General features: G+C 72.7%; 49 protein-coding genes and 1 riboswitch (2 of these 50 only partly in view). Of the genes, 22 read left to right on the top strand and 27 right to left on the bottom strand.

Features of this window, described 5'->3' with window-relative positions; translation table 11 throughout:
- Positions 1 to 888 carry the 5' portion of a zinc-binding dehydrogenase gene (locus tag ACFYYW_RS14135; protein ID WP_352326634.1) on the bottom strand. Its footprint begins 216 nt before the window's first position, so only the first 888 of its 1,104 coding nucleotides appear in the window; it begins with the start codon at positions 886 to 888; its stop codon lies off the left edge, out of view.
- A gap of 83 nt (positions 889 to 971) precedes the next feature.
- Here ACFYYW_RS14135 and ACFYYW_RS14140 point away from each other — a divergent pair, with 83 nt between their 5' ends.
- Positions 972 to 2,345, top strand: coding sequence for an amidohydrolase (locus ACFYYW_RS14140; RefSeq protein ID WP_387648487.1), 1,374 nt, complete (start codon positions 972 to 974; stop codon positions 2,343 to 2,345).
- Between the two features lie 38 nt (positions 2,346 to 2,383).
- Here the strand turns inward: ACFYYW_RS14140 and ACFYYW_RS14145 are convergent, their stop codons facing one another.
- Positions 2,384 to 3,130, bottom strand: a complete 747-nt coding sequence (locus ACFYYW_RS14145) for an SDR family NAD(P)-dependent oxidoreductase (protein WP_387648489.1) — start codon at positions 3,128 to 3,130, stop codon at positions 2,384 to 2,386.
- A gap of 114 nt (positions 3,131 to 3,244) precedes the next feature.
- On the opposite strand from ACFYYW_RS14145, the gene ACFYYW_RS14150 reads away from it, so the two are divergent.
- On the top strand, positions 3,245 to 4,216 hold the full coding sequence (locus ACFYYW_RS14150; protein WP_352331489.1) for an aldo/keto reductase: 972 nt from the start codon (positions 3,245 to 3,247) through the stop codon (positions 4,214 to 4,216).
- A 56-nt stretch (positions 4,217 to 4,272) separates the two neighbouring features.
- On the opposite strand, the gene ACFYYW_RS14155 is transcribed toward ACFYYW_RS14150, so the two are convergent.
- The 4 genes from ACFYYW_RS14155 to ACFYYW_RS14170 are packed head-to-tail and all read right to left on the bottom strand — an operon-like array spanning position 4,273 to position 9,539.
- On the bottom strand, positions 4,273 to 5,184 hold the full coding sequence (locus tag ACFYYW_RS14155) for an ABC transporter permease (RefSeq protein ID WP_352329441.1): 912 nt from the start codon (positions 5,182 to 5,184) through the stop codon (positions 4,273 to 4,275).
- Positions 5,181 to 6,125, bottom strand: coding sequence for an ABC transporter permease (locus ACFYYW_RS14160; RefSeq protein ID WP_352329439.1), 945 nt, complete (start codon positions 6,123 to 6,125; stop codon positions 5,181 to 5,183). Before ACFYYW_RS14160 ends, ACFYYW_RS14155 begins: the two co-directional genes overlap by 4 nt.
- A gap of 9 nt (positions 6,126 to 6,134) precedes the next feature.
- Positions 6,135 to 7,739 (bottom strand): ABC transporter substrate-binding protein, encoded by a 1,605-nt coding sequence (locus ACFYYW_RS14165; protein ID WP_387648493.1) that lies wholly within the window; start codon positions 7,737 to 7,739, stop codon positions 6,135 to 6,137.
- 57 nt (positions 7,740 to 7,796) lie between these two features.
- Complete coding sequence (locus ACFYYW_RS14170) at positions 7,797 to 9,539, bottom strand: dipeptide ABC transporter ATP-binding protein (RefSeq protein WP_387648495.1); 1,743 nt, start codon at positions 9,537 to 9,539, stop codon at positions 7,797 to 7,799.
- 214 nt (positions 9,540 to 9,753) lie between these two features.
- Here ACFYYW_RS14170 and ACFYYW_RS14175 point away from each other — a divergent pair, with 214 nt between their 5' ends.
- Positions 9,754 to 10,743 carry a methyltransferase gene (locus ACFYYW_RS14175; RefSeq protein ID WP_387648498.1) on the top strand — a complete coding sequence of 330 codons (990 nt, stop codon included), beginning with the start codon at positions 9,754 to 9,756 and terminating at the stop codon, positions 10,741 to 10,743.
- Positions 10,744 to 10,843: 100 nt separating this feature from the next.
- Here the strand turns inward: ACFYYW_RS14175 and ACFYYW_RS14180 are convergent, their stop codons facing one another.
- The 4 genes from ACFYYW_RS14180 to hpaD form a co-directional block, all read right to left on the bottom strand.
- Positions 10,844 to 11,431: a TetR/AcrR family transcriptional regulator gene (locus ACFYYW_RS14180; protein ID WP_352329644.1), complete on the bottom strand. Its 588-nt coding sequence runs from the start codon at positions 11,429 to 11,431 to the stop codon at positions 10,844 to 10,846.
- Between the two features lie 70 nt (positions 11,432 to 11,501).
- A complete protein-coding gene (locus tag ACFYYW_RS14185; RefSeq protein WP_387648500.1) occupies positions 11,502 to 12,167 on the bottom strand; it encodes a GntR family transcriptional regulator in 666 nt (221 codons plus the stop codon).
- A complete protein-coding gene (locus ACFYYW_RS14190) occupies positions 12,164 to 12,955 on the bottom strand; it encodes an alpha/beta fold hydrolase (RefSeq protein ID WP_387648503.1) in 792 nt (263 codons plus the stop codon). Before ACFYYW_RS14190 ends, ACFYYW_RS14185 begins: the two co-directional genes overlap by 4 nt.
- Before the next feature lie 14 nt (positions 12,956 to 12,969).
- Positions 12,970 to 13,830: a 3,4-dihydroxyphenylacetate 2,3-dioxygenase gene (hpaD, locus tag ACFYYW_RS14195; RefSeq protein WP_387648506.1), complete on the bottom strand. Its 861-nt coding sequence runs from the start codon at positions 13,828 to 13,830 to the stop codon at positions 12,970 to 12,972.
- A 162-nt stretch (positions 13,831 to 13,992) separates the two neighbouring features.
- On the opposite strand from hpaD, the gene ACFYYW_RS14200 reads away from it, so the two are divergent.
- From ACFYYW_RS14200 to ACFYYW_RS14215, 4 genes are all read left to right on the top strand, one after another.
- On the top strand, positions 13,993 to 15,393 hold the full coding sequence (locus tag ACFYYW_RS14200; protein ID WP_387648508.1) for a fumarylacetoacetate hydrolase family protein: 1,401 nt from the start codon (positions 13,993 to 13,995) through the stop codon (positions 15,391 to 15,393).
- A 21-nt stretch (positions 15,394 to 15,414) separates the two neighbouring features.
- A complete protein-coding gene (gene dapA / locus ACFYYW_RS14205) occupies positions 15,415 to 16,326 on the top strand; it encodes a 4-hydroxy-tetrahydrodipicolinate synthase (protein WP_352329653.1) in 912 nt (303 codons plus the stop codon).
- A complete protein-coding gene (gene hpaE, locus ACFYYW_RS14210; protein ID WP_364415533.1) occupies positions 16,326 to 17,792 on the top strand; it encodes a 5-carboxymethyl-2-hydroxymuconate semialdehyde dehydrogenase in 1,467 nt (488 codons plus the stop codon). The genes dapA and hpaE overlap by 1 nt, the downstream gene beginning before the upstream one ends.
- 123 nt (positions 17,793 to 17,915) lie before the next feature.
- Entirely contained in the window at positions 17,916 to 19,175 is a 1,260-nt protein-coding gene (locus ACFYYW_RS14215) for a lamin tail domain-containing protein (RefSeq protein WP_387648511.1), read from the top strand.
- Positions 19,176 to 19,323: 148 nt separating this feature from the next.
- Here ACFYYW_RS14215 and ACFYYW_RS14220 read toward each other — a convergent pair whose 3' ends face one another.
- The 9 genes from ACFYYW_RS14220 to ACFYYW_RS14260 form a co-directional block, all read right to left on the bottom strand.
- Positions 19,324 to 22,077, bottom strand: coding sequence for a DUF5682 family protein (locus ACFYYW_RS14220; protein ID WP_387648514.1), 2,754 nt, complete (start codon positions 22,075 to 22,077; stop codon positions 19,324 to 19,326).
- A complete protein-coding gene (locus ACFYYW_RS14225) occupies positions 22,074 to 23,186 on the bottom strand; it encodes an AAA family ATPase (protein WP_352329618.1) in 1,113 nt (370 codons plus the stop codon). Before ACFYYW_RS14225 ends, ACFYYW_RS14220 begins: the two co-directional genes overlap by 4 nt.
- Before the next feature lie 14 nt (positions 23,187 to 23,200).
- A complete protein-coding gene (locus ACFYYW_RS14230; protein WP_387648518.1) occupies positions 23,201 to 24,502 on the bottom strand; it encodes a VWA domain-containing protein in 1,302 nt (433 codons plus the stop codon).
- Positions 24,499 to 25,950 (bottom strand): hypothetical protein, encoded by a 1,452-nt coding sequence (locus ACFYYW_RS14235; protein WP_387648521.1) that lies wholly within the window; start codon positions 25,948 to 25,950, stop codon positions 24,499 to 24,501. Before ACFYYW_RS14235 ends, ACFYYW_RS14230 begins: the two co-directional genes overlap by 4 nt.
- Positions 25,950 to 26,453 (bottom strand): hypothetical protein, encoded by a 504-nt coding sequence (locus ACFYYW_RS14240; protein WP_387648523.1) that lies wholly within the window; start codon positions 26,451 to 26,453, stop codon positions 25,950 to 25,952. Before ACFYYW_RS14240 ends, ACFYYW_RS14235 begins: the two co-directional genes overlap by 1 nt.
- 183 nt (positions 26,454 to 26,636) lie before the next feature.
- The gene (locus ACFYYW_RS14245) at positions 26,637 to 27,050 is read right to left on the bottom strand and encodes a cupin domain-containing protein (protein ID WP_352330834.1); all 414 of its coding nucleotides are present in this window, start codon (positions 27,048 to 27,050) and stop codon (positions 26,637 to 26,639) included.
- A 16-nt stretch (positions 27,051 to 27,066) separates the two neighbouring features.
- Positions 27,067 to 27,882: a phosphoenolpyruvate hydrolase family protein gene (locus ACFYYW_RS14250; RefSeq protein WP_364339389.1), complete on the bottom strand. Its 816-nt coding sequence runs from the start codon at positions 27,880 to 27,882 to the stop codon at positions 27,067 to 27,069.
- Positions 27,882 to 29,105: a Tm-1-like ATP-binding domain-containing protein gene (locus ACFYYW_RS14255; RefSeq protein ID WP_364391205.1), complete on the bottom strand. Its 1,224-nt coding sequence runs from the start codon at positions 29,103 to 29,105 to the stop codon at positions 27,882 to 27,884. Before ACFYYW_RS14255 ends, ACFYYW_RS14250 begins: the two co-directional genes overlap by 1 nt.
- Before the next feature lie 10 nt (positions 29,106 to 29,115).
- Positions 29,116 to 29,613: a DUF1348 family protein gene (locus ACFYYW_RS14260; RefSeq protein ID WP_387648527.1), complete on the bottom strand. Its 498-nt coding sequence runs from the start codon at positions 29,611 to 29,613 to the stop codon at positions 29,116 to 29,118.
- A gap of 97 nt (positions 29,614 to 29,710) precedes the next feature.
- Here ACFYYW_RS14260 and ACFYYW_RS14265 point away from each other — a divergent pair, with 97 nt between their 5' ends.
- Positions 29,711 to 30,259, top strand: a complete 549-nt coding sequence (locus ACFYYW_RS14265) for a TetR/AcrR family transcriptional regulator (protein WP_387648530.1) — start codon at positions 29,711 to 29,713, stop codon at positions 30,257 to 30,259.
- A gap of 52 nt (positions 30,260 to 30,311) precedes the next feature.
- On the opposite strand, the gene ACFYYW_RS14270 is transcribed toward ACFYYW_RS14265, so the two are convergent.
- Together ACFYYW_RS14270 and ACFYYW_RS14275 are read right to left on the bottom strand one after the other, a co-directional pair.
- Positions 30,312 to 31,031, bottom strand: a complete 720-nt coding sequence (locus ACFYYW_RS14270) for a CHAP domain-containing protein (RefSeq protein WP_387648533.1) — start codon at positions 31,029 to 31,031, stop codon at positions 30,312 to 30,314.
- Between the two features lie 14 nt (positions 31,032 to 31,045).
- A riboswitch (cyclic di-AMP (ydaO/yuaA leader) is annotated at positions 31,046 to 31,183 on the bottom strand.
- Between the two features lie 260 nt (positions 31,184 to 31,443).
- Positions 31,444 to 31,791, bottom strand: a complete 348-nt coding sequence (locus tag ACFYYW_RS14275) for a luciferase family protein (RefSeq protein ID WP_352327888.1) — start codon at positions 31,789 to 31,791, stop codon at positions 31,444 to 31,446.
- 242 nt (positions 31,792 to 32,033) lie between these two features.
- Here ACFYYW_RS14275 and ACFYYW_RS14280 point away from each other — a divergent pair, with 242 nt between their 5' ends.
- From ACFYYW_RS14280 to ACFYYW_RS14300, 5 genes are all read left to right on the top strand, one after another.
- Positions 32,034 to 33,992 (top strand): glycosyl hydrolase family 18 protein, encoded by a 1,959-nt coding sequence (locus ACFYYW_RS14280; protein WP_387648536.1) that lies wholly within the window; start codon positions 32,034 to 32,036, stop codon positions 33,990 to 33,992.
- 175 nt (positions 33,993 to 34,167) lie between these two features.
- On the top strand, positions 34,168 to 35,211 hold the full coding sequence (locus tag ACFYYW_RS14285; RefSeq protein ID WP_387648539.1) for a PP2C family protein-serine/threonine phosphatase: 1,044 nt from the start codon (positions 34,168 to 34,170) through the stop codon (positions 35,209 to 35,211).
- 119 nt (positions 35,212 to 35,330) lie between these two features.
- Complete coding sequence (locus ACFYYW_RS14290; RefSeq protein ID WP_387648542.1) at positions 35,331 to 37,625, top strand: chitinase C-terminal domain-containing protein; 2,295 nt, start codon at positions 35,331 to 35,333, stop codon at positions 37,623 to 37,625.
- A 221-nt stretch (positions 37,626 to 37,846) separates the two neighbouring features.
- On the top strand, positions 37,847 to 39,244 hold the full coding sequence (locus ACFYYW_RS14295) for an APC family permease (RefSeq protein WP_387648544.1): 1,398 nt from the start codon (positions 37,847 to 37,849) through the stop codon (positions 39,242 to 39,244).
- Positions 39,241 to 39,879: a GPP34 family phosphoprotein gene (locus tag ACFYYW_RS14300; RefSeq protein ID WP_352327152.1), complete on the top strand. Its 639-nt coding sequence runs from the start codon at positions 39,241 to 39,243 to the stop codon at positions 39,877 to 39,879. Before ACFYYW_RS14295 ends, ACFYYW_RS14300 begins: the two co-directional genes overlap by 4 nt.
- Before the next feature lie 99 nt (positions 39,880 to 39,978).
- Here ACFYYW_RS14300 and ACFYYW_RS14305 read toward each other — a convergent pair whose 3' ends face one another.
- Together ACFYYW_RS14305 and ACFYYW_RS14310 are read right to left on the bottom strand one after the other, a co-directional pair.
- A complete protein-coding gene (locus ACFYYW_RS14305) occupies positions 39,979 to 40,341 on the bottom strand; it encodes a hypothetical protein (protein ID WP_387648547.1) in 363 nt (120 codons plus the stop codon).
- Complete coding sequence (locus tag ACFYYW_RS14310) at positions 40,338 to 42,116, bottom strand: hypothetical protein (RefSeq protein WP_387648550.1); 1,779 nt, start codon at positions 42,114 to 42,116, stop codon at positions 40,338 to 40,340. Before ACFYYW_RS14310 ends, ACFYYW_RS14305 begins: the two co-directional genes overlap by 4 nt.
- Before the next feature lie 377 nt (positions 42,117 to 42,493).
- Here ACFYYW_RS14310 and ACFYYW_RS14315 point away from each other — a divergent pair, with 377 nt between their 5' ends.
- The 3 genes from ACFYYW_RS14315 to ACFYYW_RS14325 all read left to right on the top strand — a co-directional run bounded on the left by ACFYYW_RS14315 (position 42,494) and on the right by ACFYYW_RS14325 (position 44,928).
- On the top strand, positions 42,494 to 43,165 hold the full coding sequence (locus ACFYYW_RS14315; protein ID WP_387648552.1) for a hypothetical protein: 672 nt from the start codon (positions 42,494 to 42,496) through the stop codon (positions 43,163 to 43,165).
- 66 nt (positions 43,166 to 43,231) lie between these two features.
- Positions 43,232 to 43,822 carry a hypothetical protein gene (locus ACFYYW_RS14320; RefSeq protein ID WP_387648554.1) on the top strand — a complete coding sequence of 197 codons (591 nt, stop codon included), beginning with the start codon at positions 43,232 to 43,234 and terminating at the stop codon, positions 43,820 to 43,822.
- 98 nt (positions 43,823 to 43,920) lie between these two features.
- Positions 43,921 to 44,928 carry an endonuclease/exonuclease/phosphatase family protein gene (locus ACFYYW_RS14325; protein ID WP_387648557.1) on the top strand — a complete coding sequence of 336 codons (1,008 nt, stop codon included), beginning with the start codon at positions 43,921 to 43,923 and terminating at the stop codon, positions 44,926 to 44,928.
- A 19-nt stretch (positions 44,929 to 44,947) separates the two neighbouring features.
- Here the strand turns inward: ACFYYW_RS14325 and ACFYYW_RS14330 are convergent, their stop codons facing one another.
- Complete coding sequence (locus ACFYYW_RS14330; RefSeq protein WP_387648560.1) at positions 44,948 to 46,393, bottom strand: long-chain fatty acid--CoA ligase; 1,446 nt, start codon at positions 46,391 to 46,393, stop codon at positions 44,948 to 44,950.
- Positions 46,394 to 46,599: 206 nt separating this feature from the next.
- Here ACFYYW_RS14330 and ACFYYW_RS14335 point away from each other — a divergent pair, with 206 nt between their 5' ends.
- A complete protein-coding gene (locus ACFYYW_RS14335) occupies positions 46,600 to 49,449 on the top strand; it encodes an ATP-binding protein (RefSeq protein WP_387648563.1) in 2,850 nt (949 codons plus the stop codon).
- Positions 49,450 to 49,564: 115 nt separating this feature from the next.
- Positions 49,565 to 50,476 (top strand): alpha/beta hydrolase, encoded by a 912-nt coding sequence (locus ACFYYW_RS14340; RefSeq protein WP_352327144.1) that lies wholly within the window; start codon positions 49,565 to 49,567, stop codon positions 50,474 to 50,476.
- A gap of 96 nt (positions 50,477 to 50,572) precedes the next feature.
- Here the strand turns inward: ACFYYW_RS14340 and ACFYYW_RS14345 are convergent, their stop codons facing one another.
- Positions 50,573 to 51,394, bottom strand: a complete 822-nt coding sequence (locus ACFYYW_RS14345) for an SDR family oxidoreductase (protein ID WP_387648566.1) — start codon at positions 51,392 to 51,394, stop codon at positions 50,573 to 50,575.
- 126 nt (positions 51,395 to 51,520) lie between these two features.
- Between ACFYYW_RS14345 and ACFYYW_RS14350 the strand changes: the two genes are divergently transcribed.
- Together ACFYYW_RS14350 and ACFYYW_RS14355 are read left to right on the top strand one after the other, a co-directional pair.
- Positions 51,521 to 52,246 carry an MgtC/SapB family protein gene (locus tag ACFYYW_RS14350; protein ID WP_387648569.1) on the top strand — a complete coding sequence of 242 codons (726 nt, stop codon included), beginning with the start codon at positions 51,521 to 51,523 and terminating at the stop codon, positions 52,244 to 52,246.
- 90 nt (positions 52,247 to 52,336) lie between these two features.
- Positions 52,337 to 53,251, top strand: coding sequence for an NAD(P)-dependent oxidoreductase (locus tag ACFYYW_RS14355; protein ID WP_387648572.1), 915 nt, complete (start codon positions 52,337 to 52,339; stop codon positions 53,249 to 53,251).
- Here the strand turns inward: ACFYYW_RS14355 and ACFYYW_RS14360 are convergent.
- On the bottom strand, positions 53,244 to 54,074 hold the full coding sequence (locus tag ACFYYW_RS14360) for an AraC family transcriptional regulator (protein WP_387648574.1): 831 nt from the start codon (positions 54,072 to 54,074) through the stop codon (positions 53,244 to 53,246). The genes ACFYYW_RS14355 and ACFYYW_RS14360 overlap by 8 nt on opposite strands.
- 70 nt (positions 54,075 to 54,144) lie before the next feature.
- A complete protein-coding gene (locus ACFYYW_RS14365) occupies positions 54,145 to 55,029 on the bottom strand; it encodes a fumarylacetoacetate hydrolase family protein (RefSeq protein WP_387648577.1) in 885 nt (294 codons plus the stop codon).
- Between the two features lie 66 nt (positions 55,030 to 55,095).
- Between ACFYYW_RS14365 and ACFYYW_RS14370 the strand changes: the two genes are divergently transcribed.
- Both ACFYYW_RS14370 and ACFYYW_RS14375 read left to right on the top strand, forming a co-directional pair.
- Entirely contained in the window at positions 55,096 to 55,803 is a 708-nt protein-coding gene (locus ACFYYW_RS14370; protein WP_387648580.1) for a FadR/GntR family transcriptional regulator, read from the top strand.
- A 20-nt stretch (positions 55,804 to 55,823) separates the two neighbouring features.
- A protein-coding gene (locus ACFYYW_RS14375; RefSeq protein WP_387648582.1) for a DUF3500 domain-containing protein crosses the window boundary here: on the top strand, positions 55,824 to 56,928 show its 5' portion. The gene runs 152 nt beyond the window's last position; 1,105 of the gene's 1,257 nt are visible here — the first part of the coding sequence; it begins with the start codon at positions 55,824 to 55,826; the stop codon falls past the right edge of the window.

The following is a 56,928-nucleotide window of genomic DNA, read 5'->3' on the forward strand; positions in this document are numbered from 1 at the left end:
GCCGAGCGGCACGGGCGCGAGCTCGAACCCGGTGGAGCCGACGATCACCACGGTGCCGCGCTGGGCGGCCACCGCGACCGCCTCCTCGGCCACGGTCGGCGCTCCGGCCAGGTCGAACACGTAGTCCGCGCCGCGCTCCCCGGCCAGCTCCCTGATCCGGGCGACGCGCTCGTCCTTGCCCAGGTCGGTCGAGACGGTCGCGTCGGCGCCGAAGCGCCGGGCGGCGGCCAACCGGTCGTCCGGGCCGCCCACGGTGATGACGGTGCCCGCGCCGGCGATCCTGGCGACGGCCGTGGCGAAGATGCCGAGCGCGCCCGCGCCCTGCACCACCACGGTGGAGCCGGTCCTGATGCCGCCGGCCCGGTCCACGGCGCGCAGCACGGTCTTGGCCGCGCAGCCCGACATCGAGGCCCAGGTGTCCTTGACGTCGGCGGGCAGCAGCAGCTTGGCCGCGCCCGGGGTCACGTAGCAGTACTCGACCAGGCCGCCCGTGGCGTACGGGGGGCGGTCGGCGCGCTGGGTGAAGCCGTAGCCGCGGTTGGCGCAGGCGACCGGCTGGCGCAGCACGGCGCAGCCGTAGCAGTGGCCGCAGGTGGACTCCGACCAGCCGATGCGGTCGCCCGCGCCGATCGGGCGGCCGAGGGCGTCGGTGGTGCCGGGCCCGGCCTCGACGACCTCGCCCACCATCTCGTGGCCGAGGATCATCGGCAGCATCCCGGGAAAGGTCATCTGGCCGGCCCACAGGTGCACGTCGGTGCCGCACAGGGTGGTGCACGTGATGCGCACCAGGGCGGCGCCGGGCTCGACGGCGTCGGGCAGCGGTACGTCCTGAAGGCTGAGGGGCTTGCCGTGCTCGGTGAGGACGGCGGCGGCGGTTCTCGTAGGCATGGTCACCTTCGTGGCTTTCGACCGTTAAGTGTGGTTAATCTACACTCGTTGACAAACAATTACAGCCCCTCAGGAGGAACCCGGTGTCAGCGGACGAGTACGCGGACCTCGTGGCGGTCGGCGGCAACGTGCTCACCTTCGACGCCCGCGACGGACGGGCCAGCGGCCTGGCGGCGCGCGCCGGCCGCCTGGTGGCGGTCGGGACGGACGAGGAGGCCCTGGCGCACGCCGGGCCCGGCACCCGGGTGCTCTCCCTGGCCGGCCGCACGGTCCTGCCCGGCATCAACGACTCCCACCTGCACGCCGCCTGGCTGGGAGCGGTCTGGCCGGACACGCTGATCAGCGAGCAGGGCCTGTCCGCCCACCAGGGCCGGCTGCTGGCCGACGAGGAGTCCAGACGGGCCGCCATCCTGCGCGCCGGGCGGATCTGCGCCTCGCTCGGCATCACCAGCTACACCGAGCCCGGCCTCGGCCCCGGCGAGGACGACGGCGAGACCGGCTGCTTCTCGCAGGCCGTCCTGGACACCTACGCGACGCTGGCGAAGGAGGGCGAGCTGCGGGCACGCGTGACCGCGTTGCGGCTGTTCGGCGCCCTCGACGGCCCCAGCACCCTGGAGGACGTCGCCGCCGGCCTGGACGCGCCCCTCCCCCGCACCGACCCCGCCTGGCTCAACGTGACCGGGCTCAAGATCTTCGCCGACGGCATCCCGCCCATGGGCTCGGCCTGGACCTGTCACCGCTACACCTCCGGCGGCCACGGATCGCTGCTGGTCGCGGGGGCGGACGACGCCGCGCGCGAGCACAACCTGCGCACCATGATCCGGCTGGCGCACCGGGCGGGCCTCCAGGTGGGCGTGCACGCCACCGGCGACCGGTCCATCGACGCGTTCGTGGACACAGTGGCCGAGCTGGCGGCCGAACCGGCGGGCGAGCGCGGGGCCGGGAGGCGGCACTACGTCATCCACGGCGACCTGGTGAACCCCGCCCAGATCGCCCGCATGGCCGCGCTCGGCATGGGCCTCACCACGCAGCCGGTGATCGCGGCCGCCACCGCCGACTGGGTGGCCGGCGCGCTCGGCCCGGAGGTCGCCGGGACGGCCTGGCCGCTGCAGGAGCTGCTGGCCGGCGGGGTGACGTTCACCCTGAGCAGCGACGGGCCGGTGACCACGCCCGACTGGCGGGCGCAGGTGGCGGCGGCGTGCGGGCTGCTGGGCGAACGGGCGCCGCGCCCCCGGCTGATGGCCCGCCTGCTGCGCTGCTACACCACCGCGCCCGCCGTCCAGGACGGCGCGGAGGCGTGGAAGGGGTCGCTGGAGTGGGGCAAGGCCGCCGACTTCTGCGTGCTGGAGCGCGACCCCCTGGAGGTCGCCCCGGCGGACCTGCCGCAGGTCGCGGTCGACGCCACCGTGACCGCGGGCCGGGTCGTCCACCTGCGCGACGGGGTGTCCCTGGACTGATCGGCGGGGCCGGGCGGCGGCCCGGCCCCGCCGCCGGGTCAGACCAGGAGCTGGCCGCCGTCCACCTGGAGGCTGACGCCGGTGATGTGGCGGGCGCCGTCGGAGGCCAGGAAGAGCACGGCGGGCACGATGTCGGCCACCTGGGCGATCGAGCCCAGCGGGATCCTGGCCTCCCACACCTTCCTGGCCGCGTCGTCGGTGGCGAACATGGCCGTCATCGGGGTGAGCACCGGGCCGGGGGCGACGCCGTTCACGCGGATGCCGTGGGGGGCCAGCTCGATGCCGGCCGAGCGGGTCAGGGCGTCGATGGCGGCCTTGGTGGCCTCGTAGTGGCCGAGGCCGGGCGTGGGCTGGCGGGCGCCGATGGAGGAGATGTTGACCATGCAGCCGCGTACGCCCCGCTCCACCATGTGCGCCCCGACGGCCCGGGTCATCAGGAACGTGCCGCGGAAGTTGACCCGGGCGCAGGCGTCGAAGACGTCCACGTCGAGCCCGATGAGCGGGCCGCCGCCCGCGGTGTGCCCGGCGTTGTTCACCAGCACGCCGATGTCGCCGTGCTCGGCGGCGACGGCCGCGACGGCGGACTCGACGGAGGCGGCGTCCCCGACGTCCACCTGGACGTGGTGGGCGCCGAGCTCGGCGGCGACCGCCCTGGCCCGGGCCTCGTCGAGGTCGGCGATGACGACCCGGTCGCCCGCCGCGGCGAAGGCTTCGGCGACGCCGCGGCCGATGCCGCTCGCGCCGCCGGTGACGAGGACGGTCCTGGGAACGACAGGTTCGCTCATGTGGGGGTTCCTGTTCGGTGCGGGCCTTCGCAGACGGGGCTGCGCGGGCGTCCTGGGTTTATTATTATACAAGCGTAGACAAAAAAGGCTTCATCCGGCAGGGAGTGGATCGACGTGAGCGACACACAGCGGGTTCCGGCGCGGCGTCTCGGACCGGGCGGCACGACGACGTCCCTGTTCGGGCTGGGCTCCTGGAACACCTGGGACCGCATGGAGTTCGGCGACGCGGTGGCCCTGATCAGGGCGGCCCTCGACGCCGGGGTGACCCTCTTCGACGTCGCCCACTACAACATGGGCCCGCACGCCGAGCAGGCCCGTACGGACCTCATCTTCGGCCGGGCGGTGCGCGAGGCCGGCGCGAGCCGGGACGACTGGCAGCTCTGCGGCAAGCTGTGGCTGTGGGAGTACCCGCGCACGGGCTTCCGCGAGCAGCTCGACGTCAGCTTCGAGCGCGTCGGCGTCGAGAGCGCCGAGACCGTCGTGGTCGGCGACTACATGCAGCGGCCCGACATCCGGCGGATCGTGACCGACGTGGCCGAGCAGATCGCGGCCGGCCGCTTCACGAGCTGGGGCGTCAACAACTGGATCGCCGAGGACGTCGATCTCGCGCTGAGCTTCGCCGCCGAGGAGGGCCTCACGCCGCCGAGCTTCGCCCAGCTCAAGTACAGCATCGCCCGGCGCTCGATGGCCGAGGGCGGCTTCTACGGCCGGCACTTCGCCTCCGGGGCGCTGGCGCTGCAGGCCAGCGACGTCTTCGAGGGCGGCATCCTGGTGGGCAGGAAGTTCCCCGAACGGAAGATCGGCGCGGACCCGGGCGGCATCCGGGAGGCCGTCAGGCAGGCCGCGGACGCCGTCGCGCGGGTCGCGGCCGAGTTCGGCGCGACGCCCGCCCAGGTCGCGATCGTGTTCTGCCTGGAGCATCCGGCGGTGGCCAACGTGCTGTTCGGGGTGAGCCGGACGGCCCAGCTGGAGGACAACCTGGGCGCGTTGCGGCTGTGGCGCGAGCACGGCCCGCAGGTGCGCGCGGCCCTGGCCGACCTGTGGCTGGACCGCGACGTGCGCGCCGACGGCGTCTGGACCCCCTGACGCGGACGCGGGGACACCCGGCGGCGATCGCCGGGAGTCCCCGCACGCGCCCGCCGTCACCGTGCGGGACGCCGGGTGCGCAGCTTCTGCAGCTCGCTCATCGACCGGGCACGCGCGTCCACCACGTTGCGCATGCTCGACCCGATGAGGTTCAGCAGCAACACGCAGAACATGATGGCCGCACCCGGCAGCACGATCAGCCACGGCGCCTGCGTCAGGTACGACCGCCCCTCGGCGATCATGTTGCCCCACGTCGGCGTGGGCGGCGCGATGCCGAGGCCGAGGAAGCTCATCGCGCCGTCCACCAGCATCGCCGAGGCCGACAGGATCACGACCTGCACCAGCGCCAGCGGCAGCACGTTGGGCAGCACGTGCACGAACAGGATCTTCGCCGGCCGCATGCCGGACACCCGCGCCGCCCCGATGTACTGCCGCGCCGCCACGCCGAGCACCCGGCTGCGGATCACCCGGGCCGTGAACGGCGTGAAGATGACCGTCAGCGCGATCAGCTCGGTCCAGATGCTGGCGCCGAGCCCGATGGCCAGCGCCATGGCCAGGATGATCGCCGGGAACGACATCCAGGCGTCCATGATCCGCATGACGATCGCGTCCACGGCCCGGTAGAAGCCGCTGACCAGGCCGATCACCATGCCGGTGAACGCCGCGCAGAGCGTGATGAGCGCCGACAGGCCGAGCGAGGCCCGGCCGCCGGAGACCAGGCGGCTCAGCACGTCCCGGCCGTAGGAGTCGGTGCCGAGCAGGTGGTCGGCCGAGGGCGGCAGCAGCCGGTGCACCGGGTCGGTCGCGTTCGCGTCCGGCAGGACCACCGGCAGCAGCACGACGGCCAGCACGACCAGGACGAGCAGCGCGGCGGCGGTGATCAGCACCCGGTTGCGGCGCCAGGCGCGGGAGGCCGCGGAGGGCCGCCCGGCCGTCCCGACGCGCCCGGCGACGGCCTCGGAAGTCACGAAACACGCACCTTGGGGTCGAGGAGGGCGTAGGACAGGTCGACGACCAGGTTGACGACCACGAACATCAGCGCGACGAACAGCGTCACGCCCTGGACGAGCGGGAAGTCCCGGGTCGAGACCGCGCCCATGAGCAACGAGCCCAGCCCGGGGATGACGAAGATCGACTCGATGATCACGATGCCGCCGACCATCATCGCGAAGTTGCTGCCGAGCTGGGTGATCAGCGGCATGAGCGCGTTCGGCAGCACGTGCCTGAGCATGACCTGCCGCTCCGACAGGCCCTTGACCCGCGCGGTGCGCAGGTACGTCTGGGGCAGCTCGCCGAGCACGCTCTCCCGCAGGGTCAGCGTGAACAGCGCCGACTGCCCGATGACCAGGCACACCACCGGCAGCACCAGCATCGGCACCCCGGCGACCGGATCGGCGAACAGGTCGGCGTACCCGCTGGAGGGGAACCAGCGCAGCGACACGGCGAACACCAGCACCAGGATCAGCGCGATCCAGAAGTCGGGGATCGCCATGCCGAGCGAGGAGAGCAGGTTGAGCGCGCGGGCCACGGGGTTGCGCGGCGAGACCGCGTTCCAGGAGGTGACCAGCACCGCGACGACGAAGCTGAGGACGGTGCTGAGCACCGCCAGGGTCAGCGTCGGGACGAAGTGCTCGGCCACGACCCCCACCACCGGCGCGTGGTAGGTGATCGACGAGCCGAAGTCGCCGCCCGCCACGTTGCCGAGCCAGCTCAGGTACTGCTCCCACAGCGAGCCCGTCAGGCCCATGCTCTGCCGCAGCGCCTCGACGTCCTGCGGCCTGGCCGTCGGGCCGAGGATGGCGATGGCCGGGTCGCCCGGGATCAGGCGGATGACGAAGAACATCATCGTGCCCACGATCAGCAGGATGACGACCAGGTCACGCAGCCGCCGGAGCAGGAGTCCCGCCATGTTCCCCCCTCACTTCTGCAGCCAGGAGTTCCAGAACACGCGGTAGAACGTGTCGTACCCCTTGAGCTTGGGCGAGTAGGCGGCGTACAGCTTCGACTGGCTGATCGTGATGACCGGGAACTGCTGCCACACGAACGCCTGGAGCTGGTCCATCAGCGTCCTGGCGGTCTCGGGGGAGGTCGCGGCGTTGTAGTCCTCGATCAGCTTGGCCATCTCGGGCGAGCCGGAGCCGTTGAACGCCCCCAGGGTCAGCGCGGGCATCTGCGAGGGCGAGGTGAGCGCGGCGTTGAAGAACAGCGTGGTGACGTCCCAGCCGCCGGGGTCCTTGGTGATCGTGCCGAGCATCGTCGGGAAGTCGTAGGTGTCGATCTTCGTCTTGATGCCGATCTTGGAGAGCTGGTCCTGCAGCAGCACCGCCCACTGGCTGAACTGCGGGTAGCTGCTGGAGGTCAGGATGCGCACGGTGTCACCGGCGTTGACGCCGGCCTGCGCGAACAGCTCCTTGGCCCGGTTCGGGTCGTGCTGCTTGTAGACGTCGTCGCCGGCGGTGGAGTACAGGCCCTTGTTGTCCTGCGAGACCAGCGCGCCCACCTCGACGGTGAGGTCGGGGCCGCCGCCGGTGGCGGCGTTCAGCGCGGGCTTGTCCATCAGCAGGTTGAGCGCCTGCCGGGCGCGCACGTCGGAGAACTTGGAGCCCTTGTTGAAGTTGGGGATCAGCACGTTCTGGTTGGCCCCGGCCAGGTTCGACACGACCACGGCGGGGTTGTTCTTCAGCGGGGTGTACTGGTCGTCGCCCGGCATGGCGTGCGCCCACTGGCCGGTCTGCAGGCCGTTGACCACGGCGTCCTGGTCGGCGACGACCTTGTAGGTGACCGTGTCGAGGTAGGCGTGCTTGGCGCCGGCCTGGCCGCCCCAGTCCTCCTCGGTGCGCGACTTGTAGCCGTCGTAACGCTCCAGCACGACCTGCTGCCCGATGTCCCAGCTCTTCAGCTTGTACGGCCCGGTGCCGACCGCGCCCTCCTTGGCGAAGCCGGTGGCCGGCACGTTCTTGAGGTTCCTGGCCTCGTAGATCTCCGCGCCGGGGCTGGCCAGCTCGTCGATCAGCGGGTAGCGCGGCTTCTTCAGCTCCAGCGTGACCGTGCGGTCGCCGGTGGCCTTGAGGCTCTTGACGTCGGCGGCGACCTGCTGGCCGGTGACGTGGCTCTTCAGCCAGCGCTCCAGGCTGGCGACCACGTCGGCGGCGGTGAGCGGGGCGCCGTCTTGGAACGTGACACCGGCGCGCAGCTCGAAGGTGTAGGTGAGCCGGTCGTCGCTGCGCTTGTAGGTGTCGACCAGCATCGGCCTGGCCGCGAAGGTCTTGTCGACCTCGAAGAGCTTCTCGTACAGCATGTTGCCGATGTGGGCGGTGACCTGGCCGGGGTTGGCGACCATGTCCAGCGACTGCGGGTCGGTCGGCACCGCGACCACGAGGTCGCCGCCGCGTACGGGGGGGCCGGCGTCGGCGGAGGAGGACGAGGAGGACGACGTCGCGCCGCCCGCGCAGCCGGAGAGCAGCAGGGCGCTCGCCGCGGCGGCGGAGACGAGCCCGGCCCTCAGGCTCTTGAGCACGTTCATGGTGGGTTCTCGCTCTTGCTCTAAAAGGGGGGACAGAAGGAGAAGGTCGGCCCGGGGCTATCCCACGTATGCCGACAAGTCGGGGTTCGCGGCGAGGAGCCGGCGCGTGTACTCGTGGGTGGAGGAGGCGGCGATGGTTTCCGGGGCGCCGACCTCGACGAGGTCGCCCTTGTACATCACGCCGACGCGGTCGGCCACCGACAGCACCAGGCTGAGGTTGTGCGTGATGAACAGGAAGCTGATGCCGTGCGAGCGGCGCAGCTGCAGGAGGAGGTTCATGACCTGGCCCTGGACGGAGACGTCGAGGGCGGAGGTGGGCTCGTCGGCGACGATGAGCTTCGGCTCGGCGGCGACCGCGCGCGCGATGGACACGCGCTGGCGCATGCCGCCGGACAGTTGCGAGGGCAGCTTGCCGGCGCAGTCGGCGGGCAGGCCGACCTCGTCGATCAGCTCGGCCACCCGCCGGTCGAGGTACGCGCCGCGCAGCGGGGTCAGCTCGCGCAGCGGCTCGGCGATGATGCGGGCCACGGTGTGCCGGGGGTCGAGCGAGCTCTGCGGGTCCTGGAAGATCAGCTGGGTGGCGCGGCGGAAGGCGCGCTCGTCGCCGCGCAGCCCCGCTTCGGTGATGCGGTGCTCGCCGAAGGAGATGCTGCCCGAGGTCGGCCGTTCCAGGGCGCTGACCATGCGGCCGAGCGTCGTCTTGCCCGAGCCGGACTCGCCGACCAGGCCGAAGAACTCGCCGGGCGCGATCTCCAGCGAGACGCCGCCGACCGCGCGCACGCTCGCCCGGCGGCCGGTCCGGTAGACCTTGGTGACGTTCTCGACGACCAGGGGCGGGGTGCCGGTCACCGGCGCCGGCTCGTCGCCGAGCGCCGGCGTCTCGGTCACGGTCCCGCCGGAGCTCCCTGGCCTGGCCCCGGCGTCGGTGGCGGCCCGCAGCCTGGTCTCCGAGATCGTCGGGAAGCCCGTACGGCGGCTGACGCCGAGCTGTGGCACGCATTCCAGCAGCGCCTTGGTGTACGGATGCGTAGGCTTGCGGAGGATGTCCATCTTGTCGCCGACCTCCACCAGCCTGCCCCGGTACATGACGGCGATCCGGTCGGCGATCTCGGCGGCGACGCCCATGTCATGGGTGATGAACACGCAGGCGGTCCGATGCTCACGCTGCACGCGACGGAACAGCGCCAGGATCTCGGCCTGCGTGGTCACGTCGAGGGCGGTGGTCGGCTCGTCGGCGATGAGGACGTCGGGGTCGGACATCAGCGCCATGGCGATCATCACGCGCTGCTGCATGCCGCCGGACATCTGGTGCGGATAGAGCGCCATGATCCGGTCGGTGTCGGCCAGCCCGACCTCGGTGAGCAGGCTCCTGGCCTTGGCCTCGGCCTCGCGGCGCAACCGGCTCCCCCGGCGCAGCGCCTGCCGGGGCAGCGCGCCCTCGGGCCGGTAGCCCTCGATGAGCTGCACGCCGACGCGCTGGGCGGGGTTGAGCGAGTCCAGGGCCTCCTGGAAGATCATGCCGATCCGGGCGCCCCGGTAGGCGCGCATGCCTTCGGCGCTCAGCCGCGTGACGTCCACGCCGCCGACCTCGATCGCGCCCTCGGTGCAGGCCGGGGCCACGAACTCCAGCAGCCGGATGATCGACAGCGCCGTCACGGTCTTGCCGCTGCCCGACTCCCCCACCACGCAGAGCGTCTGCCCGGAGGCGACGTCGAGGGTGAGCCGGTGGACGAGTTCCTGGGGCTCGGCGTCCTCCCGGGTGACGCCGATGGTCAGATCCGTCAGAGTGAGCAGCGACATGCGCGAGAGCTCCATTCCAGGCACCGGTCCCGTGCTCGAAGTGGGGCACGCAAACCCACACTGAGCTGCCGAAAAGCCATGTTCGAGCCAGATAGTTCTACAAAGGTTGACAGAGGGTCCCCCTACTGTCAACGGTTATTCCACGTTCGTAGACAGAGGGTCTATGGTGAACGTCTACATTCGTAGACAATACAGAAAGGGCAGGGCCTTGACCATGTCCACGCCTTCCCCCACGCCGGATCCGATCGTCGCCATCGCCACCGGATACATGGGCGCCAAGCAGCTCTTCGCGGCCAGCCGCATCGGGCTGTTCGAGGCGCTCGCGGACGGCGGGCGCAGCGCCGGGGAGATCGCGGCGGCCACCGGCGTCACCCCCCGCATGGCCCGCATCCTGGCCGACAGCATGGCCGGGCTCGGCCTGCTGACCAGGACCGACGGCCGGTACGCCCTCGGCGCCGACGCGGCCGGCTACCTGGCCGGGCAGAAGTCGTCCGAGCTGGACCTCGGGCCGTTCCTCACGTTTCTCAACCAGATCAGCTACGGCCACTGGCTGCAGTTCGACACGACCGTGGACACCACCGAGCCGGGCGTCCTGGACACCTCGGGCGACCGGTGGGGCACGTTCATGGCCGGGGTCATGACGTACAACAGCCTGCACGCCAGGATGCTGGGCGGCGCGTTCGACTTCGCCGGCTTCCGCAGCCTGCTGGACCTGGGCGGCCTGTCCAGCGCGTTCGCCTTCGAGGCCCTGCGCGCCAACCCGGAGCTGCGGGCCTCCTTCGTGTACGACCCGACCTTCGCCGACTCCGTCACCCAGCAGGTGGCCGAGGCCGGGTTCGCCGACCGGGCCGAGGTGACCGGCGCCCCGACCGACACGGCCACCCCCGCCGGCCCGTACGACCTCGTCATGGTCAACCACGTCATCCACCGCTTCGGCGTCGAGCAGAACCGGGCCATCCTGCGCAACGCCCGCGCGGCGGCGGCGCCGGGGGCCCGGCTGCTGCTGCTCGACTTCTTCCTCGACGACGACGCCGAGCAGCGGGCCATCGACGCGCTGCACGCCGGGGAGTACCTGGTGATCGACGGGACCGTCGTCTACGAGGAGTCGCAGGTGCGCGCCTGGCTCGACGAGGCCGCCTGGAAGCCGGTGGACAAGCTGGCCCTGCCGGGCAGCCCGCGCGTCATCGTGGCCGAGGCGGTCTGAGCACGACCCGGGCCGGGCACGACCCGGGCCGGGCACGACCCGGCCCGAGCATGACGCGGCCCGCGCCGCCCAGGTGGCGGCGCGGGCCGGAACGCGCGGGTCAGGGCCGGGAGATGCGGTCGAAGAACGACTCCAGGTGCCGCTTCTGCAGCTCGACCGTGGAGAACTGCGGGCCGACCAGGCTCATCACGTTGGCCCCTGCGTTGAGCAGCACGAGCTCGTCCACGAGCTGCTCGTCGGGGATCGAGGTGCGGATGTCGCCGTCGGCGCGGCCCTCCTCGATCAGCCGGTGCAGCATGCCGCGCCAGGCGCGCAGGTGCTCGAGGTACTTGTCGTACAGCTTGGGGTTGGTCAGCGAGGTCTGCCAGAAGATCAGCAGCACCCGGCCGGCCGTGATGCGCTCCTCGTCGATCGGCATCGCGGCCTCGCACATCTCGCGCAGCGCGCCCAGCCCGCGGCGGCCGTCGAGCTTGACGTAGCTGGTCACGATGGCCAGGGCGCGCTCGTACGTCGCCTCGATGATGTCTTCCTTGCCGGGGAAGTAGTGCTTGAGCGCGCCGTTGGCGAAGCCCGCCGCGTTCGCGATCTCACGCATGGTGGCCGCCTCGATGCCCCCCTTCGTGATCAGGTCCCACGTGACGTCGATGATGTCGCTGCGACGCTGGTCGTGGTCGATGATCTTGGGCATGCGGCACCCCTCCGTACGGCGTTTCGTCTACCAGTGTAGGACAAAATGCCGGGAGGGCATGACCCGATCGTTAGCCGCGGGTGACCCGGACGTCACAGAGGGCGCCGGCGGTGTTCGTCTTGTGCGCGCAGGCCAGCCGTTCGATCTCGGCGGGGTCGGCTCCCCCGGCGATGAGATCGAGCAGGTGCTCGTGCTCCTCGACCGAACGGCGGGCCCGGCCCGGCAGGTAGCCGAACACCGAGCGCCGCATGTGGTCCAGCCTGGTCCATTCGGCCTCCAGCAGGAAGTTCAGGTGCTCGTCGTCGCAGTGCTCGTAGACCGAGAAGTGGAAGGCGCGGTTGAGCGCGGTGAACGCGGCGGGGTCGAAGGAGTCGAGCGCCTGGAACAGCCGGGCGTTGATCTCGCGGGAGCGCGCCACGTCCGCCGGGCCCATGCGCGGGGCCGCGACGGCGGTCGCGTACCCCTCCAGCCGGGCCAGCACCTCCAGCGTGTGCCGCACCTGCGCCGCGTCGAAGACCGCGACGCGGGCGCCGACGTTGCGCACGACCTCCACCAGCCCGTCGGACTGCAGGCGGCGCAGCGCCTCGCGCAGGGGGATCGTGCTGACGCCGATCTCCCGCGCGAGGCGGTCCATGACGAGCTGGTAGCCGGGGCCGTAGGTGCCGTCCAGGATGCGCGAACGCAGGATCTCGTAGCTGAGCTCCGCCTTCGACGCGACTCCGCCGGTGCTGGTCACGTGCCGGACACCGGGCCGGACACCGGGCCCGACACCGGACCCGACGCTGTGCCCGACGCCGTGCCCGCCGCCGGGCCGAGCGCCTCGCGGAGCACGGCGCGGAACTCGGGGCCGGCCAGCGCGCCGCGGTGGTCGCCGGGGACGGTGACCAGCCGGGCGCCGGGGGCCAGCGCGACGACGTTCTCGATGCCGGAGGTCATCATGTCCTCCGCACCCGCCACGAACACCGGCGGCGTGCGCCCGGCCCAGCCCTTGGGCTCGAACGGCGTGCCGCGCAGGCCCTCGACCAGCCGGACCAGCCCGGCGGCCCGTTCGGGGTCGCCACCGGAGGCGCCCGCGATCATCTCCGCGATCATGCCGGTCATCGGGTCGCCCGGCTCGCCGCCCGCGACGGCCGAGCGCAGCGCCGCCACGTCCAGCGCGGCGAACGGCTCGAACGGGCTGAGCCCGCCCAGCACGACCGCGCGCACCCGGCCGGGGGCCAGCTCCGGCAGTTCCCAGGCGAGCCGGGCGCCGAGCGAGTACCCCACCACGTCGAGCGGCCCGTCGCCGGCCACCGCGAGCAGCGCGGCCGCGACCTCGGGCGCGCCCGCCGGCCCGGCCGGCACCGGGCTCGCGCCGTGACCGGGCAGGTCGGGCACGACGACCACGCGCCCGCCCGCGGCCAGCTCCGCCGCGATCCCGGTCTCCACCCAGTCCTGCCGCCCGCTGGAGGCGAACCCGTGCAGCAGCAGCACGGGCGGCGCCCCCGCGGGCCGGTCGGGCGTGAACGTCTGTACGGCCGTCATGTGCGCCGGCTCCTTCATCTCGTGTGGTACGCGGGTACGGGGAAGTCGACGACCACCTGGCCGGTGCCGCTGCTGCCGAAGTACGGGCACAACTGCTCGCCGCGCCCGGTGTACTCGCGCCAGCCCAGCAGCCCGAACAGCATGGCGGTGTCGGCCATCGCGCCCTCGCCGGTGCACCGCTCGTTGTAGTCGGGCAACATGTCGAGGAACTCCGGGATGCGCCCTTCGTCCCACATCTCCAGCACCGCCTGGTCCACCTTGCGGTTCAGCTCGCTGCTCACGTCGTCGAGCAGCGACTCGGCGATCTCGTTGGGCGGGAAGGCGTGCGAGAGCGACCCGCTGGCCAGGAAGGCCACCTTCCTGTCGCTGCGGCGCACGGCCCGCAGCAGCGCCTCGCCGATCCGCCGGTTCTCCTCGACGGTCGAGTAGATGTTGCAGCCGATGGGCAGGACCCGGATGTCGGCGTCCTGGTTCATGAAGTACATCGGCACGAGTGTGGCGTACTCCAGGCCCAGGTCCTGGTAGGTGTGCACGCGGGCCTTCTGGCCGCCCGCGACGATCTCCTCGCGGATCAGCTCGGCCAGCTCGGGATCGCCCGCGTAGTCGTAGGCGAGGTCGTGGATGAAGTGCGGCAACTCATGGCTGACGTACGTGGCCTGGTGGCGCGGCTTGCCGTTGAGGTGGAAGCCGATGCTGTTCATCCAATGGGTGTCGGCGACCAGGAACGTGTCCGCGCCGCGCTCGCGCGCCCGCCTGCCGACCTCGGTGAGGGCGAGCTCCGCGGGCCTGCGGATGCCGAAGTGTTTGCCGGGCTGGATCGACAGCCAGATCGACGGCACATGCGTGATCTTGGCGGCCAGCACGATCTCTCCCATCACGCCACTCCCCGGCCTGCCTGGGCGGTCTGAGCCATCATCCGCACTCTCCTCTCCACTGATGACGTGATGAGCATCATGTAGGCATCTGAGGGGGTATGTCGATATTGTTCCACATGCCATAACATAAATGATGTCGTATATGATTTGGAAGGAGACGAGGTGGGACACCCTCTCGGACTGTCACCAGGGAAGATCGTCGCGGTCCATCTGAACTACCGCAGCCGCGCCGCCGAGCGCGGTCGTGTCCCTGCCGTCCCCTCCTACTTCCTCAAGCCGCCGACCTCCCTGTCCTGGTCGGGACGGCCCGTGGTGCGTCCCGAGGGGTGCGAGCTGCTGGCGTTCGAGGGCGAGATCGGCATCCTGATCGGCAGCCGCGCCCACCGCGTCTCCCCCGGGCGCGCGCTGGAGCACGTGGCCGGGTACGTGGCGGCCAACGACTTCGGCGTCTACGACTTCAAGCACGCCGACCTCGGCTCCAACCTGCGGGCCAAGGGCCAGGACGGATTCACGCCGGTCGGCTCCGAACTGCTGACCGGCGCCGATCCCGGACGGTTGTGGCTGCGCACGTACGTCAACGGCGAGCTCGCCCAGGAGGCGTGCACCGACGAGCTGCTGTTCGGCTTCGACCTGCTCGTCGCCGACCTGTCGCGGTACATGACGCTGGAGCCCGGCGACCTGATCCTGGCCGGCACCCCGGCGGGCTCGACCGTCGTCCGGCCCGGCGACGTGGTGGAGGTCGAGCTGGAGGGCACGGCCCGGCTGCGCAACGAGGTCGTCGCCGGCCAGGAGCCACCCGCGGCGTACGGCGTCCAGCCCCAGGTCACCGAGGCGACCAGGGCCGCCGCGTACGGCGCCGCCCACCCCGCCCCCGGCCCCCTTACCCCGGAGGTCGTCGCCGCGCTGCGCTCGGTCTCGACCGCGACGCTCTCCTCCCAGCTCCGCGCGCGCGGCATCGACCACCACTTCATCGAGGGCGTCCGCCCCGCCCGTCCCGACCTGCGCATGGTCGGCGTCGCGCGCACCCTGCGCTACCTGCCGCTGCGCGAGGACGTCTTCGCCGAGCGCGGCGGCGGCATGAACGCCCAGAAGCGCACCGTCGAGGAGCTCCAGCCGGGCGAGGTGCTGGTCATCTCCGCCCGCGGCGAGCACGGCGCGGGCACGCTGGGCGACATCCTGGCCATGCGCGCCCTGCGCCGCGGCGCGGCCGGCGTCGTCACCGACGGCGGGCTGCGCGACAGCCCCTCCTTCGCCTCCCTCGACCTGCCCTCCTACTGCGGCGCCGCGCACGCCGCCGTGCTCGGCCGCCGCCACGTCCCGATGGACTCGCAGGTGCCGGTGGACTGCGGCGGCGTGCTGGTGTGCCCGGGCGACGTGCTGGTGGGCGACGCGGAGGGGGTCGTCGTCATCCCGCCCGCGCTGGTCGCCGACGTCGCCCGGGACGCCGCCCGGCAGGAGGACGAGGAGCGTTTCATCCTCGATCGCGTCCGCGAGGGCGCCTCGATCGACGGCCTCTACCCGCTGAAGGGCGCCTGGCGCGAGGCGTACGAGCAGCAGCGCTGACCCCCCAAGAAGGAGAACCCCATGAAGTTCCGCTCGGATCCGTCGACCATCCGCGGATCCATCGCCCCCGTGGTGACGCCGTTCGCCGCCGACGGGTCGCTGGACCTCGGCTCGTTGCGCTCGCTGGTGCGCTGGCAGCTCGACCAGGGCTCGCACGGCATCTCGACCGGCGGGTCCACCGGCGAGCCCGGCGCCCAGTCCGTCGAGGAGCGCGTCGCGGCGATGGCCGTGGTGGCCGAGGAGACCGCCGACCGGGTGCCGTTCCTGCCCGGCACCGGCTCGGCCAAGCTCGACGAGACGCTGCGGCTGACCGCCGAGGCCGAGCGCCTGGGCGCCGACGCCGCCCTGGTCATCACGCCCTACTACGCCCGTCCCACCCAGGAAGCCCTCTACCGCTGGTACGCCACGGTCGCCGCCGAGTTCCCCGCGCTGCCGATCGTGATCTACAACGTGCCCTCGCGCACCGCCGTCGACATCGCCCCCGCGACCGTGGCCAGGCTGCGCCGCGACCACGACAACATCGTCGGCATCAAGGAGACCACCAAGGACTTCGAGCACTTCTCGCACGTGCTCAACCTGTGCGGGCGCGACTTCCTGATGTGGTCCGGCATCGAGCTGCTTTGCCTGCCGCTGCTGGCCATCGGCGGCGTCGGCTTCGTCAGCGCGGCGGCCAACCTCGCGCCGAAGACCGTGGCCCGCATGTACGAGGCCTACACCGCGGGCGACCACGCGACCGCGCTGGAGCTGCACTACTCGCTGCACCCGCTGGTCGAGCTGCTGTTCGTGGAGACGAACCCGGCGCCCGCCAAGTGGGTGCTGGAGCAGCGCGGCCTGATCGCCTCCGGCCACGTACGGGCCCCCCTGATCACCCCGACCGAGCCCGGCATCGCCCGGATCAACGAACTACTGGCACAGAGCGAGGGAGTCGCCTGATGAAACTGGAGCACTACATCGGCGGCCGGCACGTCCCGAGCCAGTCCGGTGCGACCTTCACCGCGCTCGACCCGACCACGAACGAGCCGTACCTCGAGGTCGCCGCGGGCGGCGCGGCCGACGTGGACGCGGCCGTCGCCGCCGCCCAGAAGGCGTTCACCGACGGCCCGTGGAGCACGATGCCCGCCGAGCAGCGGGCCGGGACGCTGCGCGCGATCGCGGCGGCCATCGAGTCCAGGGACGACGAGATCGCCGCGCTGGAGTGCCGGGACACCGGCCTGCCGATCACCCAGGCCCGCGGCCAGGCCCGCCGCGCCGCGCACAACTTCCGCTTCTTCGCCGACGTGATCACCACCATGGGCGAGGACGTCTACCGCGTCGGCTCCGCGCAGCTCAACTACGTCGTGCGCAAGCCGGTCGGCGTGGCCGGGCTGATCACGCCGTGGAACACGCCGTTCATGCTGGAGACCTGGAAACTGGCCCCGGCGCTGGCGGCCGGCTGCCCGGTGGTGCTCAAGCCGGCCGAGTGGTCGCCGGCCTCGGCGAGCCTGCTGCCGGAGATCATGGAGGAGGCCGGGCTGCCGGAGGGCGTGTTCAACCTGGTCCACGGCATCGGCGAGGACGCGGGCGCGGCGCTGGTCGCCCACCCCGACGTGCCGGTGATCTCCTTCACCGGCGAGAGCGGCACCGGGCAGACCATCATGCGCAACGCCGCGTCGTCACTGAAGACGTTGTCCATGGAACTGGGCGGCAAGTCGCCGCTGCTCGTCTTCGCGGACGCCGACCTGGACCGGGCGCTGGACGCGGCCGTCTTCGGCGTGTTCTCGCTGAACGGCGAGCGCTGCACGGCCAGCTCGCGGATCCTCGTCCAGGACACCGTGTACGAGGAGTTCGTGGCCAGGCTGGCCGAGCGGGCCGCGCGGGTCCGCGTCGGCGCGCCCGGCGACCCCGCCACCGAGCTGGGCGCGCTCATCCACCCCGAGCACTACGAACGGGTCATGGAGTACGTCGAGCTCGGCTCGCGCGAGGGCGCCCGCCTGGTCGCCGGCGGTTCCCGGCCCGAGCACCTGCCGGCGGGCAACTTCCTGGCCGCGACGGTGTTCGCCGACGTGACCCCGCACATGCGGATCTTCCAGGAGGAGATCTTCGGACCGGTCGTCTGCGTGACGCCCTTCTCCACCGAGACGGAGGCGGTGGAGCTGGCCAACGCGACCCGGTACGGCCTGGCGGCGTACCTGTGGACCAACGACCTGCGCCGCACGCACCGGCTGGCCCAGTCGATCGAGGCGGGCATGGTCTGGGTCAACTCCCAGAACGTGCGCGACCTGCGCACGCCGTTCGGCGGCGTCAAGGCCAGCGGCGTGGGCCGGGAGGGCGGCAGGCACAGCATCGACGTCTACACCGAGTCGCACATCGTGCACCTGGCCACCGAGGACCTGCCGATCCCCCGGTTCGGAGCCGCCTGAGCCGGCACGTCCCGCGCCGGGCCGCCGACCGGCCCGGCGTGGGACGTGGACGCCGAGAAGTGCGCGGAGTTACGCTCCCGGTGGCCGATAGGGCGGTGATGGCCATCTTTGGGGGGGTACCCAATGAGCTACACACTTCTGCGCGGCAGCTTCGTGATCCGTTACCCCGATCTTCCCCGGCAGGGCCCCGAGCCCGACGGCGACACGATCAAGTTCAGGCCGGACACGCCCGCGCTGGTCGAAGGGCTGGCCCGGCCGTCCGGACGGCCCCCGGAGCTCGGCGCGCGCGGCATCTCCGTGCGCCTGGAGGCCATCGACGCCCTGGAGACCCACTTCCAGGACACCCACCAGGAGCCGGCCGGCGCGAACGCCGCCCGCGACGAGCTGCTGCGCCTGCTCGGCTTCACGAACGTGCGCTTCTTCGACGACCTGCCCAACAAGGTCCGGTCGGCCGACCAGGACGAGCTGCGCGGGCATGTCCTCAGCAACGGCATCGACGCCAACGGCCGGCTGATCGGCTTCGTGTTCGCCGGCGAGCACCCCGGGCCCGACGGGCAGGCCGTGTTCCTCGACGAGGCGCTGGTGGACACGTCCGCGAACGCCAGGCTGCTGGCCGCCGGGCTGACGTACCCGGCCTTCTACGCCACGCTGCCCGCGACGCTGCGCACCCACCTGGCCGGCGTGTCGCGTGCGGCCAGGACGGCGGCGGCGCCCACCGGCATCTGGCCGCGCTCGGCCGCCGACCCCGACGGGCCGGCCGAGGTCGGCTCGCTGGACGCGCTCACCCGGCTGGTCATGTGGCCGAAGTTGTTCCGTCGGCTGGTGCCCTATCTGGCGACCGGGGCGGCGAACCTCGACGGCTTCGACGCCTGGCTCCGGGCTGACCCCGTCAACCGGGACGACGCGGTGTTCCTGCTGGACCGGCTCGAACACGGCAACCTGCACGACGTGATCCGGGCGTCGGGCAACCAGATCCAGCTCACGGCCTGGCCCGAGGACTTCGTCATCAGCCCCGACCCCGCGCCGCCCGGCGCGCCCGTCGGCGCACGCCCGCCGTCCACCGGGGACGTGCTCATCGTGGCCGCGCTGCCCGACCCGGTGGGGGGCGACCGGGGACACGAGACCGTCACCCTGCTCAACGTCACCGGACAGTCCGTGGACCTCGGCGGGTGGCGGCTGGCGGACTCGGCGGGCGGGCGCATGGAGCTGACGGGGGTGCTCGCGGGCGGAGGCGTGCTGCAGGTCGTGCTCGACGGCCGGGTACAGCTCCGCAACCAGGGCGAGACCATCCTCCTCGTGTCCCCCGAAGGCGTCACGATCGACCAGGCCGCCTACAAACCCGACCACGTCCGCCCCGGCCACACCATCTGCTTCGGCCGCTGACCCCCTCCACCCCAGAAAGGCCCCACCCCGAGCACCGGCGATCCCGGCACTCGGGGCGGGGGCCGTCAGGTGAGAAGGGTCGCCAAGGCGGCGATTCGGGAGGCCCCGCCCCGAGCACCGGCGGGTCGGGCGCTCGGGGTGGGGGCCGTCAGGTGAGGAGGGTTGCCAGGGCGGTGGCTGTGGCGGGGTGGGCGGTGAGGAGGGTCTCGACCGCGCGGTTCCCGGGCCCGGCGGCGGAGGCGGCCTGTCGCCAGCCGCCCTCGCAGCCCAGCAGCCCCGCCACCGCGTCGCACGCCGCCGGATGCCCCGCCAGCAGCTCGGCGACCGGCCCGGACACGACCGCGGGGGCCGCCTTCGGCGTGGCCGCCGCCATCCGGGCCCACGGCGGTGTCCAGGCGTCGACCGCCGTCAGGCTGCCGGGGAACGTGCGCCCGGCCTCCCGGACGAGGACCGGCATCAGCTCGCCCGCCTGGTCGCGCAGCGTCGTGATCAGCTTGGGCAGCCACGGCAGCAGCACCTGGTCGGGCAGCCGTCCGAACGCCTTGGAGATCACCTCCACCACGAACCCGGACAGCGCCGGAGCCGGCTCCATCGCCTGCACGAACCCGGTGATGTACTGCGGGAACGACGGGATGACCAGCGGGTTGCCGAGCAGTTCGTCGCACCGCGACCGCAGCTCGGATAGCGGCAGCAGCCCCAGCAGGTGCTGGGCCGCCCACAGCAGCGCCACCTTGGCCGGCGCCTCCGGATGCGACTGCCGCACCGCGATCTCCAGCTGCGCCCGGTCGCACCCGAGCGCCAGCGCCAGCCCCTCCATCGTGAACAGGAACCCGAGCATCGCCGACACCTGCCGCACCCCGGTGTCGTCCTCGACGAACGCGGTCGGGAGCAGGGTGCAGTAGTGGGCGTACCCCTCGGTCACGAACGCCTCGCACCACGCCGGCAGCGTGGGTTCGGCGGTGCGGTAGTAGGCCAGCAGGCGGCGGATGCGGCGCAGCACGTCGGGGGCGTCGTCGACGCCGCGCTCGCCGGCCAGCAGCTCCACCGCCCGCGCGCCCAGCTCGTCGGCGACGCGCCCGCCGCCGAGGTAGAGGATGGCGTCCTCGACGGCGGCCAGGGCCACGGCGGCGGTGGCGTCGGGCTCCCACACCGCGCGGCGCAGCCGCTGCTCGACCACCTGCTCGATGGTGACGCCCTCGTAGCCGAGCTCGATGATGGCCCGCTGGTTGCGGCCGAGCGCGAGGTCCCAGCTCTCCTGGATGGACCGCTCGCCGAGCTTGCGCTCGCCCATGATCGGCCGGGCCGCGTCGGCGGGCAGCACGAAGCGCAGCATCCACAGCAGGTCGGAGCAGGGCCGCAGCTCCGGGTCGGAGTGCAGGTCGAGCAGCGCCCGCTGGATCGTGCGCTTGTCGAAGTCGACGCCGAGCGGCCGCAGCCGGTCGTAGACGTTCTGGGCCAGCGGCGGCAGCGCGTCGTAGCCGACCGAGCCGATGCGGTCGCCGCCGAGCAGGATCTCGCACAGCCGCCGCACGTCGCGCCGGCCCGGCACGACGTCCTTCTCGATGCAGGTGACCGCCGCGTCCTGGAAGTCGTACGGCGTGGGCCTGGCCCGGTTGCGCATGCCGGCCAGCAGGATCGACGTCTCGAACACCGCGATGGCGTCGGCGGTGCTGGCGAGGTAGCCGTTGCGCCGGGCCAGCCGGACGATGTCGACGCTCCAGCCCAGCAGCTCGGCCTCGTCGAGCGCGTCGAGCGTGGGCGGCCTGGACAGGAAGCCGGTCAGCCGGTCGGCGACCTGCGCCGGCGCGGCGGGCGCGGGCAGCTTGACCGGCCGTTTCCTGGTCCCCTTCTGCCCGGCGAGCTGGAACGGGGTCAGCTTGCTCCGCGTCACCGCCTTGGCCCAGGTGGCGGCGGCGATCGACACCGACCCCGAGGCCAGCCCGAACTGCGCCTCGATGGCCGAGTGGCTGGAGGGGATCAGCCCGTACAGCCAGCGGGTCGCGGTGCGGGGGCCGATCTCGTACGGGGCCGTGGCGGCCAGGCCGAACTGCTCGACGCGGCTGGCGGCGTGGAAGGCGCCGCAGACGTAGAGGCAGTCGGCCGGGTCGGCGCCCGAGGCGGACAGGTGCTCGCGCATCCTGGTCCACATGTAGCGCTCGCGCTCCTCGTCGCCGGCCAGCCGGTCGTCGTCGGGGCGCAACCGGCGGAACAGGCTGCCGATGAGGACCATGACCTGGCGGTAGGTGTCGTAGTCGGCGCCGGAGAGCGGCTGCTCGACGTACTGGTCCCACCACTCCGACCAGTGGCGGACCTTGCCGTGGTGGAGCAGGTGCTCCTCCAGCTCGGCGAAGCGGGGGCGCAGATCGCCGATCTCCACGCCGACGGCGTCGCCGTGCAGGCCGGCCTCCTCCCCCGGTTTCGCCGGCTCCTCCCGTTCGCGCGGCAGCCACTGGAAGACGTGGTCGGCCGAGCGGTCGACCAGCACCAGCTCGACGCCCGGCGTCTCCAGCGCGTACGAGATGGCCTGGTACTCGGCCGACGCCTCGGTGATCGGGGCCACCACGCTCAGCGGCCCCGAACCCTTGGGAAAGCCGTCGAGGTCGGTGGCGAACGCCTGGAGCGCCACCGGGAGCCGGCAGTTGCGCAGCTCGGTCAGCAGCGGCGCCAGGTCTTCGCAGAGCTCCAGGTAGATGACCTTGGGCTGCTTCTCCCGCAGGCGGCGCACCATGGCCAGCGCCGAGGCCGGCGAATGGTGGCAGACCGGGAAGATCTCCAGCTCCTCGCGCAGCGCCCGGTCGACGTCCTCGACCATGCCGGTGAGGATGGACGACACCGCGCCGTCGCCCGCGAAGGCCGAGGCGGCCTCGCTGAGCTGATCCTTCAGCGGTTGGAAGAGGCTCATGACAGGGTGGAGATGGCCTGGCGGCCGCCCTCGAGGAAGTCCTGCCACGGGCCGCCGTCCTTCTTGCTGCGCGGCTCGACCACGCCGTGCCAGTACTTGTTGAGGATGGCCAGGTCTTCCGGGCTGCGCCGGGCCAGCGAGCCGACCAGGGAGCCGGCCAGCGTCTCGGGGCGCAGCGTGCGGTCGCCGAAGAAGTGGCTGTGCAGGATGGCGTCCTCCAGCACGCCGATCTGCTCGGCCGTGGACAGCGCGGACTCCAGCTTCTCGTCGTCGCTGGTCGCCGAGGCGGCCGCGGCCCGCAGGTCGGCGAAGCTCTGCAGCAGGATGTCCAGCAGCGTGGGCGGCAGGTCGAGCTCGATCTGGTGCCGGCGCAGCAGCTCCTCGGTACGGAACCGGACGATCTCCGCCTCGCTCTTCTTGTTCGTCACCACCGGGATGCGGACGAAGTTGAAGCGGCGCTTGAGCGCGGACGACAGGTCGTTGACGCCCCGGTCGCGGCTGTTGGCGGTGGCGATGATCGAGAAGCCGGGCTGGGCGAAGACGATGTTGTCGTCGTCGAGCTCGGGGATGGAGACGTACTTCTCCGACAGGATGGAGATCAGCGCGTCCTGGACGTCGCTGGTCGAGCGGGTCAGCTCCTCGAAGCGGCCGATCACGCCCTGCTCCATGGCGTTCATGATCGGCGAGGGGATCATCGACTCGCGCGACTGGCCCTTGGCGATGACCATCGAGACGTTCCACGAGTATTTGATGTGGTCCTCGGTGGTGCCCGCGGTGCCCTGCACGACCAGCGTGGAGTTGCGGCAGATCGCCGCGGCCAGCAGCTCGGCCAGCCAGCTCTTGCCCGTGCCGGGGTCGCCGATCAGCAGCAGGCCGCGGTCGGAGGCCAGCGTCACGATGCTGCGCTCGACGAAGCTGCGGTCACCGAACCACTTCTGCGGGATCTCGCGGTCGAGCCCGTCGGAGCGCTCGGAGCCGAGGATGAAGATGCGGATCATGCGCGGGCTGAGCCGCCACGAGAACGGCTTGGGGCCGTCGTCGACCGACTCCAGCCAGTCGAGCTCGTCGGCGTACTTCACCTCTGCGGGGGCGCGCAGCATGTCACTCATGGTCGGGGGTTCTCCTAGGTGAGGAAGTTCTTGAGCTCGAAGACGAGCTTGCGGACATGGCCGGAGAGCACGGGGGTGCCCAGGTCCTTGAGTTTCTGGCGGTACCACGGGTCGACGCTCTGGCTGCCGGAGCTGTTGACCGAGCCGACGGGGATGAACTTGACCCCCGAGCGGTGGATCGACCCGAAGTCGTTGATCAGCGAGCGGTTGTCGTAGAAGTCGGAGATCCACACCATCACGGTGTTGCGCGGATCGGCGATCTTCGGCCTGGCCAGGGCCATCGCGGCCGTGCCGTCGGTGCCGCCGCCGAGCGTCGTGCGCAGCAGCACCTCGAACGGGTCGTGCACCCACGGCGTCAGGTCGAGGGCGCGCGTGTCGTAGGCGATGAGGTGCACGTCGACCTTGGGCAGGCCGGCGAAGATCGAGGCCAGGATGGTGCAGTTGACCATCGCGTCGACCATCGAGCCCGACTGGTCGACGACCACGATGAGCCGGGCCGGCGTGGTGCGGCGGGCCGTCTGCCGGTAGTAGAGCCGGTCGACGTAGAGCCGCTGGTCCTCAGGGCTCCAGTTGGTGAGGTTCTTCCAGATCGTGCGCTCGATGTCGAGGTTGCGGAAGACCCGCTTCGGCGGCACCGACCGGTCGATCACGCCCACGCTGGTCTTCTCCACCTGCGTGCGCAGCACCTCGGCGACCTCGTCGACGAACCTGCGGATGAGCGCCTTGGCGTTGGCCAGGGCGACGCCGGACAGGTTCGACTTGTCGCGCAGCAGCTGCTCGATGAGCGACATGCTGGGCGTGAGCTGCCTGGCCAGCGCCGGGTCGGCCAGCACCTCGCGCAGCCGCATGCGCTTGACCAGGTCGCCCTCGATCATGGCGAGGACGGCGGCCAGCTCTTCGTTGCCCGGCCCGTTCCGCAGGCCGCCGGTCTCGCAGCCCATGCCCTTCTCGAACCAGGCGGCGTCCTGCTTCCAGCGGGCCAGGTCGCCCGCCGTGACGTCGCCCGTGCCGGTGGAGAACACGTTGAGCAGCAGCTTGGAGACCAGCGCGGCGCGGCGCACCTCGCCGCCCTCCTCGTGCTCCTTGTCGGCCATCAGGTCCTGGAGCTCGGCGCCCAGCTCGGGGAAGCGCTGGACCAGCGTGTCCACCGAGACGCCGGGGTCGAGCAGCGCGGGCGGCAGCTCCAGGTCGCCGATGATGCCCATGCTGGCGGTCTCCAGCGCGGGCTGCTCGTCGGCCGAGAACAGCCGCGACATGAGCCGCCAGTACAGCACTTGGCGCCGGGTCTCGTCGGCGCTCGTGGTCGAGTCGGTCATTTCCGCAGCAGCCGTCCTGCCCGTTCGCGCAGCACGGCGACCACGTCGCCGGCCTTGGCCTCGGCCTTGACGACCTTGGGGTCGGTCGGGCCGTTCGCCCAGTCGCCGTTGTGCACGGTGACCGGCTTCTTCTTGACCGTGGCCTGGACGGCGAGCGGCTGCAGCAGCCACCTGCCGCCGTCGCGGCGCACCAGCCCGACGCACGCCGAGGACGCGGCCACCAGCTCCGGAGTCAGCGGGCAGCTCGCCGGGAGCCGGTCGAGGTCGAGGTCGAGCTTGTTGCCGCCCAGGTCGAGGGTGTGCCCGTCGACCGTGTACCCCTCGACCAGCACCGGCTCGGCGATGCGCACGGGGTGACGGTCGAGCGGCGGCGTGGCCGGGGCCAGCGCGCCCGCGAGCCGCACCCGGGCGGTGGTGAACGGGTCGGCCTCGGCGCCGGTGCGGGCGCGGTCGTCGTGCCACAGCAGGTCGCCGCCGGGCAGCAGCGGCATGCCGTCGATCTCCACGGACAGGTGGCCGGCCAGCGCGCCCATGAGCACGGGCCGCCCGCCGAACAGCCGCCACACCGACGGCCCCACGATGGTGTCGACCTTGGCCGCCGCGACGCTCGTGCGCACCAGCCGGGTCTGCCCGCCGGCCTCCTCCAGCACGCCGTGCACCTGCACCCGGACGACCGTGGCGTGCTCGTGCACGTCGGCGCCGAGGATGAGCAGCCGCCCCGACACCGGCTCGGGCACGCCGTGCCACGGCCCGGACTGGGCGAGCAGCAGCCCGCGCGTCCACAGGTCGGCCCACCGCCTGAGCGGCAGCCGGTCCATGGTCGCCACCGGGGACGAGGCCCGCAGCTCGGTCGCCAGCCCGTCGAGCAGCACCGCGAGCCCGCGCAGCTCGGGCACCCCGAGCAGCGCCTCGATCGCCTGGTCGGCGCCGGAGACGAGGTCGTCGTCGACGCCCCGCCAGCCGGTGATCGCCAGCTCCCGCAACCAGACCCGGCACCCGGCCAGCAGGTTCTCCGGCACACCGCCGGACGCCGCCCCGGCGCCCGGCCCGCCGCCGACGGACGCCGCCCCTGTTGTGGCGTCCGTGGCGGCGTCCGTGGCGGCGGCCGGCGGCCAGGGCGCGCGGCTGCGGCCCAGAGCCTGGTCGAGGCGGGCGAGCAGGGCGTCGTGCACCGCGCCGAACAGCGCGGCCCGCCCGCCGGCCAGCGCGGCCAGGTGCTCGTCGGCGACCGACCCCGCGGTCACCTTCTCCACCGCCTCGCCCAGCCGGTCGCCGAGCGGGGAGCCCGCGAGCGCGCCGGCCAGCGCGGCCAGCGCCGCGGCAGGCTCCTCGGCGACCCTGGCGAACCCGTGCCCGAGCGCGCCGTCGAACCCCGTGGCGAGCGCGAGCGCTTCCGCGACCCCGGCCGGCCCGTCGCCGGCCAGCTCCCCGAGCTGTACGTCGAGCATCAGCCCACCCTTCCCGTCTCGGGCCCCGTCGCCGGGAACCAGTGGAGCTCGGCCAGCGGCTCGGTGCTGTCGGGCACCTCCAGGTAGGCCAGGTGGCGCAGGAACCGGCTGAACACCACGGCCGCCGGGGTGCGCTGAGGGGTGCCGTTCAGCACGCTCATCAGGTGGCCGCCCTCGGGCACCTCGACGCGCAGGTAGCGGGCCACCCGGTCGAGGCCGTACTGGAGCACGGCCTCGTCGGCCAGCAGGCGGATGTGCTTGCACGCGTAGCCGTGCAGCGCGCCGCACGGGCGGTTGTTGTTGGTGCTGCAGCTCAGGTCGTGGGTGCCGGCGGCGATCGAGGAGACGTAGACCCGCTCGATGTCGGACCCGCTCGACACGACCCCCTGCAACCTGCCGTCAGCCAGCTCGACGAAGGGCACCTTCGCCAGCTTGCGCGGCTGGACCGGCGGCACCACCCGCACGACGCTGCGCTGCTCCCACGCGGTTTCGTCCGCGTCCAAGGTCTCGACCTCCAGTCTGACGGCATGCTCGCGCCGACAGCCAACTCCGATGGGCTTGATCAACAGACCCGGAAATCTACCGGAGGCCACCGACAGACCGGACGTGAACGATCATTCGCACGGAGGTCGAGCACGCCGGGGGCCGTGCGCGGGCTCGTACCCCCGCGCACGGCGCCCCGCCGCTCAGGAGGTGACGGCCGCCCAGGTCGGGTGGTCGCCGGGGCCGAGCTCCACGAAGCCGGGCAGCTCGCGCAGCGCCAGCTCGGCCCCGCCCGGCGTGTACGTCGCGATGATCCGCAGCGGCCGCCACCCGGTGTTGAAGGTGGAGTGCAGCGTGCCCTTCGGGATGTAGATCGCCTCACCGGCCCTGACCGGGAACTCCGGGTCGTCGCCGACGGTCTGCCGCCCCTCGCCCTCGATGACGTAGAGGACCTCGTCGGAGTCGGGGTGCAGGTGGCGTTCGTGGCCCTTGTTCGGGTTGATGACGACCTCGCCGAACGTGGAGGACGCGCCCGGCACGGCGTCGGGCGTCACGTGCCATTTGATGGCCCCCCAGTCGAAGATCATCGTGGGCAGGGCGTCCGGTGGTCGGTGCATGGCGGGTTCCTCCCGGTCAGAGCTGCTTGAAGGCGCGGACCTGTTCGGCGATGGCCCGCTCGGCGGGCAGGCGTTCCATCGAGGACGCGCCGAAGAACCCGGCGACGCCGACCGTGCGCTGCTGGATGTGGCGCACGTCGTCGGGCTCGGCGATGGGACCGCCGTGACACAGCACGATGACGTCGGGGTTGACGGCGACGGCGGCGTCACGCATCTCCTGGATGCGCACGGCCGCCTCGTCGAGGCCGATCGCGGTGACGGCGCCGATGCTGCCCTTGGTGGTCAGGCCCATGTGCGGGACGAGGATGTCGGCGCCCGCCCGCGCCATGGCCGTGGCCTGCTCGGGGGTGAACACGTAGGGGGCGGTGAGCAGGTCGCGCTCGGCGGCCAGCCTGATCATCTCCACCTCCAGGTCGAAGCCCATGCCGGTCTCCTCCAGGTTCGCCCGGAAGACACCGTCGATCAGGCCGACCGTCGGGAAGTTCTGGACGCCGGTGAAGCCCATGTCCTTCAGCTCGTCGAGGAAGCGCGGCATCAGCCGGAACGGGTCGGTCCCGCACACCCCGGCCAGCACCGGCGTGTCCTTGACGACCGGCAGGACCTCCCCGGCCATCTCCACGACGATCGCGTTGGCGTCGCCGTACGGCATCAGGCCGGCGAGCGAGCCGCGGCCGGCCATCCGGAAACGCCCGGAGTTGTAGATGATGAGCAGATCGACCCCGCCCGCCTCGGCGGACTTGGCCGACAGCCCGGTGCCCGCGCCGCCGCCGATGATCAGCCGGCCGGCCTCCCGCTCGGCGCGCAACCTCCGTAGTGCCTCGTCGCGACGCATCAAGCCCCCTTCTCGATCAGCCGGTGCAGCCGGTCGGCGGCGGCCACGGCGAACTGCGCGTTGTTGATGTCCTGGTCGCTCTCGACGACCTCGACGGCGCTGCCCGCGACGGCCGCGAGCACGGCGTCGAAGCAGGCCGCGTCGGCCGCCGGGTCGTGGAACGGGCCGCCCTCGACGTCGACGGCCGAGACGCCGCCGCGCGGCACGAACAGCGTGACCGGCCCGGACGCGCGGGCCAGCCGCTCGCCGATCGCCCGCCCGATCTCGGCGTTCTCGGCCGGGGTGGTGCGCATGAGCGTCACCGTCGGGTTGTGCACGAGAAGCTGCCGGGACCTGAACCGTTCCGGCACGGTCTCCATCGGGCCGAAGTTCACCATGTCGACGGCGCCCAAGCTGACGACCTGCGGGATGCCGGCCCGCCCGGCGGCGGTCAGGCGGTCGGGGCCCGCCGACAACACGCCGCCGACGAGCTCGTCGGCCAGCTCGGTGGTGGTCAGGTCGAGGACCCCGGCGAAGTGGCGGCCGGCCGCCAGCGCCTCCATGGCCCGGCCGCCCGAGCCGGTGGCGTGGAAGACCAGCACCTCGTAGCCCAGGGACTCCAGCCGGGCCCGCGCGGCGTCGACGGCGGGCGTGGTGACGCCGAACATCGTGGCCGCGACCAGCGGTTTGTCCTCCCCGGACGGCTCGGCGCCGGCGTCGTAGGAGGCGGCCATCGCGCTGATCGCGGCGGCGGCGTTGGTCAGGATGCGGCGGGAGACGGAGTTGACGCCCGCGACGTCGACGACGCTGTACATGAGCGTCACGTCGGTCTCCCCGACGTAGGCCGAGACGTCGCCGCTGACCATGGTCGAGACGAGCAGTTTGGGCAGGCCGACGGGCAGCGCCCGCATGACGGCGGCGGCGATGGAGGAGCCGCCGCTGCCGCCGAGCGCGAGCACGCCGCTCAGCTCGCCGCGGGCGTGCAGGTCGGTGGCCAGCGCGGTGGCCCCGGCCGCCATCGCGGCGAGCGCGGCGCCGCGGTCGCCGGCGCTCCTGAGCCGGTCGAGATCGGTGCCCGCGGCGCGCGCCACGGCCTCGGCGGGGACGTCGGCGGCCAGCGCCGGGGCGCCCATGACGCCGGTGTCCATGAGGACGACGCCCTGGCCGGCCCGCATGATCGAATCGCGGACGAGGGCGTACTCCTCCCCCTTGGTGTCGAGGGTGCCCAGCAGCAAGACCGCCATGTCAGACCTCCTACGATCGGCCTTCCGACCTTACCCCGGCGATCTCGGCGTGGCGGATGCCGAGGACGTCCACGCCGTGCTCGGACAGCGGGCGCGCGCCGAAGATGCGGCGTTCCTCCTCGGTGATGGCGACGTCGTTGATGCTGGCCTCGCGGCGGCGCATCAGCCCCGACGCGTCGAACTCCCACTGCTCGTTGCCATAGCTGCGCCACCACTGGCCGGCGGCGTCGCGGGACTCGTACTGGAAGCGCACGGCGATGCGGTCGCCGGTGACCGCCCACAGCTCCTTGCGCAGGGCGTAGTCCAGCTCGCGGGCCCACTTGCGGCGCAGGAACTCCGCGATCGCGGCGCGGCCGGTGACGAACTCGCCGCGGTTGCGCCACACGGAGTCCTCGGTGTACGCGAGCGCGACGCGGTCGGGGTCGCGGGTGTTCCAGGCGTCCTCGGCGGCCTGGACCTTGATCCGGGCGGTCTCCTCGGTGAACGGCGGGACGGGCGGGCGGGTCATGGGCTGTCCTCTCCGATCGAGAGAACGGTCGTTCTCCCGGCTTGTGCGATAGCGTAGAGAACGAGCGTTCTCCGCGGCAAGCACCTGGAGGGGTGTCATGGATCACGAGCAGCGGTTGCTGGACGCCGCCGGCGACCTCTTCTACCGCCGCGGCGTGCAGGCGGTCGGCATGGACGAGATCCGGGCCGCCTCCGGAGTCTCGCTGAAACGCCTCTACCAGTGTTTCCCGTCGAAGGAGGCGCTGGTCGTGGCCTATCTGCGGCGGCGCGACGAACGCTGGATGGCCTCGCTCACCGCGTACGTGGCGGGCGCCGGCGACCGCGTCCCGGCGGTCTTCGCGTGGCTGGAACGCTGGTTCACCGAGGACGACTTCCGCGGCTGCGGGTTCGCCAACGCCTTCGCCGAGCTGGGCGCCGGTTCGGCCGCCGTCCGCATGGCGGTGCGCGAGCACAAGGAGCGCCTGCGCGCCTACCTGCGCACGCTCGCCGAGGAGGCGGGAGCCGGCGACCCCGGCCTGCTCGCCGAGCAGCTGCTCACCCTGATCGACGGCGCCACGGTGACCGCGATGATCTCCGGGGAGCCGGCCGCGGCCCGCTCGGCCGGACAGGCCGCGGCGGTTCTGGTCCACCAGCATCGGCGGCCCTGAGACGCGAAAGAGCGCACTCCCCGCGGGGAGTGCGCTCTTCGGCAGAGCAGGATCAGGCGGCGTAGGACGGGTAGCCGTAGCCGACGACCTGCGAGGTCGGGCGGACGCGCTGCTCGACCTTGCCGTTGCCGGTGTTGCCCTCGATCGTGGAGATCGTGCCGTCGCCGTTGTCCTTGACGACGAAGCCGACGTGCTGGATGTCGTTCAGGCTCTTGCTGCCGCTCCAGGAGAAGAAGACGACGGCGCCCGGCCTGGCCTCGGTGCCCCAGCGGTCGTTGGCGGCGAACCACTTGGCGTGGGTCACGGTGTAGGCGTCCCAGCCGACCTGCGGGCGGGCGCCGGTCTGCTCGCCGACCCAGGAGACGAACATCGAGCACCAGGGGGCGTTCAGGTACATGGCGCGGTTGCCGCCGTCGCGGGCGGCGGTCTCGGCGGCGCGCTGGGAGTCGGCGTACCACTTCTGGAACTTGGTGCCGCCGCCGTTGGCGTCCTCGGAGGTGCCGACCTGGGCGCGGGCCGTGGCCAGCACCTGGGCGGCGGTGACGTTGACCTTGCCCTTGGCGCTCTCGTCGGCGGCGCGGTTCTGCGCGACGCGCGGCTGGGCGGCCACGCCGGCGACCTTGGCGGTCTGGGTTGCGGTGTGGGCGGTGGCGTGGGTGGCGTCGGCGTTCACTGCCGCGTGCGTGCCGAGCACGCCGGCGACGGCGGTCGCGCCGAGAGCGATCTTGGCGAGGTCGAGCTTGTAGGCACGGTGAAGACGGTGCTTGGCCATGAGGGTGTTACTCCTTGAGCTTCCGTGCCGCTTGCCGGGTTAGCTGACGGGTTCGGGCGGGAAGCTGCCCTACGGCACCACGGTGCCGATTCACCCCATTGGACACATGGGTCCCCGGTTCCGCGCACAGGCGGATTCAGCGGTCTCTTGGTCAGGCAAAGGGCTGACGCATCGTCTTCCCGGGCCCAGGAAAGGGCCTGAAGGTATATGTGCGACGCCCGGACGCGGAGATGTCCGCATCGATTCTGTACAACACGGGTCCCGCTTGGGTAATTCCCAGGCAATGCCATCCCTACCTGGGACGACTCCCCGTTCGGCTGGGTACAACCAAGCTACCCGGCGAGTAATTCCCCGGCAAATGGCGGCAATAATTTCGACGCTGCGTGCGAGAAACGCTACGCGCCGAATCGGTTCACGCCACGTGCGCCTTTATCGCCACGCTCGTGAGCGCCAGCAACAATTCCAGATCGGGCTCGGCGTCGACCTGCACGGCGACCCAGGCGCCGTCGCGGCAGGCATGGACCTGGTCGCACGCCCCCAGATACGGCTCCAGGCGGCCGATGGCGGGGGCGGTGAGCCGTACGTGGATCTCGTCCCGGCCGGCCAGGCGCAGGATCTCGGTTCCGTGTACGGCGAAGGCGACCTGCTGACCGGTGCCGCTGACGTTCAGCGACGGCCAGGACCGTAACTCCGCGACCGCGCGGGCCACGTAGGGTCCGCGTCGCGTGGGCGTCCGCCGCCAGGCGGAGATTCCTGCCACGCTCCCATGCTGAGCCACGGCTCACCCCGCCGTCAGCCCCCGTTCCGGAACCGTTATCCCCTCGTGAACGGGCGTGTCCGGGGTCTGACCGGCACGGTTACGGACACCTGACCGATACGTATTGACGCTCCCCCAGGCAGCGGCTACCGTCGATTCACAACTTAAAGGAAACTTTCCTAATAGTTTCCCCAGAAGTCTCCCATCCCACTCCCCACACACCCCCCAACGGATGTCGGAGCGACATGAAACACACCATTCTGAGCAAGGTCCTGGCGGGAATGGCGGCATTGGCCCTGCCCCTCACCGCGGCCGTGGCCGTCCCGACGCTCGCCTCCGCCAGCACGGTGGCGTACGCGGCGGCCTGGGCCCCGTGGACCGCCTACACGGCGGGCACGGTCGTCACCTACAACGGCGTGGACTACGTCTGCCTCCAGGCGCACACCTCGCAGCCCGGCTGGGAGCCGCCGAACGTGGCGGCGCTGTGGAAGGTCTCCGGCGGCGGCGGCACCGACACGACCGCGCCGTCGGTGCCGGGCAACCTGCGCTCGACCGGCGTCACGGACACGAGCGTGGCCCTGGCCTGGAACGCCTCCACCGACAACGTGGCCGTGACCGGCTACGAGGTCTACCGGGGCGGCACCCTGGTCACCACTGTCACCGGCACCACGTACAACGACAGCGGCCTCAGCGCCAACACGTCCTACACCTACACCGTGCGCGCGCGTGACGCGGCCGGCAACCGCTCGGCCGACAGCAACCAGATCTCCGCGACGACCACCGGCGGCGGTGGCGGCGACGACAAGACCCCGCCGTCGGTGCCCGGCAACCTGCGCTCGACCGGCGTCAGCAACAACAGCGTCGCGCTGGCCTGGAACGCCTCCACCGACAACGTGGCGGTCACCGGCTACGAGGTCTACCGCGGCGGCACCCTGGTCACCACTGTCACCGGCACCACGTACAACGACAGCGGCCTCAGCGCCAACACGTCCTACACCTACACCGTGCGCGCGCGTGACGCGGCCGGCAACCGCTCGGCCGACAGCAACCAGATCACCGCGACCACCACGGGCGGCGGCGGTGGCGGCGGCAACAAGGTGCTGGGCTACTTCGTCCAGTGGGGCGTCTACCAGCGCGGCTACCACGTCAAGAACATCGACACCAGCGGCTCGGCGGCCAAGCTGACCCACATCAACTACGCGTTCGGCAACGTGCAGAACGGGCAGTGCACGATCGGCGACAGCTACGCCGACTACGACCGCTTCTACCAGGCGGGCGAGAGCGTCGACGGCGTCGCCGACACCTGGGACAACGGCGCGCTGCGCGGCAGCTTCAACCAGCTGCGCAAGCTGAAGAAGAAGTACCCCAACCTGAAGGTGCTCTTCTCCTTCGGCGGCTGGACCTGGTCCGGCGGCTTCGGCCAGGCGGCGCAGAACCCGACGGCCTTCGCCGACTCCTGCTACAAGCTGGTGGAGGACCCCCGCTGGGCCGACGTCTTCGACGGCATCGACATCGACTGGGAGTACCCGAACGCCTGCGGCCTGACCTGTGACACCAGCGGCGCGGCGGCGTTCAAGAACGTGATGTCCGCGCTGCGCTCGCGCTTCGGCGCGAACAACCTGGTCACCGCGGCCATCACCGCGGACGGCAACGACGGCGGCAAGATCGACGCGGCCGACTACGGCGGCGCCGCCCAGTACGTCGACTGGTACAACGTCATGACGTACGACTTCTTCGGCGGCTGGGACGCGAAGGGCCCGACCGCCCCGCACTCGCCGCTCACCACCTGGGACAAGATCCCGGTCCCCGGCTTCTACACCGACAACGCCATCCAGAAGCTCAAGAGCAAGGGCGTCCCGGCCGCCAAGCTGCTGCTCGGCATCGGCTTCTACGGCCGCGGCTGGACCGGCGTGACCCAGGCCGCGCCCGGCGGCACGGCGACCGGCCCGGCGCCCGGCACGTACGAGCAGGGCATCGAGGACTACAAGGTCATCAAGACCCGCTGCCCGTCCACCGGCACGGTCGCGGGCACGGCCTACGCCTACTGCGGCAACCAGTGGTGGAGCTACGACACGCCGAGCACCATCGGCGGCAAGATGAGTTACTCGAAGAACCAGGGCCTCGGCGGCGCGTTCTTCTGGGAGCTCAGCGGTGACACCACCAACGCCGAACTCCTCACGGCCATGAAGAACGGCCTCGGATAAGTTCCTCGGATAAGTTCGCACGTCAGGGGCCGGTCCCGGGTTTCGGGGCCGGCCCTTCGCCGTGCCCGGCGCGCCGCAGGACAGAACGCGGACGCCTTGGGAGAAGCTGGTCACCGGGGGGTGAACGACGATTCTCTGGGGTGGCGGGCACAGGCGGCCCTTCTTCACGACACCGGTGTTCCTGGTCGGCCTGATCGGGATCACCGTGCTGGTGGTCGGGCTGGACAGGTTCACCGGCGGGGGCGCGGAGCTGGTGCCGGTGCTGATCTTCCTGCCGGCGATCGTGTCGGGGCTGGGCTCGGTGGTGCAGACGTCGATCGCGTCGGTGTGGGTGCTGGCGGTGGTGTCGGCCTCGGTCGCCTATCTGGGCGGCAGTCTGCGGACGAACCTGGAGGTCTCCGGCTTCACCGCGGCGTTCGGGCTGATGAGCGTGGTCGGCGCGAGCTACCGGATCCAGCGCGAGGAGGAGGTCCGCCGGTTGCGCTCGGCCGCCGCGGCGTTGCAGCGGCAGCTCGTCAGGCCGCTGCCGCTGCGCTCGCTCGACGTGGTCGTGGACGGCCTCTACCAGCCCATCGAGGAGGACACGATGGTGGGCGGCGACATGTACGAGGTGGCGCCGTCGCCGTACGGGACCCGGGTGATGATCGCCGACGTGCAGGGCAAGGGGCTGCCCGCGATCGGCGCCGCGCTGGCCGTGCTGGGCGCCTTCCGGGAGGCGGCCTACCGCGAGATCTCCCTCATGGGCGTGGCCGACGCCCTGGAGGACGCCGTGATCAGGCACAACAGGTTCGCCGCGCACACCGGCGAGCCGGAGCGGTTCGTCACCGCGCTGCTGCTGGACATCGGCCCCGAGCTGGAGGTGGACGCGGTCAACTGCGGGCACATCGCGCCGTACCTGATCCACGGCGGGAACGCCGGTCAGCTCTGGCTCGGCGAGCCGGAGGTGCCGCTCGGTCTGGCCGGGCTGGCGGGCGAGCCGCGCCACGGCGCGCGCTTCGCCTTCCCGCGCGGGGCGTCGCTGCTGCTGTGCACCGACGGCGTGACCGAGGCCCGCGACCGCGACGGCTCCTTCTACCCGCTGGAGCAGCGGCTGCGCTCCTGGGCCCGCGACCCGCCGGCCAGGACCGTCGAGGCCCTGGCCGCCGACCTGAACTCCTTCACGCGCGGCGCCCCGCGCGACGACATCGCGGTGCTCATCCTGCGCCGGACCGGATCGTGACCGGCCGCGCGACCGGATGGCAACTATTAAGAAAGTTTCCTAACAGAAAGCATTGACGGCCCTGGTCACCAGGCTTACCTTCCGATCAACCCCCCAGTCATGCCCCATCGGAGGTGGCCTTGAAGCCCACACGCCTACGCGCGGCCCTGGCCGCGTGCGGCACCTCACTGGTCCTCATCGCGGGAGCCCTGGCCGGTACGGCCACCGCCGCGGCCGACAACGCCGCCTGCCGCCCGGACGGCCTCTACCAGACCCCCGGCGTGGACGTCCCCTACTGCCTGGCCTACGACGAGGACGGCCGGGAGAAGATGGGGGCCGACCACCCCCGCCGCATCATCGGCTACTTCACCAGCTGGCGCAGCGGCAAGAACGGCCAGCCCGCCTACCTGGCCGGGAACATCCCGTGGGGCAAGGTCACCCACATCAACTACGCCTTCGCCCACGTCGACGGCAGCAACAAGATCGCCGTGGACGCGAACGCCACCGCCACCGAGTGGCCCGGCGTCGCCGGCGCCGAGATGGACCCGGCCTTCGCCTACAAGGGCCACTTCAACCTGCTGAACAAGTACAAGAAGCAGTACCCCGGCACCAAGACGCTGGTGTCGGTGGGCGGCTGGGCCGAGACCGGCGGCTACTTCGACGCGAACGGCGCCCGCGTGCCCTCCGGCGGCTTCTACTCGATGACCACCAACGCCGACGGCTCGGTCAACCAGGCCGGGATCGGCACGTTCGCCGACTCGGTCGTCGCGTTCGTGCGCGCGTACGGGTTCAACGGCGTGGACATCGACTACGAGTACCCGACCTCGATGAAGGACGCCGGGAACCCGCTCGACTGGACCGTCGCCAACGCCCGCAGGTCGAGCCTGATGAAGGGCTACGCGGCGCTGATGAAGACGCTGCGCCAGAAGCTGGACACCGCGGCCGCCGCCGACGGCAGGTACTACATGCTGACCGTCGCCGCCCCCGCCTCCGGCTACCTGCTGCGCGGCATGGAGACCTTCCAGGTCACCCAGTACCTGGACTACGTCAACATCATGTCCTACGACCTGCACGGCGCCTGGAACGAGTTCGTCGGCCCCAACGCCGCCCTGTACGACGACGGCAAGGACGCCGAGCTGGCCAAGTGGGGCGTCTACACCGCCGCCCAGTACGGCGGCCTCGGCTACCTCAACACCGACTGGGCCTACCACTACTTCCGCGGCGCGATGCCGGCCGGCCGGATCAACATCGGCGTGCCGTACTACACGCGCGGCTGGAAGAACGTCAACGGCGGCGCGAACGGCCTGTGGGGCACCTCCAACGGCCCGAGCGGCAGCTGCCCGCAGGGCCTGACCACCTGCGGCGACGGCGCCCGCGGCATCGACAACCTGTGGCACGACGAGGAGAACGGCAAGGAGGTCGGCGCCGGCTCCAACCCCATGTGGCACGCCATGAACCTGGCCAAGGGCATCGCCGGCTCCTACGGCCCCGCCTACGGCCTGGACCCGGCGAACGACCCCGAGGACCGGCTGACCGGCGCCTACACCCGCAACTACAACGCCACCCTGACCGCCCCCTGGTTGTGGAACGCCACCAAGAAGGTGTTCCTGTCCACCGAGGACGACCAGTCGCTCGGCGCCAAGGCCGACTACGTCAGGAACCAGGGCATCGGCGGCGTGATGATCTGGGAGCTGGCCGGCGACTACGCCTGGGACGCGGCCAAGGGTGAGTACTTCATGGGCCAGACCCTGACCGGCCTGCTCTACGACAAGCTCAGGACCGCCGCCCCGTACGGCGCGGCCAAGGCCAAGGTGGCCGTCCCCGCCGAGAAGGTGGACGTCACGATCGAGGCCACGGGCTTCCCCGCCGGCGACAGCAACTACCCGATCAACCCCAAGCTCGTCATCACCAACAGGACGCAGACCACCATCCCGGGCGGCGCGGAGTTCCAGTGGGACTACGCGACCTCCGCCCCGAACAACGCCAAGGACCAGTCGGGCTTCGGCCTGCGGGTGATCAGCAGTGAGCACACCGGCAACAACGTCGGCGGGCTCAAGGGCGACTTCCACCGGGTGTCGGTGAAGCTGCCCACCTGGCAGACGCTCGCCCCCGGCGCGTCGGTGACCCTCGACTACGTGTACTACCTGCCCGTCCCCGGCCAGGCGAACTACACGCTGACCTTCGGCGGCAGGACGTACGGGCTGGTCCAGGACCTGGCGCGGGGCGGCGTCGCGCCCAGCCCGAGCCCGACCCCGACCGTCACCCCGACCGGCGGCGCCTGCACCGCGCCCGCCTGGAGCGCGACGGCCGTCTACAACGGCGGCCAGCGCGTCTCGCACAAGGCCCACACGTGGGAGGCCAAGTGGTGGACGCAGGGCCAGGAGCCCGGCACCACCGGCGAGTGGGGCGTCTGGAAGGACGTCGGCGCCTGCTGAGACGGCTCCGGCCGGTCGGCGGGCGGGACGGCGCGCGTCCCGCCCGCCTCCGCCGGCGCGGCCCCCGCGGCGCGGTCAGGTACGCAACCACCTGGAGCAGCCTCTTGCGACGTGACCGTGGGCTACGGAAGGATCGCCAGATCGAGCCCCACCGGTATCCGTAACCCCATGCGTATACCGAGGCCCGTCACCCCCCGCATGGACGACATGGAGAGGCTGTCGTGCAACCTCAGGAGAGCATCGAGCGGTTCGGCTACCGTCAGGAATTACGCCGCGGGGTCGGACTGACCGATCTCGTGTTCTACGGGCTGATCTTCATGGTGCCGATCGCGCCGTTCGCCATCTTCGGCCCGGTCTACAAGGCCTCGGGCGGCATGCCCGTCCTGGCGTACCTGGTGGGCATGGTCGCGATGTTGTTCACCGCGGCCTCCTACGCGCAGATGGTCAAGGCCTTCCCGCTGTCGGGGTCGGTCTACAACTACGCGGGCCGCGGCATCGCCCCGTCGGTCGGCTTCATGACCGGGTGGGCGATCCTGCTCGACTACCTGCTCGTGCCGAGCCTGCTCTACCTGGTCGCCTCGATCGCCATGCACACCAGCGTGCCGGGGGTGCCGGTCTGGGGGTGGCTGCTGATCTTCGTGGCCGTCAACACGGTGGTCAACCTGCGCGGCATCCGGATGACGATCACCCTCACCAAGGTGCTGATCACCTGTGAGCTGGTCGTGCTCGGGCTGTTCGTGCTGATCGGGATCTGGGCCCTGCTCCAGGGCCGCGGCCACGGGTTCAGCCTCACCCCGCTGTTCAACCCCGACACCTTCTCCTGGCCGGTGATCTTCGCCGCGGTCTCCGTCGCGGTACTGTCCTTCCTCGGCTTCGACGGCATCAGCATGCTGGTCGAGGAGTCCGCGGGCGGCTCGGCCCAGGTGGCCAGGGCCATGCGGCTGGCGCTGATCCTGGCCGGGCTGCTGTTCGTCGCCCAGGTCTGGGTGGCGGCGCTGGTGGTGCCCGACCCGGCGGGCGTGCTGAACACCGGCTCGGAGACCGCCTTCTACGACGCCGCCGCCTCGGCGGGCGGCGAGTGGCTGCGGCACGTCACCTCGACGGCCACCGCCATCTCCTGGGGCTTCGCCGACACGCTGGTGGCCCAGGTCGCCGTCTCCCGCCTGCTGTACGCCATGGCCCGCGACCGGCAACTGCCCGCCTTCCTGGCCAAGGTGTCGATCAAGCACTCGGTCCCGGCCAACGCCATCCTGCTCGTCTCGGCCCTGTCCGTCGGCATCGGCGTGTGGGCCGCGCAGCTCGAGGAGGGCGTCGGCCTGCTGAGCAGCCTGGTCAACATGGGCGGCCTGATCGCGTTCGTCGTGCTGCACCTGTCGGTGATCGTCCACTACCGGGTCCGGGGGCGCTCGACGGACTTCTGGTCGCACCTGGTGGCGCCGCTGATCGGCATGGCGATCCTGATCTTCGTGATCGTCAACGCCAACATCCTGGCCCAGCGGGTGGGCCTGATCTGGCTCGCCGTCGGCGTCGTCGTCCTCGGCGTCCTGTACGCCCGCGGCCGCCGCCCGGTGCTGGACGGCGACGACAAGGCCGGCCTGACCGGGATCCGGTCGCCGTGACGCGGCCGCCGCTCCACCACGAGCTGTTCCTCATCGGCCACGACCAGTCCGGCAAGCCCCTGGTGCACCAGCACTCGATGGCGCTCGGGCTGGCCGGGGCGGTGCTGCTCGACCTGGCGCTGAGCGGGCGCGTCACGGTCGGGCAGGGGCGGATCACCGTCGTCGACCCCACGCCGGTCGGCGACGCGGTCGTGGACTCCCTCGTCCCGCTCATGGCCCGCGACCGGGCCGAGGGCGAGGCCAGGTTCTGGATCAAGAAGCTGGCCGAGGACGCCTACGACCGCACCCGGCAGAGCCTGGTCGCCGCGGGCGTGCTGGTCATGGTGACCAGGCGGCGCATGGGCATGCTGCCGTACACGCGGTACCAGCTGGCCGACATCGCCTCGGTGGTGCGCGCCTCGGCCGGGGTGCGCTCGGCGGTCGAGGGCTGGAAGCAGCCCGACGGGCGCGGCGCGGCGCTGTGCGGGCTGGTGGGGGCGTTGCGGCTGGAGGCCGAGCTCTACCTCGACCAGCCCTCGGCCCGGCTCGTCGAACGCCTGCGGGAGATCGCGGGCGAGCACTCCCCCGTCGTCAGGGAGGTCGTGCAGCTGATCGACGACATGCTCGGCGAGGCCGCGGTCGCGGTCTTCCGCTGACCACGGCCCGCGTCGAGAGCCGCCCTGGCCTTCCGCTGCCCCGGCCCGCTTCGAGCCTCGGCCTTCCGCTGCCCCGGCCCGCTTCGGGAGCCGCCCGGGTCAGCCGAACAGCTCGCGGATCTGGCCGACGACCTCCACGATCACCGACACCTCGGCCGCGCGGGCCGACAGCCGCTTGAGCGCGTCGAGGACGCGGGAGCGGTCGGGGTCGGCCTGCTCGATCTCCTGCCGCACGTCGGCGACGTCCCGGCGGGCCCGCGCGGGCTCAGTCACCTCCGCCTCGTGCTCGGCGAGCAGGCGTTCCAGCCGGTCGAGCAGCCGGGCCGCCTCGCCGGGGGCCGCGCCGCCCAGGTTGTTGACCGTGGCGCGGGAGTGCGGGCCCACCGCGATCGGGCCGCTCACCTCGCCGCCGCTGATGTGCACGCCGTACGAGCCCGACGTGGGGGTCTCCTCGTGCGTCACGCGCCCTGCCCTCCCAGGTTGTTGACCGTCGCCGCGGCCTGGTGCCCGAAGGCGACCGGGCCGCTGACCGTGGCGCCGCCGCTGACCGACAGCGTGTTCATGGTGACGCTCGCCGCCTGCAACCGGTAGGCGCCGGTCTCCACGCCCTTGTCCTCCAGGAAGTCGAGGACCGCCTCGGTGAGCCGCTGCTCGATCATCCGCACGTACTTGGAGACGTCGAGCACCTGGATGTGGGTCTGCAGGTCGTCGCTCGCGCCCAGCTCCCGGACGCTGAAGCGGGCGCCGTAGGGGTAGACGATGTGCTTGCGCGGGTCGGGCGCCAGCATGTTCTGCCGGACGGCCTGCACCCCCGTACGGACGAGCCGGGCGGGCGCGGCCAGCACGTCGCGCAGCAGCCGCAGCTTCAACGACCTGACCGCCTCCCAGGCGATGCGGCCGCCGGTCATCGTGGGCAGCCGGTCGACCACGTGGTAGGGGCCCTGGGCGGGCGGGAGCACGGTGACCACGAACTGGGTGTAGAGCATCCGGCCCTCGACGGCCAGGTAGATGAACGCGGAGGTCAGCGCCTCCTGATCCGCGGCCGGCGCGACGAGCCGGCCGTTGCGGTCGCGGATCTCCTGCCCGGCGTTGTTGATCGTGACGCGCTGGTAGTAGCGCACGCCGCCCTGCGGGTGGCGGACGACGGCCTCGATCTCCTCGGGCGTGGCGTGGGACCTGGGCAGGCCGTTCTTGCCGATCAGCGGATGGGACACCGGGACGCCGCCCTCGTGCCAGTCGGCCACGGTGAAGATCCCCCGGGTGACGACGTGGTCGCCGATGTCGAGCCGCTGGATGCCCTCGTTGGGACGCAGCACCCGGTCGCGCATGTCCTTCAGCCGCTCGCGGACGAAGGCGTGCAGCTCGACGGGGTCGATGTCGACCGGGTCGTCCAGGCGGCGCGGCGGGCCCTCGCGGCCGCGCACCCGGTCGAGCTCGACGGCGATCGACCAGGTCCTGGCGATGGAGCCGGCGCCCATGAAGGCGTCTTCGTTGGCGTACATGGTGATGTTGCCCCACTGGGCGCTGCGCACGTAGTCGACGCGATGGGCGGTGCGGGGGCCGGTCGCGCCGACGACCGGCTCGGGCGCGCCCGGCCGCAGCGTGCCCGCCAGCGTCATGTACGTCGCGATCCGGTAGACCAGCGCCACCCCGAGCGTGGTGAAGGGCACGGCCGTCGCCAGCGCCAGCGTGCCGAGCCCCTGGCCCAGGACGTCGGCGAGGCCGTAGGAGGGGCCGTCGTCGTAGAACGAGGAGCTGGACAGGCTCTGCAGCAGCAGCACCGACAGCGCGGTGGAGAACACCGCGGCCAGCAGGAGCAGGGCCATGTTCGCGGCCCAGAACCAGAGCATGGCCCGCAGCACGAGCGAGCCGCGCCGGACCGGCCCCGACGTGAGCAGCACCAGCGGGACGAGCATCGCCACCCACGCGATCGTGGTCAGCGGGGAGATCACGAACCCGGCCAGGAAGAACACCGTGATGAGCGCGTCGCGGACGACGAGCATCGAGCGCGAGCGCCGGCAGTGGTGGATCACCGGGACGAGGTCGAAGCCGCCGTAGGACGGGGGGACCGCGCGGTAGGGGTCGGACATCAGCTCGCCCAGCACCCGGTCGCGGAACCCGCTGTCGAGGTAGGCGGCGGCGCTGAGGTAGCGGGTGACGTTGCTCATGCGGGGCACGCCGGGGTGGGCCGTGGTGCCCCGCGTCGAGCCGGTGGCGCCGGAGCTGTCGACGGCCATGACCCTCCTTCGTCGGTGAACCCGGCCGAGCTTATGAGGGGCGAGTGCTTCAGGGGGCTCGTTGTTATCAAATAGTCTCGTTCACCGGAAGTGAAGGTCGGGACAAAAGCCCGATAAATCGAAATACTTCCCTTTACGGAGCATTACGGGAGGGTGTATTGGTCCACCATTCAGGCGCCGGGGGGCGGTGCGGGCGATGCGGCAGCGACACCGGCGCCCTCACCCAGTGCCCTCGCTGCGGCGCCCTCCTCCCGGCCCCCTCACCTCCCGCCTCCTCCGCCCCCGCCTCCGCCCCCTCGCTCTCGCCTGCGCCTGCGCCCGCCGACGATCGTCCGCCGCCGCCCTCGCGGTTGCGGCCGCCGGGGTGGCGGCGGCCGGTGGTGCTGGTCAGCGTGGCGGCGGCGTGTGCGACCACGGCGCTGGTGTGGTGGGTGGCCGGGAGCCGCCCGTCCTCGCCGGCGGAGGCGGGCGGGAGCTCGGGCGGCGCGCCGTCGGCCGTCCAGTCGCAGACCTCGGACGAGACGGCGGAAGACCCGGCGACCGGGGACGCCACCGGCGACCCGGCCGCGAGCACCGGCCCGACGCCGAGCACGGACCCCACGGCGGCTGCGGCCGGGCAGGCCGGGCAGGTGGACGAGCTGCTGTCCAGCAGCAGCTCCACCCGTTCCAGCCTGTCGGCGGCGATCGCGGACGCGACGGCTTGCCGCCGAAGCGGCGTGACCACGATCGAGGACATCACCGCCGGCCGCCGCGACCAGCTCGCCGCCGCCCGAACGCTGGACGTGACGGCCCTGCCCGAGGGCGCAGCGCTGAAGCAGACGCTCATCACCGCGCTCGACGCCTCCTACGACGCCGACACCGCCTTCCTTTCCTGGGCCCGGCGCCATCTGGCGGGCGGCTGCACCGGCCCGGTCTCGGACGACCGCGATTACCGGCGAGGTCTCAGCAGATCGGCGGCCGCGCAGACGGCCAAGGCGCAATTCGCGCAGGCGTGGCGGCCGATAGCGGAGACATATGGCCTGACAATATGGAAGGCTGACCAGATCTAGCCATATTTGCCCATAAATCAGCATAAGCACCGAAATTCCGATCGTCAGTGACGAAGGAGTGCTGCGATGTTCCTGCCACGCCGTGTGTTCCGGCTGGCCGCGGGTGCGGCGGCCGGGTATCTGTTCGCCGTGCGCCCCTGGCACCTGCGCTGGGGCGCGACCGACAGGGAGGTGCACGAGGACCTGCCGGGTGACGACATCGTGCCGCTCCCCCAGCTCCAGGCCACCCGTGCCGTCACCGTGGACGCGCCGCCGCCGGTCGTGTGGGCCTGGGTGGTCCGGCTCGGCGGCTACCCGGGCCCCGGCACCCGTCCCGGCACCGCGCCCGCCGTACGGACGGAGGCCGCCGACGAACCCGCGCACCCCCCGCACGACCTCAAGCCCGGCGACGTCATGGACGGCGGCGGCTTCGTCGTCGAGCGGATCGAGGCCCCGCACACCCTCGTGCTGGCCCACCGCGGCGCCGACGCCACCACGACCTGCTCCATCGCGCTGCGCGACACCGGCGGCGGCACCCGGCTGATCTACCGGCTCCGGATGCGCGGCGAGCTAACCGTGCGCGGCGCCGCCCACGTCGCGATGACGGACGTCGGCGACTTCGTCGCGATGCGCAGGCAGCTCCTCGCCGTCAAGACGGGGGCCGAGTCGGCGAGATGACCCCCGAGCCGAGCCGGTGAGCGAGCAGCCGGGCCAGGGCCGGGCCGGGCTGGAAGGCCCTGGTTCGGGCCCTCCGCCGCTGCCTTAGGGTTCATGCTGTGGATCAACGGGGAGCGAGCGCGACGGCCGAACGCGCATCCGCCGGCAAGCGTCCCTCACCCCGGCGGCGCAGGCGCTGGTTCGCCTGGACGGTGGTCGCGCTGCTGGCGGCCTGGGCGGCGCTGCGGGTCGGCGGCCTGGAGACCGGCTCCTTCCTCATCCAGCTCATGACGGTGACGCCGATCGGCGCGGGGCTGGCCGCGCTGACCGCGCTGCTGGCGGTGCTCAGGCGCAACCGCCCGGCGGGGCTGAGCGCGGCCGTCGTGGGCATGGTGTTCGTCGCGTGCCTGATCCCGAGGACGTCCGGCGTGGAGCCGGGCAGAGTGATCGAGGGCGTCCCGCTGCGGGTGTTGTCGGTCAACCTGTTCGGATGGGCCGACGCCGAGACCGTGGTCCGCCTGGTGCGCCTGTACGAGATCGACGTGTTCAGCGCGCTGGAGCTGACCCCGGACGCGGTCCGGCGGCTCGACCAGGCGGGGCTGCGCAAGCTGCTCCCCTACCGGGTGCTCCAGGCCGCGGACGGCGCGATCGGCAGCGGCCTGTTCGCCAGGCACCCGCTGCGGCCGCTGCGGGGGCTGTTCACCCCGATCGGCCACAACATGCCGGCCGCCACGCTGTCCCTGCCCTCGGGCGGCAAGGTCGAGGTGGTGGCCGTGCACCCCGACCCGCCGCTCGGCGGGATGGCGGCCGAGTGGGACGCCTCGCTCAAGGCGCTGCCGTCCCCGTCGCCGTCGGTGATCAGGATCCTGGCCGGCGACTTCAACGCCACCCTCGACCATCGCGCCTTCCGCGACCTGCTGGCCAGGGGTTACGTCGACGCGGCCGACCAGGTGGGCAAGGGGCTCGTCCCGACCTGGCCCAACAACAGGGCGATACCGCCGATCATCACGATCGACCACGTGCTGGCCGACCGCCGGGTGAACGTGGCCAGCACGGAGATCCTCGACGTGCCCGGCACCGACCACCGCGGCGTCTTCGCCGACCTGCGCGTGCCCGCCATCGGCTGACCCGCCGCCGCCTGCCCGGTCACCGCGCCTGCCGCTGCCCGTGCAGCTTCCTGAGCGACGCCCTGAGCAGCTTGCCTGCGCCGTTCCGCGGCAGTTCGGGGACGAGCTCCAGGTACCTCGGGATCTTGAAGCGGGCCAGGCGGCCGTCCAGGTGGGCGAGCAGTTCCCCGGGCTCCGCGCTCGCGCCCGGCCGCAGCACGACCAGCGCCTTGCCGGTCTCCCCCCACTTCTCGTCCGGCACGCCGATCACCGCGCACTCGGCCACCGCCGGATGGGCGAGGAGCACACTCTCGATCTCGGCCGGGTAGACGTTCTCGCCGCCGGAGATGTACATGTCGCTGATCCGGTCGCGGATGCGCACGTACCCGTCCTCGTCGGCCACGCCGATGTCGCCCGACCTGAACCAGCCGTCGGCGGACAACACCTTCGCCGTCTCCTTCGGACGCCGCCAGTAGCCGGGCATGACGTTGGGGCCCTGGACGTACACCTCGCCGGGCTCGCCGGGGGCGGCGGGCGAGCCGTCGGGGGCGACCAGCCGCACGTCGGAGAAGAAGCACGGCACCCCGGCCGAACCGAGCCCGGCGTCCGGATGGCCCGCCCCGAGGAAGAGCGCGCCCGGCGAGGTCTCCGTCATGCCGTACCCCTGCAGGAACGGCAGCCCGCGCTCCCGGTACGTCCTGATCAGCGGCTCGGGCACCGGCGCTCCCCCGCACAGCAGGTGCCGCAGGCTGGACAGGTCGGCCTCCGCCCAGCGCGGCGACCGCGCGAGGGCCGCGAACATCGTCGGCACGCCGAACATCATCGTGACCCGCTCGGACTCGACCAGGTCGAACGTCCTGTCCACCTCGAACGACGGCTCCAGCAGCGCCCTGCCGCCCTTCAGCACGGTCGGCACGAGCAGCTGCGCCAGGGCCGCGATGTGGTACAGCGGCGCGCTGACCAGCGTCACCTCGTCGTGCGCGAGCGGCACGTCGACCAGCAGGTTCACGGCGTTCCAGATGAGGTTGCCGTGGGTGAGCATCGCGCCCTTGGGGCGGCCGGTGGTGCCCGAGGTGTACATGATCAGGCAGATGTCGTCCTGGCTGACCGGCTCGTCCACGGGGTCGGCGGGCGCGCCGGCGATCAGCTCCTCGAAGGCGTCCTGGCTCAGGTGCCGGCCGGGCAGGCCGCCGCCGTCCTGGCCCGCGCCGAGGACGACGACGCGGGCGCCGGAGTCGTCCAGGAGGAAGCGCAGCTCGGGCGCGGCCAGCCGGGCGTTGAGCGGGACGAACACCGCGCCCAGCAGCCCCGCGGCGAAGAACGTCTCCACCAGGGACGGGTGGTTGGGCCCGAGGTAGGCGATCCGGTCGCCCCGGCCCACGTCCAGGCCGGTCAGCCCGTGGGCCAGGCGGGTGACCCGGTCGTACAGGTCGCCGTAGCTGCGGTCGGTTCCCCGGTAACCGACGGCGGGCCGGGCGGGCGTCATCCGCGCCCTGCGTGCCGGCCATGACCCAAGCCCCTGATTCCGCATCGGCACTCCTTGACGGTCAGGACTCAAGGTAGGTCACCAAGCGCTTGCTGTCACCGGAATGCCACACTTTCTCCCGTCCGCCCCTTCTCGTACGGCCGGGCCGCACTTCCGTCGGCGGCGGCCTCTTTCAGCGGCGGCACCCGCGCGTGACACTGGACGGCGTGTCACCAGTCACGCGCGTTCCCGTGTTACGCGGCCGCGACGCGGAGGAGAACGTCCTGCTGCGGCTGCTCGACGACGCCCGGGCCGGCTCCGGAGGGGCGCTGCTGCTGACCGGCGCGGCGGGCATGGGCAAGACCGCGCTGCTCGACCTGGCCGCCGCGCGGGCCCCCGGGTTCCGGGTGCTGCGGGTGTCGGGGGTGGAGTCGGAGTCGCGGGTGCCGTACGCGGGGCTGCACGGCCTGCTGCGGCCGGTGTCCGCGGCCGTCGCGACGCTGCCGGCCGCCCAGGCCCGCGCGCTGGCCGAGGCCCTGGAGTCGGGGACCTGCGCGGCGGGGCTCGCGCTGCCCGCCGCCGTGCTGGGGCTGCTGTCGGCGGTCGCCGCCGAGCGTCCCGTACTGGCCTGCGTGGACGACGCCGACCGGCTGGACGCCGCGAGCCTGGACGCGCTGTCGTTCGTGGCCCGCCGCCTGTCCTGCGAGCCGATCGCCCTGCTCTTCACCACCAGGCCCCCGGCCCTCGCCCCAGGGACGACCTCCGGCGAGCAGGGGGCCGATGACGTGCCGGTCCAGGAGGGGTTCGACGCCGGGGCGATGTGGCCGCTGGAGGGCGTGCCCGTCCGGGAGCTGCGCGGGCTCGACGGGCCGGCGGTGCGGGAGCTGGCCGCGGACCTGGCGCCCGGCGGGCTCGCCGAGGACCTGGCGGCCGCGCTCGACCAGATCGCCTGCGGCAACCCGCTGGCGCTGCGCGAGCTGATCGGCGCGCTCACCCCCGACCAGCGGGCCGGGCTCGCGGCGCCGCCCGCCGTCCTGCCTCCTGGTGGGCGGTTGTGGCGGGAGCACACGGGCGTGCTGGCCCGGCTGCCCGCGCGCACGCGCCGGCTGTCGCTGCTGATCGCCGCCGATCCGGCCCTGGACGTGGCGACCCTGGCCAGGGCGGCGAGCCCGGCGTGCGCGTTGTCCGTGCTCGAACCGGCCGAACGGGCGGGCGTCCTGCGGGCCGACGGTGACGCGGTCGCGTTCTGCGCACCCGCGATGCGGGCCGTCGCCTACCACGCGGCGTCGCTGGCCGAGCGCCGCAGCGCCCACCGCCTCCTCGCCGGCCTGCTCACCCCGGACGGGGGCCGTGCGGACGGTTGGGAGAGGCTGCGGCGGGCCTGGCATCGGGCCTGGGCGGCAGACGGCGGGGCGGAGGAGGCCGGGGACGAGCTGGCGCGGGCGGCGCTGGCCGTCCGGTGGGCCGCGGGGAGCTCCTCGGCGTGCCGTGCCGGGTTCCCCGAGCCCTACCTGGCGTTGGAGCGCGCCGCCGAGCTGACCGCTCGTCCCGCGGTCAAGGCCGAGCGGCTGGCCGCCGCCGCCAGGCACGCCTGGGTGTCGGGACGTCCCCGGGCCGCGCGTTCCCTGCTGGCCCGGCTGCGGTCGCCCGGCGCGCCCGAGGAGCTGCGCGGCCACGTCCAGCTGCTGCGCGGCAGCCTGGAGCTGCTGGGCGGCGAGACCGGCAGCGCCCGCGAGGAGCTGCTGGCGGCGGCCCGCCGGCTGCTGGACAGCCACCGCGAGCTCGGCGTGCGCGCCCTGGTCCGGGCGGCGGACGCCAGCTACCGGGCGGGCGACAACCGGGCGTTCATCGCGATCGCCCGGCAGGCGGCGGCGCTGCGGCGTCCGGACGAGCCGGCGCCGGCGCAGCTCATGTTCGAGTACCTGGCGGGCATGGCCCACACCTTCAGCGGCCTGCACCAGGAGGCGGCCGGGCCGTTGCGGCGGGTGCTGGAGCTGGCCGGGTCGGTACGCGACCCGGCCGTGCTCACGTGGGCCTGCGTGGCGGGCATGCTGCTGGGCGAGGACGCGGTGGCCCACCGGCTGTCGGCGCGGGCCGTGGAGGAGGCCCGGCTGCGCGGAGCCGCGTCGGCGGTGCCGCAGCTCCTGGAGTTCACGATCTACCCCGACGTCTGGACGGGCCGGTACGCCTCCGTCGCCGCGACCGCCGCGAAGGGCCTGCGGCTGGCCCGGGAGACGGGCCAGCACAACACCGCCGCCCAGCACCTGGCCTGGCTGGCGGTCAGCGCCGCCGTGGAGGGCGACCAGGAGACGTGCCGGATCCGCGCGGACGCCGCCATCGAGCTGGCCGACGCCCACGAGCTGGGCCTGGCCGGCGCGGTCGGCAACTGGGCACTGGCCTGCCTCGACCTGGCGGCGGGCCGCGTGGCCGACGCCGCCGGCAGGCTGCGGGCCGAGCGGCGCAACCGCCACGTCGTCATCAAGGTCATGTCCACCCCGCACTACATCGAGGCGGCCGCCCGCACCGGCGACCGCGAGCGGGCCGCGGCCGCCCTGCGGGTGCTCGAACGCTGGGTCGGCAGCACGCGCAGCCCTGACCTGCGGGCGCTGGTCTCGCGCTGCCGGGCGCTGCTGTCGGTGCGTCCCGGCGAGGCCGAGGAGCTGTTCCTGGACGCCCTGCGCCTGCACGGCCAGGGCGTCTGCGCGTTCGAGGCGGCCCGTACGCACCTGCTGCTGGGCAGCGCGCTGCGGCGCGACCGGCGGCCCGGCGCGGCCAGGAACCACCTGCACACGGCGCTGGAGACGTTCGAACGGCACGGCGCGCGGCTGTGGACCGAGCAGGCCAGGGCCGAGCTGCGGGCCTCCGGCGAGCCGGTCCGGCCGGCCGCGGACGCGACGGTGTCGCAGCTCACCGCCCAGCAGGCGCAGATCGCCCGCATGGTGGCCGCGGGCGCCACCAACAAGGAGGTCGCCGAGCAGCTCTTCCTCAGCAGGCGCACGGTCGAGCACCATCTCAGGAACGTCTTCAGCAAGCTCGGCATCCGCTCACGGGTGGAGCTGGTCAGGTTCATGTCCTGAGCGACGCCGCCGAGCGGTTCCAACGCGGGCGGCGCACGGCACGAGACCGGTGATTTCACCGATGCGCGACTGACTGCGCGTCCCGACAATGGCGACAGACAGCAGTCATTCCCCGATGAGCAGGGAGTTCGACGACGTGCAGCTCTCCACCCCCCACTTCGGCGCGCGAACGTTCACCAAGCTCGCCCTGGCCGTCACGCTGCTCGCCGGCGGCGTCGCGGCGGCGCCGGCCGCCCACGCGGCCGGCCCGTACGAGCGCGGCCCCGACCCGACCTCCGCGATCCTGGAAGCCGCGCGCGGCCCGTTCGCGACCGCCGAGCTCAGCGTCTCGCGGCTGAGCGTCTCCGGCTTCGGCGGCGGGACGGTCTACTACCCGACCGACACCAGCCAGGGCACCTTCGGCGCGATCGCCATCTCGCCCGGCTACACGGCGACCTGGTCCAGCCTCGCCTGGCTGGGGCCGCGGATCGCCTCGCACGGGTTCGTGGTGATCGGCATCGAGACCACCACGATCTACGACCAGCCGGCCAGCCGCGGCCGTCAGCTCCTGGCCGCGCTGGACTACCTGACCTCGGGCTCCCCGACGGCCGTGCGGAGCAGGATCGACGCGTCCCGGCTCGCGGTGGCCGGTCACTCCATGGGCGGCGGCGGCACGCTGGAGGCCGCCGACGCGCGCCCGTCGCTCCAGGCGGCGGTGCCGCTCGCGCCGTGGAACCTCACCAAGAGCTGGTCGGGCCTCCGGGTGCCGACGATGATCATCGGGGGTGAGGCCGACACGATCGCGCCGGTGGCCACCCACTCCGAGCCGTTCTACCAGTCGATCCCGTCGTCGGTGGAGAAGGCGTACCTGGAGCTGAACGGCGCCTCGCACTTCTTCCCGCAGGTCACCAACACCACGATGGCCAAGTCGATGGTGGCCTGGCTGAAGCGGTTCGTCGACGACGACACCCGCTACGACCAGTTCCTGTGCCCCGCCCCGCGGGGGACCGCGATCGAGGAGTACCGCGACACCTGCCCGATCACCTGACGGGCGCGGCTCCGGAGCCGGTGACGCCCGCCGTCACCGGCTTCCGGCCGTCCGGCGCCCGCCGGCTCGCCACGCCGCCGTGCTCGTCGCCGGCGGTCAGCGGAAGGCGGCGGCGTTGCGCTCGGCCCAGGCTACGAACGGGCGGGCGGGGCGGCCGAGGACACGCTCGACGTCCGGGCTGACGCTCCGCTCGTCAGGGGTGGGCTCGCCCAGGATGGCGAGCGTGCCCTCCACCACGGGCAGCGGCATGACCTGCGCCATCAGGGCGTGGGCGGCCTCGCGGGTCTGCTCGGCGAACCGCACCGGCTCGCCCAGCGCCGCCGCGATCGCCGCCGCCCGGTCCCGCGGGGTGGTGGCCTCGGGGCCGGTCAGCACGTACGTCGCCCCGTCGTGCCCGTCCTCGCGCAGGACGGCGGCCGCCACGGCGGCGACGTCGGCGGGGTCGACGAAGGGCAGGCCGACGTCGCCGAAGGGGGCCTCGGCGGTGCGGTGCAGGCGTACGGGCTCGGCCCAGGCGTAGGCGTTGGAGGCCAGGCCGCCCGAACGCAGGACCGTCCAGGCCAGGCCCGACCCGCGGACGGCCTCCTCGAAGCGGACTGCGTGCGGGTAGGCCCCCGGCCGCGTCCCGGCGCCCTGGCTGGACAGCAGGACGATCCTGCGCACGCCCGCCTCCCTGGCCGCCGCGATCACGCCCTCCGGGTCCTCCCCCGCCACCAGCAGGAACAGCGCGTCCGCACCCGCCAGGGCCGGACGCAGGCTCGCGACGTCACCCAGGTCGGCGGCGACGGCCAGGACGCCCGGCGGCACGTCGGCCTGCGTGACGCGGCGGGCGACGGCGGTGACCGGCAGGCCCTCCTCGGCCAGCAGACCGACCAGCGTGCGGCCGACGTTCCCGGTGGCACCCGTGACGACGAACATGGTGGTTCTCCTCAGTCATTAGTTAGTTATCTGACTAAGAAGAACCGTAGCACAGAAACTTAGTCAGACAACTGACTTCTAGCGGCGCAGGTGTGAGACCCGCGCCCGCCGGGGACATCTGGGCAAATGGGGACGGCGTTCGTCACGACGGCACTGGCCGGGCAAGGATGGACCCAGCTGGGCGAACTCGGCCTGGCCCTGCTCCTGTCGGCCGCCATCGGGCTCGAACGCGAGATCCGCCAGAAGAGCGCCGGCCTGCGCACCCACACGCTGGTCGGCTTCGCCTCGGCCCTGATCATGCTGGTGTCCAAGTACGGCTTCGCCGACGTCCTGGGCGAGCACGTCACGCTCGACCCGTCCCGGGTGGCCGCGCAGATCGTGTCGGGCATCGGGTTCATCGGCGGCGGCCTGATCTTCGTCCGCCGGGACGCGGTGCGCGGCCTGACCACCGCCGCGGTGGTCTGGCTGACCTGCGCGGTCGGCATGGCCGCCGGGGCCGGGCTGTGGCTGCTGGCGGTCGCCGTCACCGCCGGCCACTTCCTGGTCCTGTTCGTCCTCACCCCGCTCAGCGCCCGGCTGCCCCGCTCGAAGTACGCCCAGTCGCGCCTGCACCTGACCTACCTCGACCGCCACGGCGCGCTGCGGCGGGTGCTGGCGCTGTGCAGCGAGAGGGGCTTCGTCATCGCGGAGCTCTCCCTGGAACGCGACCGGCCGCGCGAGGACCGGGAGTCGATCTCGATCTGGCTCGTCGTCCAGGGCTCGGGGCCGGTCGGGGTGCTGATCACCGAGCTGCTGGAGATCGACGGCGTGCTCGGCGTCTCCAGCGTCGACCTCGACGTCACCACGCCCTGACGCCGGCCGGGGCCGCACAACCGTTCAAGACCGCAGCCCGTCCCTGCCGCTACAACGGTGGCGGCGGGACACGCAGAGCGGGAGGGGCGGATGGCCGGAACGGGATTCATCGGACTGGGGATCATGGGCCGGCCCATGGCGCTCAACCTGGTGCGGGCGGGCACGCCGGTCGTGGTCTGGAACCGTACGGCGGCCGGGTGCGAGCCGCTGCGGGCGGCCGGCGCGCAGGTGGCGGCGAGCCCGGACGAGGTGTTCGCGCGGGCCAGGGTCGTGCTGCTCATGCTGGCCGACGAGGCCGCCGTGGACGCGGTGCTCGGGCGCGGCACGCCGCGCTTCGCCTCCATGGTCGCCGGGCGGATCGTGGTGCACATGGGCACGACGTCCCCGGCGTGGTCGGCGGACCTGGGCGCGGCGGTGCGGGCGGCCGGCGGCGACTACGTCGAGGCGCCCGTGTCGGGCTCGCGCGGCCCGGCCGAGGCCGGGCGGCTGGTGGCGATGCTGGCCGGCGAGCCCGCGGCGGTCGAGGAGGTGGCCCCCCTGCTCGCGCCGATGTGCGCCGGGACGATCGCGTGCGGCCCGGTGCCCGGCGGGCTGCTGATGAAGCTGGCGGTGAACATCTTCCTGATCACCATGGTCAGCGGCCTGGCCGAGGCCGCGCACTTCGCCGCCCGGCACGGCCTGGACCTGGACCGCTTCGCCCAGGTGCTCGACTCGGGCCCGATGGCCAGCGACGTGTCGCGGGGGAAGGTCCGCAAGCTGCTGGACGGCGACTTCGCCGCCCAGGCGGCCATCGCCGACGTGCTGAAGAACAACCGGATCATCGCCGGGGCGGCGCGGGCGTCGGGCGTGGCCTCGCCGCTGATCGACGTCTGCCACGCGCTGTTCGCCGAGACCCTGGCACTCGGGCACGGCACGCTCGACATGGTGGCCGTGATCCGCGCGATCGAGGCCAGGACCGACGGCAGCCAGGTGAGCGACTCGATGGACGCGCCGGGCGTCAGGTGAGGGCCGTGGTCCATTCGCCGGGGGTGAGCCCGTAGGCGCGCTTGAACATGCGGGTCAGGTGGCTCTGGTCGGCGAAGCCCGCCCGCAGCGCGGCCTCCCGCAGCGGCAGGCCGCCGCGCATCGCGTGCCGGGCCACGTCCAGTTGCCGCATCGTCCGGTACCGGGTCGGGCTGGTGCCGAAGGCGGCGCGGAACTGGCGGGCGATCGTCCAGCGGTCGAGCCCCGAGACGCGTTCGAACTCGGCCACCGGGTGCCGGGTCGCCGGGTCGGCGGCGATGAGCTCGCGCACCCGTGCCAGCGCCTCGACCGCGAGCGGGTCGCGCCGCCGCCGGACGGGAACGTCGGCGTGGCGCTCCAGGGCCGCCGCGACCAGCAGCGCGACCTCCAGCCGGGCCAGCTCCTCCAGGGGCTCGTCCAGGTGCCGCAGCCAGGCGAGCAGCGCCGGCGACATGCCCTCCGGCCGCACGACCGGGTCGGCGACGAACGGCAGCGGCCGGCCGCCCAGCGCCTCCTGGATCAGGTACGGGTCGACGTAGAAGATCCGGTAGCCGAAGCCCGCGTCGGTGCCCGCGGCCCCGTCGTGCAGCTCGTCGGGGTGCAGGACGTGCCACTCCCCCGGCAGGCATCGCCGCAGCTCGCCGCGGTAGCGGAAGGTCTGCACGCCGGCGAGCGTGACGCCGATCGCGTACGTGTCGTGCCGGTGGGGCGCGAACGCCTCGCCGACGAGCGAGGCCGCCAGCCGCTCGATGCCCTCGGCGGCCGGGCCGAAGCGCAACCGGTGCCCCGGCCGCCCCGCCCCGCCGCGGACAGGTCGTGTCTCCACCACCCCAGTGTCGCGCGCTTCACCCCTCCGGCGCGGTCACCCCTCCGGCGCGGTCACCCCTCCGGAACGGTCACCCCTCCGGCGTGGTCACCCCTCCGGCGCCCGTCAGCGTCCGCGCGTCGTTGCCGACGATCGGGTTGCGCACGCTGCCCAGGCGTTCGGCCTCGACCTCGACAACGTCGCCGGGCCGCAGCAGCCACGGCGGGGTGCGCGCGTAGCCGACCCCGGCGGGCGTGCCGGTGGCCAGCAGGTCGCCGGGCCGCAGCGTGAACGTGCGCGAGATGAGGGCGAGCGTGTCGCCGACGCCGTAGACCATCTCGTCGGTGCGCCCGTCCTGGACGACCTCGCCGTTCACCCGGGTCCGCACCCGCAGCCCGTCGCGCAGGTCACCGACCTCGGACGCGGGCACCAGCGGGCCGAGCGGGCCGGACCGGTCGGCGTTCTTGCCGAGGATCCACTGGCTGGTCAGCTTCTGCGCCCTGCGCGCGGTGAGGTCGTTGAAGACCGAGTAGCCGGCGACCGCGGCCAGCGCCTCCTCCGGGCCCGCGTCCACCAGCGGCGCGCCGACGTACGCGACCACCTCGCCCTCCCAGTCCAGGCCGTCCTCGCCCGAGGGCACCGGCACCGGGACGCCGCCCACGGTCAGCGACCGCGTCCAGCGGGCGAACAGCGTCGGGTGCGGCGGCACGCCGTCCCCCGCGTAGGAGCCCTCGGCGACGTGCCTGAGGTAGTTCAGCCCGATGCAGATCACCCGCGCCTGCGGCAGCACCGGCGGCACGAGGGTGACCGACGCGACCGGGACCCGCTCGCCGGCCGGCTCGCGGGCCAGGAAGGCGGCCGCGCCGGCCCAGAACCGCTCCAGCGGGGCGAGCACGGTGACCTCGGCCCCGTCGGCCGACAACGCGCCGGCCTCGACGCCCCCGGCGGCGTTCCGGCGGATCCCGACGATCCTCATCGCTCTTCTCCTCACCGCGGCGAAAACCTGCTAAAGGTTCGCAGGTTTTGTGGTTGGATCCGGACTATGCCCTACTCCTCCTCGCCCGGACAACCGGACGCCGCGCTCGGGCAGGGCGCGGGCACGCGGGCCGAGCGGCTGGCCGCCGCGCTCGACGAGCGGATCAAGTCGCGCGGGCTGGGTCCCGGGGAGCCGGTCGGCACGCTGGAGTCGCTGCGCGCGGAGACGGGCCTCGGTTACGCCACGGTCAGCGAGGCCGTCCGGCTGCTGCGCGACCGGGGCGTGCTGGAGATCCGGCCGGGCCGCGGCGGCGGGCTGTTCGTCGCCGACCCGGGCCCGGTGGTGCGGCTGCGGCACACCCTGCTCGGCGTCGCCGAGGAGCCGGGCACGGTGGCCGACGCCGTCGAGCTGCGCGACCACCTGGAGGAGCTGATCGACGTCGGCGCCGCCCGCCACCGCACCCGCCGGGACGTCGCCGACCTGCGCCGCCTGCTGCGGCGGCTGCGCGCCGCGCCCGGCTGGGACGCTTTCATGCGCGCCAACTGGGCCCTGCACGAGCGCATCGCCGCCATCAGCCCGAACGCCATGGCCCGAGCCGTCTACATCGGCACGCTCGGCCATCTGGGCGCCGCGTCCCCGCGTCCCGACGACGCGGCCGGCGCCGGCTACCGCGAGCTGCGCCACCAGATCCACGCCGACCTGGTCGAGGCGATCGCGGCCGGCGACGAGAGCGCCGTGCGGGCCGCCGTCGCCCGGCACAACACCACCGTCTGAGACAGACCGGAGAGCCCCTCATGCCCGGCGAGTTCCGCCAGTACCTGTTCCCGCACGACCACCCGCGGCTGGCCGGCGTGCGCGGCCTCGACCCCTACGCCTACCGCGAGCTGGCCAGGAGACCGGGGACGTTCACCGGCGGCCTGATCGAGGGCTGGACCCCGCTGTACGGGAGCGACTTCCGCGGCGTCACCGAGGACGGCGTCCTGCGGGACGGCCTGTACCCGCTGACCCCGGCCGCCCCCGGCGAGGAGGCGCCGGTCGCCGCGATGGTGTCGGCCGCCCGCGACCTGCTGGCCTGCCTCGACGACGAGGGCCGCGAACGCCTCTCGCACGAGGCCGACGCCGTGGCGTGGCAGACCTGGGCCAACCCGGAGTTCCTGCAGTTCGACACCGGCCTGCGGCTGGACCTGCGACCACCGGCCGTCAGGGAGAAGGCGCTGGCGCTGGTGGCCGCCTCGCTCTCGCCCGAGGGCGGCCGGCTCGTCCGCGCGGTGATGCGGGTCAACGGCTTCCTGGGCGAGGTCGTCGGCCTGGAGACGATACTCAACGAGTTCAGCTACAACTTCGCCCTCTACGGCACGCCCGGCCCGCGGGCCCCCTGGGGCTGGCAGCTCTACGGCCACCACTGCGCGCTCAACTGCCTGGTCGTCGAGGGCCGCATGGCGCTGTCGCCGGTGTTCCTCGGCGCCGAGCCGGACGAGATCGACGCCGGTCCGCACGCCGGCCTGCGCGACCTGTTCGCCGACCGGGTCGCCCGCGGCCTGCGGCTGATGGCCGCCCTGCCCGAGGAGCAGCGCCGGCAGGCCGTCGTCTACGAGCACATGGTCGACCCGGCGATGCCCGAGGGACGGGTGCATCCGGGGGACGAACGCCATCTGGCCGGGGCGTTCCAGGACAACCGCGTGATCCCGTTCGAGGGCGTGCGGGTCGCCGCCATGCCCGCGGCGGCCCGGGAGCACGCGCTGGCCGTCGCGGAGTCGTTCGTCGGCCTGCTTCCGGCGGGGCCGCGCGCCGCCCGGCTGCGCGAGATCGCCGCGCACCTCGACGAGACCTGGTTCTGCTGGATCGGCGGCCACCGGCCGGGCGACGTCTTCTACTACCGGCTGCAGTCACCGGTGCTCG

It is taken from the genome of Nonomuraea sp. NPDC001831, from assembly GCF_042892035.1.
In the GTDB taxonomy this organism is placed as follows: Bacteria; Actinomycetota; Actinomycetes; order Streptosporangiales; family Streptosporangiaceae; genus Nonomuraea.

Bases quoted from the DNA above. Each gene is read 5' to 3' on its own strand.
- ACFYYW_RS14145 (WP_387648489.1), bottom strand. From the start codon at position 3,130: ATGAGCGAACCTGTCGTTCCCAGGACCGTCCTCGTCACCGGCGGCGCG.
- ACFYYW_RS14160 (WP_352329439.1), bottom strand. From the start codon at position 6,125: ATGGCGGGACTCCTGCTCCGGCGGCTGCGTGACCTGGTCGTCATCCTG.
- ACFYYW_RS14165 (WP_387648493.1), bottom strand. From the start codon at position 7,739: ATGAACGTGCTCAAGAGCCTGAGGGCCGGGCTCGTCTCCGCCGCCGCG.
- ACFYYW_RS14170 (WP_387648495.1), bottom strand. From the start codon at position 9,539: ATGTCGCTGCTCACTCTGACGGATCTGACCATCGGCGTCACCCGGGAG.
- ACFYYW_RS14175 (WP_387648498.1), top strand. From the start codon at position 9,754: ATGTCCACGCCTTCCCCCACGCCGGATCCGATCGTCGCCATCGCCACC.
- ACFYYW_RS14180 (WP_352329644.1), bottom strand. From the start codon at position 11,431: ATGCCCAAGATCATCGACCACGACCAGCGTCGCAGCGACATCATCGAC.
- ACFYYW_RS14190 (WP_387648503.1), bottom strand. From the start codon at position 12,955: ATGACGGCCGTACAGACGTTCACGCCCGACCGGCCCGCGGGGGCGCCG.
- hpaD (WP_387648506.1), bottom strand. From the start codon at position 13,830: ATGGGAGAGATCGTGCTGGCCGCCAAGATCACGCATGTGCCGTCGATC.
- dapA (WP_352329653.1), top strand. From the start codon at position 15,415: ATGAAGTTCCGCTCGGATCCGTCGACCATCCGCGGATCCATCGCCCCC.
- hpaE (WP_364415533.1), top strand. From the start codon at position 16,326: ATGAAACTGGAGCACTACATCGGCGGCCGGCACGTCCCGAGCCAGTCC.
- ACFYYW_RS14215 (WP_387648511.1), top strand. From the start codon at position 17,916: ATGAGCTACACACTTCTGCGCGGCAGCTTCGTGATCCGTTACCCCGAT.
- ACFYYW_RS14220 (WP_387648514.1), bottom strand. From the start codon at position 22,077: ATGAGCCTCTTCCAACCGCTGAAGGATCAGCTCAGCGAGGCCGCCTCG.
- ACFYYW_RS14225 (WP_352329618.1), bottom strand. From the start codon at position 23,186: ATGAGTGACATGCTGCGCGCCCCCGCAGAGGTGAAGTACGCCGACGAG.
- ACFYYW_RS14230 (WP_387648518.1), bottom strand. From the start codon at position 24,502: ATGACCGACTCGACCACGAGCGCCGACGAGACCCGGCGCCAAGTGCTG.
- ACFYYW_RS14235 (WP_387648521.1), bottom strand. From the start codon at position 25,950: ATGCTCGACGTACAGCTCGGGGAGCTGGCCGGCGACGGGCCGGCCGGG.
- ACFYYW_RS14245 (WP_352330834.1), bottom strand. From the start codon at position 27,050: ATGCACCGACCACCGGACGCCCTGCCCACGATGATCTTCGACTGGGGG.
- ACFYYW_RS14250 (WP_364339389.1), bottom strand. From the start codon at position 27,882: ATGCGTCGCGACGAGGCACTACGGAGGTTGCGCGCCGAGCGGGAGGCC.
- ACFYYW_RS14255 (WP_364391205.1), bottom strand. From the start codon at position 29,105: ATGGCGGTCTTGCTGCTGGGCACCCTCGACACCAAGGGGGAGGAGTAC.
- ACFYYW_RS14260 (WP_387648527.1), bottom strand. From the start codon at position 29,613: ATGACCCGCCCGCCCGTCCCGCCGTTCACCGAGGAGACCGCCCGGATC.
- ACFYYW_RS14265 (WP_387648530.1), top strand. From the start codon at position 29,711: ATGGATCACGAGCAGCGGTTGCTGGACGCCGCCGGCGACCTCTTCTAC.
- ACFYYW_RS14270 (WP_387648533.1), bottom strand. From the start codon at position 31,031: ATGGCCAAGCACCGTCTTCACCGTGCCTACAAGCTCGACCTCGCCAAG.
- ACFYYW_RS14280 (WP_387648536.1), top strand. From the start codon at position 32,034: ATGAAACACACCATTCTGAGCAAGGTCCTGGCGGGAATGGCGGCATTG.
- ACFYYW_RS14310 (WP_387648550.1), bottom strand. From the start codon at position 42,116: ATGGCCGTCGACAGCTCCGGCGCCACCGGCTCGACGCGGGGCACCACG.
- ACFYYW_RS14320 (WP_387648554.1), top strand. From the start codon at position 43,232: ATGTTCCTGCCACGCCGTGTGTTCCGGCTGGCCGCGGGTGCGGCGGCC.
- ACFYYW_RS14330 (WP_387648560.1), bottom strand. From the start codon at position 46,393: ATGACGCCCGCCCGGCCCGCCGTCGGTTACCGGGGAACCGACCGCAGC.
- ACFYYW_RS14340 (WP_352327144.1), top strand. From the start codon at position 49,565: ATGAGCAGGGAGTTCGACGACGTGCAGCTCTCCACCCCCCACTTCGGC.
- ACFYYW_RS14345 (WP_387648566.1), bottom strand. From the start codon at position 51,394: ATGTTCGTCGTCACGGGTGCCACCGGGAACGTCGGCCGCACGCTGGTC.
- ACFYYW_RS14350 (WP_387648569.1), top strand. From the start codon at position 51,521: ATGGGGACGGCGTTCGTCACGACGGCACTGGCCGGGCAAGGATGGACC.
- ACFYYW_RS14355 (WP_387648572.1), top strand. From the start codon at position 52,337: ATGGCCGGAACGGGATTCATCGGACTGGGGATCATGGGCCGGCCCATG.
- ACFYYW_RS14365 (WP_387648577.1), bottom strand. From the start codon at position 55,029: ATGAGGATCGTCGGGATCCGCCGGAACGCCGCCGGGGGCGTCGAGGCC.
- ACFYYW_RS14370 (WP_387648580.1), top strand. From the start codon at position 55,096: ATGCCCTACTCCTCCTCGCCCGGACAACCGGACGCCGCGCTCGGGCAG.